This window comes from Amycolatopsis sp. NPDC023774 (genome assembly GCF_040639695.1).
Classification (GTDB): domain Bacteria; phylum Actinomycetota; class Actinomycetes; order Mycobacteriales; family Pseudonocardiaceae; genus Amycolatopsis.
In genome coordinates this window covers 437,707-492,826 of record NZ_JBFAAJ010000001.1, presented here as the reverse complement: position 1 = coordinate 492,826, position 55,120 = coordinate 437,707, and the positions used below count along the sequence as shown (strand labels likewise).

The window sequence follows — 55,120 nt, the reverse complement described above, 5'->3', positions numbered from 1 at the left end:
GGGTAACACCCGTCTTCCGCGTCGGGCCAGGTCCTTGGGGCACTCCGGAGCGATCTGCGTCACGACTTCCCACCCCGACTATGCACAGTCATACATCCTGATGCATAATCATACCCATGTCCAAGGTGCTCACTTCCCTTCCCGTCGGCGAGCGGGTCGGCATCGCGTTCTCCGGTGGCCTCGACACGTCCGTTGCGGTGGCGTGGATGCGTGACAAAGGCGCCGTGCCGTGCACCTACACGGCCGACATCGGGCAGTACGACGAGCCCGACATCGAGTCGGTGCCGGGGCGTGCGACGTCGTACGGCGCGGAGCTCGGACGGCTGGTCGACTGCAAGGAGGCGCTGGTCGAGGAGGGGCTCGCGGCGCTGACGTGCGGCGCGTTCCACATCCGCTCCGGCGGCCGCAGCTACTTCAACACCACGCCGCTCGGCCGGGCCGTCACCGGCACGCTGCTGGTGCGGGCGATGCTCGAAGACGACGTCCAGATCTGGGGCGACGGCTCCACCTACAAGGGCAACGACATCGAGCGGTTCTACCGCTACGGCCTCCTGGCCAACCCCGCCCTGCGCATCTACAAGCCGTGGCTCGACGCGGACTTCGTGTCGGAACTCGGCGGCCGCAAGGAGATGTCCGAGTGGCTGGTGGCCCACGGGCTGCCCTACCGCGACAGCACCGAGAAGGCCTACTCCACCGACGCCAACATCTGGGGCGCCACCCACGAGGCCAAGTCGCTGGAGCACCTCGACACCGGCATCGAGATCGTCGAGCCGATCATGGGGGTGCGGTTCTGGGACGCGAGCGTCGAGATCGAGCCGGAAGACGTCACCATCGGCTTCGAGCTGGGCCGGCCGGTGTCGATCAACGGCAAGCAGTTCGCAACGTCCGTCGACCTCGTGCTGGAAGCCAACGCGATCGGCGGCCGCCACGGGCTCGGGATGTCCGACCAGATCGAGAACCGCATCATCGAGGCCAAGAGCCGCGGCATCTACGAGGCGCCGGGCATGGCGCTGCTGCATGCGGCGTACGAGCGGCTCGTCAACGCGGTCCACAACGAGGACACCGTCGCCAGCTACCACAATGAAGGCCGCCGCCTCGGCCGGCTCATGTACGAGGGCCGCTGGCTCGACCCGCAGGCCATGATGCTGCGCGAGTCGCTGCAGCGCTGGGTCGGCACGGCCATCACGGGCGAGGTCACGCTCCGCCTGCGGCGCGGCGAGGACTACTCCATCCTCGACACGTCCGGGCCGTCCTTCAGCTACCACCCGGACAAGCTGTCGATGGAACGCACCGAGGACAGCGCGTTCGGCCCGGTCGACCGCATCGGCCAGCTGACCATGCGCAACCTCGACATCGCCGACTCCCGCGCGAAGCTCGAGCAGTACGCGAACCTCGGCATGGTCGGCAGCGGCTCCCACCCGGCACTGATCGGCGCCGCCCAGGCCGCCTCCACGGGCCTCATCGGCGCGATGCCCGCGGGCGGCGCCGAGGCCATCGCCTCCCGCGGCAAGACCGACGACGTCGAGCTCCTGGACAGCGCGGCGATGGAGTCCGGCACGGATTAGGCTGCCTCGGCTCCGCCGAGGCGCGCGAGATCGCTTTGAGCCGGTTTCTTCCCTCCCGGTGTGCTCGGCCCGAGGGGCCGAGCACACCGCTGAGTCCGGAACCCGGCGCGATCTCGCGGTGGTGCTCGGCGGCGTTCACAGCGCCTGCGCCCCGATCACCGAGAGCAGTTGCAGCTTCTCCTGGCTTTCCGTCCCCGGGGTGGCCGTGAACACCACCAGTGCCTGGTACTGGCCGGGGTCCAGCAGGGTCTGGCCGTGCACCTCGATGGCGCCGACTTCCGGGTGGAGCAGGCGTTTCGGTTCGCAGTAGGGGCCGAGCACGGGGCAGGAATTTCACCAGTTCGGGCCGGTCCATGCCACCACCCTCCGCCCCAACGCCACGCTCAGCCACGGACATTCCGAACCTGGCTACGCTCCGCGACCACAGGCACCGTCGAAGCCATGAAGCACTGGATCAACGGCGAGGACGTCTCCGCCGAAAGCACCCTCGACGTCGTCAACCCCGCGAACCGCACCGTCGTCGCCCGCATGCCGCTCGGCACCCCGGAAGACGTGGACCACGCCGTGGCCGCAGCGACGAAAGCCCTCCCCGCCTGGGCCGCCACCCCACTTCGAGAACGCGCCGCCAAGCTCAAAGCGCTCGCCCACGAGCTCCGCAAGCGCAACGAAGACCTCGCCCAAGCCATCTCCGCCGAGATGGGCGCCCCGATCAGCCTCGCCCGCGCCGCCCAGGCCGGCCTGCGCTCGTCGCCGACTCGACCGCGGATCTGGCAGCCGCTTCGCCTGGACCGAGACCCCGGGGCAACTCCCTCGTCGTGCGCGAACCCGTCGGCGTCGTCGGCGTGATCACCTCGTGGAACTTCCCGCTCCAGCAGGTCATGACGAAACTCGCCCCCGCGCTGCTGGCCGGCAACACCGTCGTCGCCAAGCCCGCCGAGCTCGCCCCCACGTCGATGCCGATCCTCGCCGCGGCCATCCGGACGGCCGGAGTCCCTGACGGCGTCGTCAACATCGTCTACGGCACCGGTCCGGTCGTCGGCGAAGCCATCGCGAAACGCCCCGGCATCGACATGGTCAGCTTCACCGGCTCCACCGCCGTCGGGAAGCGGATTTCGATGCTGGCGCGTCAAACGCGTAGCCCTCGAACTCGGCGGCAAATCCGCCAGTGTGGTCCTCGACGACGCCGATCTCCAACCCGCCGTCGACCGCACCCTCACCACCGCGTGGACCAACTCCGGCCAGGTCTGCGGCGCCTGGTCCCGCCTGCTCGTCCCCGCGACCCGCCGCGACGAAATCCTCGGCCTGCTCACGAAATCGGCCGAGGACTACCGCCTCGGCGACCCCGCCGAGGAGACCACCCGCCTCGGCCCGCTCGCGTCGGAAACCCAAGGACCCGCGTCAACCACCACGTCGAACGCGGCCTCGAACAAGGCGCGACCCTCGTCCTCGGCGGCCCCGGCCGCGTGCCCGGCCCCGTCTTCGGCGAACCGGCCCGCGCGCTCGCCATCGCCCGACGCCTGCGCACCGGCCAGGTCGAGGTCAACGAGAGCGAGTTCAACATCCTGGCCCCCTTCGGCGGTTACAAGCAGTCCGGCAACGGCCGCGAGTTCGGCCGCCACGGCGTCGAGGAGTTCACGGAGGTCAAGTCAATCCAGCGATGAGTCCACAGTAGACAATATTCAGAAAGTGGGCGGCGTGATCAGCCAGACCACCTTGAGCGATTCACCTTCCCCGACGTGCCAACGGTGCGGCACCGTCGAGTCGAGGTAGATCGCTTCGCCCGCTTCGAGTTTCACCTCGTCGTCGCCGATCCGCTGGATGGCGCACCCCGTGCTGAACTGGACGGGTGACGCCGGGTCGCTGCGGGAGTTCTCCGTGCCCGCGCCGTCCCGACATCTTCGGCGACATCGTCTGGTGCGGCCGGCGGCAAGGTGACCGAGGTGCGGGACAACGATGAGGTGCTGATCGCGTTGTCCGCGCGCAACCAGCTGGGCGAGCAGACCGCCGAGGGCAGTGCCCTGGTGCGCTTGAGCTGAGACCCGGCGGGCGGCGCGGGTGTGCGCGCCGCCCGCCGGCACCTCGTCAGTCCACCGGGGCGGCTAGCCGGGCAGCGACTGTCTTCTTGCGACGGACGGACTCCGTCACCAGGAACACCGCCACGAACGACACCGCGGCCATCAGTGCCAGGTACAACGCGATCGCGTTGGCCGTCTGGAACTCGGCGAACAACGACGTCGCGATGATGGGCGCCAGTGCACCGCCGGCGACCGCGCCGATCTGGTAGCCCACCGAGACACCCGAGTAGCGGACGCGCGCGCCGAACATTTCGGAGAACAACGCCGGGCACGGGCCGTAGGTGAGGCTGAAGATGACCTGCGCGATCACGAGCGCCACCGTGATCAGCACCGGAGCGCCCGTGTTCACGAGCCAGAACATCGGGAAGCCCCACACCGCCAGTCCCACGGCGCCACTCAGGAACACCTTGCGGCGGCCGATGCGGTCGGACAACGCCGCGGCCGCTGGGATCGTGAGGCCCGAGGCAACGGCGGAGATCAGCACGGCCACCAGGATCGTGCCGCGCGGCACGCCCAGGGCCTGCGTGGCGTAGGACAGGATGTACACGGTGAGCAGGTAGTACGCGCCGCCGTTGATCACGGTCGCGCCTGCGGCGAGCAGGATCTGCTTCGGATGCGAGCGCAGCAGCTCCAGCAGCGGGGCACGCCGCTGTTCGGGCTCCTCCGACGACGCGTGGGTTTCCGACGCACGCGACTGCGCGTAGAGCCCGACCGCGATGAGCAGGATGCTGAGCAGGAACGGGATCCGCCAGCCCCACGCCAGGAACGCGTCCTGCGACAGCGCGGCCGAGAGGATCAGGAACATCACGTTGGAGAAGATCAGCGCGATCGGCACGCCGAGCTGCGCGAAGCTGCCGTAGAACCCGCGTTTGCCCTCGGGCGCGCTCTCCGTCACCAGCAGCACCGCGCCGCCCCACTGCCCGCCCAGCGCGAGGCCCTGGACCAGGCGCAGCACCACGAGCAGGATCGGCGCGGCCACGCCGAGGGTCGCGTACGACGGCAGCAGGCCGATCGCCGTCGTGGCCGCACCCATGATCATCATGGCGGTGACCAGCGCCGGCTTGCGGCCGAACTTGTCACCGAAGTGCCCGAACACGGCCGCCCCCACGGGCCGGATCAGGAAACCGACGGCGAACGTGCTGAACGCGAGCAGCGTGCCCGCGACGGAATCGACGGACGGGAAGAACAGCTTGTTCAGCACTGCCCGCGCCCGCACCCTGGCCGGCCAGGGAAGCGTCCACACGATAGGCGCCGTGCTCGACCGCGGTGACGCTGTTGGCCACCGACAGCGACAGGTTCTCGTGGGCGTGGATGCCGATCTGCGTTTCCGGGTCGAGGACGTCGCGGTAGGCGTCGATCCGCGCGGCGACGTCGCGCATGGTCAGGCGCCCACCGGAGTCGGTGACGTAAACGCAGTGCGCGCCCGCGTCTGCCATGATCTTCGCCTGCGTGGCGAGATCCTCGGGTGAGTTCATGTGGCTCAGCATCAGGAACCCCGCCACATCCATGCCGTTCTCCCGCGCCCACCCGAAGTGCTAGATCGCGATGTCGGCCTCGGTGCAGTGCGTCGCGATCCGCACACTCGACACCCCGAGATCACGCGCCGCCCGCAGATCGTCGATCGTGCCGACCCCCGGCAACAGCAACGTGGTGAGCTTCGCGTTCTTCACCACCTCGGCGGCCGCAGCGATCCAGCCCGCGTCGGTGGCCGCGGCGTGGCCGTAGTTCACGCTCGACCCGGCCAGTCCGTCGCCGTGCGCCACCTCGATGGCCGCCACGCCCGACGCGTCGAGCGCGGCGGCGATCATGCGCACCTGCTCGATCGAATACTGGTGGGCGATGGCGTGCATGCCGTCCCGCAGCGTCACGTCCTGCACGTAGATCTTGCCGGTCATCGAAGCGCTCCTTCCGCGGCGACCTGCACGAGCCGTTCCGCGGTCCGCAGCGCGGCCGAGGTCATGATGTCGAGGTTCCCCGCGTAGTCCGGCAGGTAGTGCCCCGCGCCGGAGACCTCGAGGAACACCGCCACCTTCACCCCGCGGAACGCGCGCCCGAGCGCGGGCAGGAACGGCTCGTCCACCCAGTCGAACTGCACGCGCTGCGTGAGCCGGTAACCCGGGACGTAGTCCTGCACCCGGGCGACCATGGCCTCGACGGACGCGCAGACGGCGGCCTCGTCTACTTCGGACTCTTCGACGAGGCAGAACACCGTGTCCCGCATGGTGATAGGCGGGTCGGCCGGGTTGAGCACGATGATCGCCTTGCCGCGGCCGGCGCCACCGACGGTTTCCAGCGCCCGGGCAGTCGTCTCGGTGAACTCGTCGATGTTCGCCCGGGTGCCCGGACCGGCGGACTTCGCCGCGATCGTCGCCACGATCTCCGCGTACGCCACCGGCGCCACCGCCGAGACGGCGGCCACGACCGGCGTCGTCGCCTGGCCACCGCAGGTGACCATGTTGACGTTGGGCGAGGCGAGGTGCTCGTCGAGGTTCACGGTCGGCACCACGTACGGCCCGATGGCCGCGGGCGTGAGGTCCACCAACTGCTTGCCGTGCGCGCTCAGGACCGCGTTGTTGTGCCGGTGCGCGCCGGCCGACGTCGCGTCGAAGACCAGCCGGATGTCGGCGAACTCGGGCAGGGCGACGAGCCCGGCCACGCCTTCGTGCGATGTCGCGACGCCGAGCCGGCGCGCCCGCGCGAGCCCGTCGGAGGCGGCGTCGATCCCGACCATCGCCGCGACTTCGAGCTCGCTCGAAAGCCGTTTCACCTTGAACATCAGGTCGGTGCCGATGTTGCCCGACCCGATGATCGCCACCGGGGTGCTCATGCGCGTTTCCCTCCGTCCGGCCCGGCGGCGAACCCGACACGGACCTCTCCGATGTCTTCGAACCGGGCCACGTAGGTCCCGGACTCCGTCACGGGCACCATCGGTCCCCACGCGCCGGCCAGCACCACTTCCCCCGCCCGCAGCAGCTCGCCGCGACGCACGAGCTCCTGCGCGAGCCACGCGACGGCGACGGCCGGCGAGCCGAGGCAGGCCGCGCCGACCCCGGTCGAGATCGGCTCACCGCCGTGTTCCAGCACCATGCCGAGCCCGGCGAGGTCCACCTCGGACAGCTGCACCGGCCGGGTGCCCAGCACAAGAGCGCCGCTGGACGCGTTGTCCGCCACCGTGTCCGTGATCCGGATGTTCCAGCCGGCCACGCGCGAGTCGACGATCTCGATGGCCGGCAGCACGAAGTCCGTGGCGCGCAGGACGTCGACCACGGTCGCGCCATCCGGCAGATCCGCGCCCAGCACGAACGCGACCTCGCCTTCGACGCGCGGCTGGCAGAAGCGGTCAATCGGTATTTCCGCGCGGTCGCCGAACACCATGTCGTCGAGCAGCACTCCGAAGTCGGGCCGGTCGACGCCGAGCTGGCGCTGCACCGCCTCCGACATCAGCCCGATCTTGCGGCCGACCACTCGGCGGCCGCTCGCGACCTTGTCCGCGATGATCCGGCGCTGCACCTCGTAGGCGGCGTCGACGTCGTTGTCTCCGAGCAGCTCGCGCACCGGCGCGACGGGCTTTCGGTCGCGTTCGGCCTGCAGCAGGAGTTCGGCTGCCGCCTCGATCGCCGCGTTCACAGCGCCACGCACACGTTGGTCGGCTGGGTGTAGAAGTGCAGCGAGTGCACACCGCCTTCGCGGCCGATGCCCGAGAGCCCGTTGCCTCCGAAGGGCGAGCGCAGGTCGCGCAGATACCAGGTGTTGACCCACGACATGCCGACGCGCAGGGCGCCCGCGACGCGGTGGGCGCGTTCGAGGTTCGTCGTCCACACGGCGGCGGCGAGGCCGTAGTCGCTGTCGTTGGCCAGGCGGACCGCCTCGTCCTCGGTGTCGAACGGCACGAGCGCCGCGACCGGGCCGAAGATCTCCTCGCGCAGCACGCGGTGGGTGTTGTCGAGCCCGGTCCACAGCGCGGGGCGCACCCAGGCGCCGCCTTCGAGGTCGGGGCCGAGGTCGGGGATCCCGCCACCGGCCAGGAGCTTCGCGCCCTCCTGCTCGGCGAGCTCGTAGTAGGAGAGGACTTTTTCGCGGTGCTGGCGCGAGATCAACGGTCCCGTGGTGGTGCCCGGGTCGTCCGGGCGGCCGAAGCGCAGGGCGTCGGCGCGTTCGGCGAGGCCGGCGGCGACCTCGTCGAAGACGCCGCGCTGCACGTAGATCCGCTCGGTGCACAGGCAGATCTGGCCGGTGTTGGTGAACGTGGAGCGAGCGAGGCCGTCGACGGTCTTGGCGAGGTCCGCGTCGTCGAACACCACCGCCGCGTTCTTGCCCCCGAGCTCGAACGACACCGGCAGCACGCGCGGCGCCACGGCCTGCATGATCGCCGAGCCCGTGCGGGATTCGCCGGTGAAGGTGACTCCGTCGATGCCCGGGTGGCTCGTGAGGAACTCGCCGGCCGAACCGGGGCCGAAGCCGTGGACGACGTTGAACACCCCGTCGGGGGCGCCCGCCTCGGTGATGAGCTCGGCCAGCAACGTCGCACTCGAGGGCGTCTCCTCCGACGGCTTCACCACCACGGCGTTGCCCGCGGCCAACGCCGGCGCGACCTTCCAGGTCAGCAGCAACAGCGGCAGGTTCCACGGCACGATGACCGCGACCACGCCGAGCGGCTTGCGCAGCGCGTAGTTCAGCGCGCGCCCGGCCGGTCCTTCGGTGAGGAACGAGTCGAGCCCGGCCGACGCGATGGTGTCTGCGGCGGCCCGGAAGTTGGCGGCGGCGCGCGAGACGTCGAGCCGGCGGGCCAGGTCGAGCGGCTTGCCGGTGTCGGCGACCTCGGCCGCGAGCAGGTCGTCGAACCGCTCGTCGATGCGGTCGGCGATCTTCCTGAGCAGCCGCGCGCGGTCGGCGTCGGACGTGCGGCCCCACGCGCCGTCGAGGGCGGCCCGGGCGGCGCGGACCGCGCGGTCGACCACCGCCTGGTCGGCCTCCTCGACCTGCGCGACCAGGTGCCCGTCGACCGGGCTGACCTTGTCGAACAGGTCACCGCCGCTGTCGGTGAACCGCCCGTCCACGAAGCTCTTGAGCACCGTCATGTCCGCCTTCCCGGGTGGCTGTGATCCCTGCTCATCGTCGCGACCTCCTGCTATGCCTGACAAATGCCAAAGCCGGAAGTTGATATGTGCATATGGCTATAGTCGCTCGGTATGACCCCTCGTGAGCTGCCGCGACTGCTCGACGGCCGGATGAAGTTCCGCCACCTGGTGCTGCTGGACGCCATCGCGCGGCGCGGCACGATCGTCGGCGCGGCCGCCGAGCTGCACGTGACCCAGCCCGTGGCGACACGCGGGCTGCGGGAGCTGGAGGAGATCCTGGAGGTCGAGCTGTTCCAGCGCGGCCCGCGCGGCCTCACGCCGACCGTCTACGGCGAGGCCTTCACCGAGCACGCGCGCGCGATTCTCGCCCAGGCCCGCCAGGCCGCCCGCCACGTCGTGGAGCTTGCGGGCGCCGAACGCGGCACCGTGGTGGTGGGGACGCACCTGTTCGGCTCGAACGTCCTGCTCCCGCGGGCCATCGCGGCGTTGAAGGCGGAACGGCCGAACCTCACGGTGGCCGTGCGCGACGGGACCCCCGAGTCGCTGCTGGTGGAACTGAGCGCGGGCCGGCTCGACTTGATCGTCGGCCGGCTCACGCAGATCTCCGGCGAAGGGTTCCTCCGCCGCAAGCTCTACGACGAGTCCGTGGTCCTCGTGGTCCGCGCGTCGCACCCGCTGGCCGGCGCGAAGACCGTCGACCTCGCGACGGTCGCCGAGTACCCGTGGATCCTGCCCGGCCCGGAGACGGCGCTGCGGCGTGAGCTCGAGGAGCTGTTCCACAACAACGACGTGCTCCTGCCCGCCAACCGCGTGGAGGCGACTTCGTTCCTCACCGTGCGCCAGCTGCTGCGCGACACCGACGTCGTGGCCGCGCTGCCGCGGCTGATCACCGAGGAGGACCCCGGGATCGCCCGCCTGCCGTTGTCGCTCGAACCGATCGGCCACAGCGTCGGCATCACCATGCCCGCCTCCAGCACGCCCACCCCGTCGGCGAGCGCGCTGATCGACAAGCTCATGGCCGAGGCCGTGCAGGTGACCCGCCGGTTCAGCCCTGCTTCATGACCCTGGGACGCTCGAGCTGGTCACCGAGGTCGTGGTAGGCCGACTTGTGCCAGACGAGCGGCTGCAGGTCCTCCCGCGACGTCGACCCGTAGTCCAGCGACTCGCCGACGAAAATCGTGTGGTCTCCACCGTCGTACGCGGCCCACTTCCGGCACACGAACCACGCCAGCGCGCCACCCACCGTCGGACACCCGTGGTGCAGATCCATCTCCACATCCACCGCCACACTCCACGGCTGGCGCGCGTAGAAATCGGCGATCGCCCCTTGGTCCTGGCCCAGGATGCTGAGCCCGAAGTGCCCGTCCGTGCCGTGCAGCAACTGGTGCATCCGCCCCGGCTTGTTCACACTCACCGCGCACAACGGCGGATCCAGCGACACCGACGCGAACGAGCTCGCCGTCATCCCGTGCACCCCGCCGTCCCCGTCGACGACCGTCACCACCGACACGCCACTCGGGAAATGCCGCAACGCCCGCCGGAACCTCAACGCGTGCGCATCGGTGGGGGCGTAGGTGCTGCGTGGTGTTCCCACGGACGTCCTCCTCGCTTTCACCCGCCTCTGACCAGCGGTGATGGTCTGCCCATCGTCGCCGCCCGAGCCATACCCGTCCAATGCCGATCCGCGCCCTCGCCATGCCTGAACGGTCATACTCGCTCTGCGCTACCGTCGGCCCTCGCGGCTCCGGGCCCGCTGGCTGCCGCCGTCGTCCTCACTTCGCCACAACCCGAACGACCACGTCCCCTGGTCTCGCACGACCAGCGATCGAGCACCTCGTCCAACCGCGCCGACGGCCACGCCTCCACGTCGCCAACCCGCCCCGCGCGCGCCAACTCCGGCATCACCGGCACCCGGTCGCCGAACGACGTCAACGCCAAGCGCACGCCAAACGGGTTTCGCTGGGCGGGGTCGCCACCGCGCTCCTTGCTGACCTCTCACGCACGCCACAAAGCCGGCACGGCCTGAGTTGCCCGCAAGTCCGCCAACGCACCCGCCGCCCACTTCCGGACGGTGCTGTCGTCCCCGGCCAGCGACTCGACCAACGCACCGACGGCCCGATTGTCGTGCAACTCCTGGAAGATCTCGATACGCACAACTGGGCGACTGAGCCGCTCGACCTCGTCTTCGGCGTCCATGGGCGCCCTCCTCCGGCTGTGGTCGCCGGGCTACGAAAGCACCTCCGAGGGTTTGAGCGCGAGCGCAGCGGGGGGCTAGCCATCTGCATCTTCTTTTAATCTTTTGTCATTTGAAAGATTAAAATCTGACTCGCAGATGACTCCCCGAAGTTTCAATTGTCACGACGGCTCGGGGTAGCTTGTCAAGGCGGGAAAGAGTAGCTTGACAGGCTACCCCGAGCCGTGTTGGTTCACGTTCGTCGAGGGCCGGCCGGGGGAAGGGTCGGGGAATTAAGTTGAGCACAAGGTGAGTCGGGTACACCCGCCATCTGTTGGGAGATGGCGTTGGCCGGCGGAAAGTGGGCGGCCTCGGGATTAGCTGAGCAGAAGCTGGCTTCGGTGAACCCGCCGCCTGTTGAGGAGATGGCGTTGGCCGGCGGACAGTGGATGCTTCAGAAGAACCACGGCACCGGCGCATGTCCTCGGTCCACCACATCGCTGAACCGACCGCCCAAAAATCCCAACGGCTCGCCCTCCCGCGAACAAACCTTCAGCACCTCGCCAATAACAACCTCGTGGTCCCCAGCCGTCAACGCACGATAAACCGTGCACTCCAAGTGCACCAGTGCATCCGGGATCACCGGAACGTTATGCGACCCCGTTTTCACCGGCAGACCCGAAAAGTGGTCCTCGCCGCGGCGGGCGAAGCGGAGGGCGAGTTGTTCCTGGCGGGTGGAAAGCACGTTCAGGGCGAACCGGCCCGACGAGACGACGGCGTCGGTGGTGCGCGCGCCCGTGGTCAGGCATACGAGGACCAAGGGCGGGGACAGTGACACCGACGTCAGCGAGTTCACCGTCATCCCGTGGGGGACATCGCCGACGCGGGTGGTGACCACGGCGACGCCGGTGGCGAACCGGCCCATGGTGGTCCGCATCGCCGACGCGTCAACGGGGCCGGGGCCGGGCGTGCAGTCGGGGGGCATGGTGGTCATGAGCGGTAGCGGACCTCGAAGGTGAGCACACCCTCGTCGGTGCGCCAGGGGCCGTGGGGCATACCCGGCGGTCGGCAGGCGTACATACCGGCAGTGAAGGTCTCCCCCAGGGTGAGGTCGGTGAACGAGCCCTCCAGGATGTAGACCTCTTCCCAGAAGTCGTGGGACTGGACGCCCATCGGCGAAGAATCCGCGCCCGGGGCGTAGCGCAGGATGCGCGTGGCGACGCCGGAGGCCTCGTCCGTGGACAGCACGCGTTCGGTGATGAGCGGGTCGTCGCCTTTGCACACGGTGAAGTCCACATCAGTGACGGGGAAGAACTCGCGTTCGGGTTTGCTCATCGGCTCTCCTCGGAGTAACCGGCCAGGAAACGGTCCACTTCGGACAGGGGGCCGTCGAAGCCGTAGTTGCGGAACGAGTAGCCCTTCACCACGAAGGGCGCGCCGGCGTAGAACAGCTCGTACTGGTGGTGGCGGCCGGCGAACTCGCTGCCGACCGCGTCCCACGCGAGTTTGAACAGCTTCACGCGGTCGGCGGCCGGGGTGCCCGGGCTGTAGATGTAGCGGTCGATGTCCGCGCGCGTCTCCGAGCTGGTCATGTCGGCGACACTGGAGGGGACCTGCAGCACACCACCGCCGACGAGGTCGCGGAGGATGGCCAGCACGCGCGGATACAGCTCCGACTGCAGGCCCATGGCGCCATACAGCGCGCGACGGCCGGGGCGCCAGAGGCCGGCCGAGTCCGGCTCGGCGGTGTACTCGGCGGCCAGGACGGCAGACTCCACCAGGGACACCAGGCTGGCCAGCTCGCCGAGTTTCTCCACGACGCCGGGGAACTTGTCGACGCCGTTGACCGCCGCGACCTTGCGCGCGAGGCCCGCCAGGAACTGCAGCTTCACCGAAAACCGGATCTGCGCCTGCCAGTTGCCCAGCACGTGCGCGCCCGTCTCGAAGAACTGGTTGCGCACGCCGGCGACGTCGCGGTAGACGAACACGCGGTCCCACGGCACGAACACATCGTCGAAGATCAGCAACGCATCGGTCTCGTCGAAGCGAGTGGTGAGCGGGTAGTCGTAGTGGCTGGTCGCGGCGGGCGCGTACGGGCGGCGGCAGTAGAGCTTCAGACCCTCGGTGTCCACAGGCAGCACGAAGCTGAGCGCGAAGTCCGTGTCCTCCGGCGTCAGCGGCTTGATGCACGACACGAGGATCTCGTCGGCGACCGGACCACCCGTCGCCAGCATCTGCGCGCCCCGCACCACGATGCCGTCGGCGCGTTCCTCGGCGACGCCGACCTGCACGAGGTCGCCGTCCCACGCGCTCGCCGTGGTGGCGCGCGAAACCTGCGGCGGGATGATCGCGTAGGACAGGTACAGGTCCTCCTCGACCACCCGCTTCTGGAACGCCGTCACGTTGGCCGCGTAGTCGCCGAACACGTCCGGGTGCGAGGCGAATGCGGCCAGGAACGCGCCGACGTGGTCCGGGCTGCGGCCCACCCAGCCGTGGGTGTGGCGCGCCCACGTGGTGGCGGCCTCGCGGAACGCCGTGAGGTCCTCGCGGCTGCGCGGCGCAGTGAACAGCCGGTTCACCACATCGCCGTTCGCGCCCGGCCGCGTCATGCCGGACGCGGGGTCGGCGGCGAGGTCGAACAACTCCGACACGGTCTTCGCGATCGGCGCGAACGCCGGGTGCCGGGCCACGCCGTCCACGCGCTTGCCGTCGAGGTAGACGCGGCGTCCGTCGTCGAGGGCGCTCAGGTACTGCGATCCGGTGCGCATCAAGCCTTCCTTCGCTGGGTTTCGTACACGTGGGTCAGATTTTCGCCGCCGGGCAGCCGCAGGTCCACGCGCCAGCGCGAGCCGTACACGAACTTCCCGCCGAGCAAGGACAGCGTGCCGCAGAACAACACGAGGTCACCACCGTCGTCCAGCCCGGACGGCATCCGGGCGAGCGTGTCCGACGGGTGGCGCAGGGTCACCACACTGCCGCTTTGGTAGGTCACAGAGTCCACACTGGACTCTGCAAACAGCGTAGCCCAGTCCACGGCGGACAGGTCCGGCCCGAGCTCCACCACTTGCGAGCCGAGCGGCTTCGGGCACGCGGCCTTGCTCCGCGCGATGTCGACGCGTTCGAGCTCCCGGTCGGTGTGATCGGAGCCGACGCCGAGGTAGTACCGCCCGTCGTGGCGGATCACCACCGGCTCGACCTCCCCCGACGTCGTCGCCGAACCCACCTCGACCACCGGCGAACTGGTCAGCAGCCCGGGCGGGAGCACGTAATACGACGGCACACTCGCCGGCCGCGGCACGCCGATCGCCGCGAGCTCGGCGATGTGGTGCTCCACGGCGGCCTCGTCCTTGGCGGTGTAGCCCGCCACGACGATCCGCTCCGGCACGATCGAGAACGTCGCGCCGGAGCCGATCACAGTCAACTCACTCGTCACTTCACTCCTCAAAGGACGGTCAGTCCCGTCCCGCCTCGATGAACTTCCGCGCCGTCAGCTCAGGATTCGCCAGCAGCACCTCGTGGCTGCCCTCCATCCCGATCAGCCGGAACATCACGAGCCGGTTGGACAGCCGCGGGTGCCGCCCCCACTCGCCCTGCGTGATGTCGTTGTCTTCGGACGGCGCCAGGTAGCTGAACGCCTGCGGCACCTTGTCCCAGCCCGTCATGTCGGCCGGGTCGGTGAAGGCGCTCCACGGCTGCGGGCGCAGCACGTCGTACGCGCGCCGGGCCTCCTCCGCCGAGGCGTCGCCGTAGAACGCGTCGCGCCACACGGGGAACGGCAGCACGACACCGCCGTCAGTGCGTTCGTCGTAACTCGCCTGGAGCGCGGCGACGAGGTGCGGCGGGATCTCGTCGACGAGCGCCCGGCCATGCGCCGGCACGAACGCGGCGAAGTAGACCAGCCGCCGCATCCGCTCGGGCAGCTCGATCGCCACGCGGGAGATCAGGTAACCGCCCCAGCTGTGCCCGACGAGCACGACGTCGGTCAGGTCGTGCTCCCGGATGTAGTCGACGATCGGCGCCGCGGCACCACGAAGGTCGACGTGCTTGTCGTCGTTCTCGCCGAGGCCGCCGGCCGTCGGGGTGTGGACCTCGTGGCCCGCGTCCTCCAAGTGCTTGCGGACGGGGTCCCACAGCTCCCCGAAGTGCCACGCTCCGTGTACCAGTACGAATCGCATCCGCCGCTCCGTTCTCACCGCCTGAGTGCGTACGGCAATGCTGCTGTCGGCGAGTGGACGGGACTATCGGCGAAGCGACGGGCGAGCATCGGATTCGCGCAACCGTCAGCGGCGGCCCAGCACGGCCGACGGCGTGACCCCGAACCGCGCCTTGAACTGCGCGGCGAACTCGCCCAGGTGGAAGTACCCGCATTCCGCCGCGACACCCGTCACGGTCGTCGTCCCCGGCGCGCCCGCCGCGAGCAGCCGGCGGGCCCGGTCGAGCCGCTGGCCACGCAGCCACTGGCCAGGCGTCGTGTCGAGGTCCCGCCGGAACCCCGCCTGCAGGCTGCGCAGGCTCGCCCCGCTCTGCCGCGCGACCTCCGACAGGCTGATCGGCTCGGCGAGGTGGTCGAGCAGGATCTCCATCGCCCGCCTGACCTGCGCCGACGGCACCCGCGCGCGCTCGGCTTCCTCCTCGCGCAGCTGTGTGAGCAGGAACGACTCGATCACCAGCTCACCCAGCTGCTGCCCGACTTCCGGACGCGCGACGCTCGGCCCCAGCGTCGGCAGGCTGACCACGCTCTCGAGCAGCCGGTACAGGAACGCGGGCTGCTCCGGCAGCGACAACGAGAGGTCGACCGGGCCGGCGGTCGCGACCCCGCGGATCCGGCGGGCCGTGCGCTCGACCCAGCGCCGGTCCATCCGCACGATCAGCTGGTCGAAAGCGCTGTCGATGTCCAGCTTGAACTCGCGGTACGGCCCGATGATCGCCGGACGGCCGGGAGCGAGCTCGGCCGTGTCGCGGCCGTAGGTGAACTTCGCGGACCCGGCGACGGGCAGCGTCAGCAGGAAGTTGTCCTCTTCGGGCACAGCGGGCGCGACCGTGACGTCGGCTCCGTAGCGCAGGCGGTTGAGCGAGATCGGGCCCGCCGAAAGATGCTCCAGCCGGGTCGAAAGCCGCGCTTGCCGCGAACGCACCACGAGCCGGTGCGGGCGCAACGCCTGCGTGCACGCCTGCGTGACCTCGTCGGGATCGCCGCTGGCCGCGAGCACGCGCTGCGAGACGTCGGCCAGGCCGGCCGCGAGCTGCGCTGCTGTCATGCCGCCTCCCGGTGCGTTGTCCCTCAGGACAACATTCCGGCTCGCCGTTGTCCAGCGGAGCAGAGGACCCGGACGGCGGTGGCACTCCTGCGCGGAGCCGGCACGGCGGTTCTTGACCAGGACAAGGGCCCGCGCACGTGCAGAACTCCTTGCCCGAGCACCCCACGAACGGGTGCGGCTTCGGCATGAGTTGGCCCCTGCGTCCGGCTCGAAGCGGCCCCGCCGGTGATGGACCAGACGATGAGGACGTCGGCTGTGCTGCCACGCCGGAACAGAGCCGGTCATCGTCCAGGTCTCGTGTCCATTCCTTGCACAGCCGCAGATGCGAGCGGATTCTCCGGGCTCCGACAGCTCGCTGCCGGCCGGCGGTGTCCGGCCGCACACGCTCGGCGGGGCGCCAGTCGATCACGATGCCGCCGGTCGGCCCGCGTCCCTCAAGCCGAAACCACCCCGAACTCAGCCGCGGCGATGTCCGCCGCGCCGGCCGCGTTCGGGTGGAAGGCGTCGTTCATCAACCCCGCGGCGGCCGCGGCGGCGTAGCTGCCCCAGCGGTCGAAGAGGTCGAGCACGGGCACGCCGTGGGCATTCGCCACGTCGTACACGGCGTCGCGGTACGGGGACAAGTCGACCCACGCCGGATCGCCGGGGATCTGTGCCTCGAGGACCACGTCGCAGCTGTTCTCCAGCGCGGACACCATCGTGTCGAGGTTGGCCGCGTACCGGTCCGGCGCGACCGCCGTCTGCTCGTTGGCGTCGTTCGTCATCAACGCGATCAGGGCGAGATCCGGCGACCAGGCCACCACGTGGTTCAGCGCCGAGTACGCGGCACCACCCGCGACCCAGTCCGCGGTCGTCGACATCGAGATGCCGAAGTCGCCGATCGTGATGCCGTCGACCGCCTCGATCCCGATGCTGCCGACCCGCAGTTCACCGGCCTCGCCGGCCACGGTGACCGTGACGGTGTGCCGTCCGGCGGCCAGCTTGGGAAGCGCGACGAGGTGGGTCGCCAGGCCGGCGGCACCGCTGCGCCGGACCAGGCCGGGCTCGCCACCATCGATCGCGATCGTGCACTCGCGCGAGTCCTGCGTGGTGATGACGCGAGCCAGGTAGTCGCCGGCCTCCCCGACGAAGGCGGTGAGCGAGACGGAGCCGCCGCTCGTCGCGCACGAGGCGAACGTGGTCAGCGCACCCGGCGCGAACTCGGACCAGGCCTCGGTGAACGTCAGTCTGGAATCCGCCGTCATGGTCCGCGGGTTCAGGATCACCGACGCACCCCGCACCGGGAAGCCCCGCGCCGCCAGCATGCCGCCCATCACGACCGGCGGCGACTGCGTGGCGGGCTGGAGTCCCTGGCCGGCGCTGATGGAGTCGCCGATCTTCGCGTACCTGGCCGAACCGGTCCCGGCGACGGCGGCGGCCCGCTTCCAGCGCCAGCGCCGGATCGAGGCGGCGGTCATCCCGTACAGCTGCCGGCCGTCGTCGAATCCAGCGGGGTGGGTCGGGACCATCGTGCGAGCTCCTTCGTCGGGCTGAAGTCGACCCATAATCACATCCGCGCCGCAACCCGGGCGTCCGAACCGTCACGTTGGTGATGCAGGTGTGCGGGTGATGCCCGCTCGGCACCGTTCGGCGGAGGTTAGGGTCGGGGCGTGTTCGTGAAGATCTGCGGCCTGAAGACAGCGGCCGACGTGACGTGCGCGGTCGAGGCGGGAGCCGACGCCGTGGGTTTCCTGCTGTGCGAGAGCCCGCGGCAGGTCACCTGGGCCGAGGCCGCGCGGCTCGCGGCGGGGGTGCCCGGCGAGGTGCTCACGGTCGGCGTGTTCAAGGGCGTACCCGTGGCGGAGGTCCGCGAAGCCGTGGCCGAGACCGGGATCCGGGCCGTCCAGCTGCACGGCTCCGGGTACTCGCAGGCCGACTTCGCGGCGTTGCGCGATCTGCCTGTGCGGCTGATCCGTGCCACGTCGCTGCGCGAAGGAGCGGCGCCCACCGTCGGCGAATACGGCGAGGACCTGCTCCTGCTCGACTCCCCCACCGCGGGCTCGGGCGAGACCTGGGACTGGTCGGCCGAGACCCCGGCCGGCGACTGGCTGCTGGCCGGCGGCCTCACCCCGGACAACGTGGCCGACGCGGTCGCCACCGTACGGCCGTGGGGAGTGGACGTCTCCAGCGGCGTCGAGTGCTCCCGCGGGGTGAAGGACCAGGCCCTGATCCGAGCTTTCCTCGCCGCCGCAAGGAGTTCCTGACCGAGGACGGCAGCGGGTGGGCGTCGATGACCACCCGCTGCCGGTCGCTCAGTGGGTCATGAACTCGTCCAGGCGCAGCGCCCGGTTCACGATGCGGACGTCACCGATCCAGCCGTGGAACACGTTGTCGATCGCGCCGCCGTACTCGTGGCCGCCGAGCAGCCAGGAGAGGCCGAGCGAGGCGATGCCGACCGAGTCGGTCGACGGGTTGTCCGCCACCGGCGAGCTTTCGATGTACGCCTTGGTGTGGTGGCCGTCGTTGACCACCGCGAGGTGCCACCACTGCTCCTCGGGCATGCCGTGGCTCCAGTTGGTGGTCGGGTAGGTCTGGCTGAGCGGGTAGCAGTTGAACTGCAGCTCGCGGCCGTTGTTCGTGGTCATGAGCTGGGCCACCGGCTCCTTCGGGTCGGTGTTCTTGCCGTGCTTGCCCGCGTCACCGGCCGCGCCTCGGCGGACCAGCACCGGCATGTTGCCGTTGTTGCCGCTGTCCCAGTCGCGCGGGATCTTCACGAACGTCTCGATCGTGTAGCCGTGCTTGAACGTCTCGGTGTTCAGCGCCGCCTTCGCCGCGGTGGTGAGGTATGCGCCGTGCAGCGGGTTCTTGCCGCCGACGAAGCGCAGGCTGGCGTGGCCCGGCTGGTCGGGGTGGTGGTCGTCGGACCAGGTCAGCGCACCGGGAACCGTGCCGGGGGTGGACGCCAGCATGAGGTCGTTGCCGTTGCCGGACAGGTCCTTCACCTGCTGGGTCGTGGTGACCGGGCTGCCGGGGGCGGCGTGGTTGCCGTCGAAGCGCCAGTACGCGAGCGTGCCGGGCAGCAGGACCTTGTCGGCCGCGCGAGCCGCGCGGGTCTTCACCGGGATGAAGCCGGAGAAGCGCTGCTCGAAGTCGAACGGCATCGAGAACCGGTCGACGGCCGTGGTCAGCCGCGACTCCATGACCTCGAGGCGGTTGCGCTTCGCCGGGTCCTTCTCCAGGATCCACGGCGAGGTCGTCTCGACGTCGATGGTGTTGCGCTCGAGGTCGAAGTGGTACAGACGCAGCATGCCGCCACCGCTCATGTAGCGGTTCTGGTAGTTCGTGATGTGCAGGTGCACGTCGTTGCCGGCCGTGTTCTTCTTCGTCACGCGGCCCGAGGGCCAGTAGTGGCCGTTCAGCGTGAGGAAGATCTGGTCGTTGTCCTTGATCAGCGAGTCCCACACGGTCTGGCCGTAGTCGGTGATCTCGGCGTTGTTCTCGGCGTCGCCCGATTCGTACGGGTACACCTCGTCGCCGTAGGTCGGCGCGACGATCTCGTGGCAGGTGAGGATCACCGGCATCTTCGGGTGCGCCTTGATGACCTGGTTCGCCCACGCGAACCCGGCCGCCGACGTGCGCCAGTCCATGGCCAGCAGCAGCCAGTCACGCCCGGCCGCGTGGAACGTGTGAGCAGTGTTGTAACCGCTCGTGTCCGAGCCGAGGAACGACTTCCGGCCCGTGAACCGCTGCGGGCCCATCGCCTGCAGGTACGGCGTGGTGCCGCGCGTGTCGTCACCGGACACGTCGTGGTTGCCGGCGAGCACGCTGTAGGCGACGTTCCCCTTGTCGAGGATCTTGAACGTCTTGTCCACAGCCTGGAACGACGTGACGTCGGCGTCCTGCGTCACGTCGCCGAGGTGCGCCATGAACACGATGTTGTTGTTCGGCGTGCCGCTGTTCTCGATCACGTACCGGAACGAGGCTTCCTGCGGCTCCGGGTTGATGCTGTTCTGGCTGCCCCAGTAGAGGTACTGGGTGTCCGGCATCACGGCGACAGTGAACTGGAGGCTCTCACCGTCCGGGTTCCATCTGCCACTGCCTCTGCTCGCGGTGTTCGCGGTGTCGGCCTCGGCCGGCGCGACGCCGAGCGCACCCAGCGCCGTGGCGCCGACGCCGGCGAGTCCCGCGTTGCGCAGGAAGGACCGTCGGTTCGGGCCCACCTGGTTTTCGCGCATGGTCTACCCCATTCAGGTTTTCAGGGAGAATTCTTCAGCGCCCCGGACGCTATTCACGGCTGCTTGAGCCAACACGAACACCAGGTGGACTGCTCACGTCGGCTCCCTTACGTCGCGAGCACTTGAGACGCAGGTCACGGGCGGTGGGCCTCAGGGGCAACGGGTCCGCCCTTGCGATTTCGACAATTCCTGTCTCGTCCGGGGGTATTTCCCGTCGGTTGTCACGAATCGCGACTGTGCGTCGTCTACCGGGTACTCGCTTAGACGGAAGGAGTCGCTCTCGTGCCGGCGTTCGTGTCCTGGCTGCTGACGGCCGCGTTCGCCGCATTGGCGTGGGCTCCGCTCGCGCACCTTCGGCGTGACGCCGGTCTCTCTCCGGTGGCTGCCTCGTCGGGGGAGGGCCACCGTCCTCGGGCGCCGCTCGCCGCGGGTTCATCCTTGCCCGCCAACGCCCCACCGCCGCGCCGGCCGCCGACCCGTGCCGACTCCGTGGCCGAACTCGTCCTCTGCGCCGGGATGATCGCCATGACCTCCCCCGTCGGCGCACCCATCCCGGCCGCCGGCTGGCAGGCCGTGCTGCTGCTCACCCTCGGCTGGTCCCTCACCACCCGGCGCCTGCACCACCTCGCCACCACCGCGACGATGCTGTTCATGCTCACCGCCATGCCACATCCCGCGGACGACCACGGCCCGTGGCTCACGATGCCCGCCATGGGCCACGGCTGGTGGACGCCCCTCACCTTCGCCGCGGCCGCGTGGTTCCTCCTCGAAGCCGCCCGGTTGGTCCCGTCGTGGCGCACGGACCCGTCCCGCGCGTTGTCACGCACGGGCATGAGCCTCGGAATGGCTTGCGCGCTGGTCGTGTCCGGCTGAGACGGCAATCTCGGCGGAAACCTGTTCCTGTGCCGGTAATGTGAGTGCTCGTGCTCTCCCCGACTCGACGGCTGGCCGCGCAGTGGACCGCCCAATACGGCGAGGACGCCGCAGCGGACTGGGTCGCGCACTGCACCGAGGAAGCTCGACCCGGCCCGCTACGCCGAACCTGACCCCACAATGGACAGCTCCGCGGACCTCAACGCGCAACGCCGTGCCGGCCGGCACTACGGCGTGACGGAGCAGTTCGAGACCTTCTGGTCACCTTCCGTCGACGTTTCCTGACCCCGGCACACCGCCTCAACCGCACCGGGAGTTTCCCCGACAGTTTCGGCGCCTGCATTTCCCCGGCCATTCGATGCTACGATCACAATCGATCGCCACATTCGTGCGCCTGGTCACGGTCAGCATGCACGCCAATTTCAAGGAGCACTCATGGCCCAGAAGGTTCTCGTCGAAATGCTGGACGACATCGACGGCAGCCCGGCCACCCAGACAGTCCCCTTCGGACTGGACGGTGTCAGCTACGAGATCGACCTGTCCGACGACAACGCCGCCGCCCTGCGCGATGAGCTCGCGCGCTACATCGGTGCGGCCCGCAAGACCGGCGGCCGCAAGGTGCGCGTCGCCGCGGGGCAGCCGACGGCGGCCACCCCGGCCGACCGCGAGCGCTCGCGCACGATCCGCGCGTGGGCCAACGAAAACGGCTACCAGATCTCCGAGCGCGGCCGCATCCCGTCCGACGTCGTGAGCGCCTACGAGCAGGCCGAGCTCGAAGCCGCCAAGCCCTCCGCGCCGGCCCGCAAGCGCCCGGCGCGCAAGAAGGTCGCCGCCGCCAAGAAGTAGTACGGCGAGCCTGCTGACCGAGCTGCCGGCTCGTTGACAACGGACCCCCCATTCGTCAATGAGCCGGCAGCAGCCGGTCCACAGTGGATGGTCACCTACGGCCTGACGACGGTTTCCGCGAAACCGGTACCGACGTCGTAAACAAGACCCGACACCCGATACCCGGGCAAGCGCGGCTCGGCCCGCAGCAACGCCACGTCCCGAGCCACCGCCACCCGCGGATCCGCGACGTCGGGCAGCTCCGCCTCGGGCACTCCGAAGTAGGGAGCCAGCCGGTCGGGCCGGTCCCGGATCAGGTTGATGCCGCAGCCGGTGTGCTGCAGCACGACGACGTTCCACCCACCGGGACCCGCCCCCGCGGCCGCGGCCACGTGCTGCAATATCACCAGTTGCTCGATCGTGTCCGGCGTGACCCGTCCGCCGACGTTGCGCAGCACCCCGATCTCCCCCGGCTCCGCACCGAGCACGACTGCGGGGTCGACCCGTGGGTCGAAACAGCTGATGACGCTCGTCATCAGGCTCGGCCGCATGATCAGCGTGGGATCGAACCGGGTCTCGGCGAACTTCCGGTTCCGCTCGACGAAAGTGTCCACGACTTCAGCCATCACTGGGCTCCGTTCAGCAGGGCGGCGTGTTTGCGGGTGAACTCGGCGACGGACATCGGCCGCCGCCCGGTGAGCTTTTCAATGGTGTCGTCGGCGCCGCCGAGCCGTCCCGCCCGGTAGTCGATCACGATTCCGCGAATCGACCCGACCAAGTACCCGGGCGCCCCGAGCGCGGCGATCGTGACCACGAATTCGTCGAGGTCACAGTCCTCATAGACGATCTCCCGGCCCAGCGCGGCAGACAGTTCCACCGCCATCTGCGCGTGGCCGAGTTCGGCCGGGCCGGACAGCAGAATCGTCCGACCGATGTGGACTCCCGACTCCTTCAGCAGGGCGGTGATCGCGCGCCCGAGATCCTCGGCGCCAACGATCGACGCCGTGCCCGCACCCGCGGGCATTCGCAGCTTTCCCTGCCGCAGGTCCGGCAGGATCCACGGGTAGAGGAACCATTCGAGCAACATCGTCGGGTGCAGGTGGACGACGTCCACACCGGAGCAGGTGAACACCTCCTTCGACAGGAACGTCTCCCGCGTCGAGATCCCCGTGGACTCGCGGCTGGTGTTGCGCTGCGAGAGGTTGAGGGCGGCCAGGCCGCCGGTTTCCTTCACCTCCCGGGCGAAGTTGACCGTCGCCTGGATCAGGCCCGGTCGCATCGGGTGGACGAAATACGTGGCGTCGGCGCCCTCGAGCGCCGGCCGCAGCGTGGTGACGTCCTGGAAGTCACCGACGACGACCTCCGCCCCCTGGTCGGCCAGCGCCCGCGCGCGGTCGTCGAGCGTGCGCACCATCGCCCGCACGGTCAGTCCCAGCGCCAGGGACTCGCGGACGGCGGCCCCTCCAGTGCCACCGGCCGCTCCCGTGACGAGCACTCTTCTGTCTGAAATGGACATTGTCAGGCACCGGCCAGCACCGGACAGAGTGCGGTGACGTCGGCTGCGAGTCCGGCGTGGACCTTCTTCGTCATCTCGGTGGCGAAGACCTCGCGCTCGCCCGCCGGCCCCACGTTGAGCAACGCGCCGTTTGCCGTGCGCAGCGCCGGCGCCAGCTCGCGGGCCAGGACGAGCGGACCCGGCAGGTTGGCCTCGAACATCTCCTCGATTTGCTCGATCGGGACGGTCAGCAGGTCGTTGTGCGGGAAGATCACCGCGTTGTTGACGAGGATCGTGGTGTCGCCGCGCTTCCCCGCGGCCCGCGCGATCGAGCCCTGGTCGGCCAGATCCAGCTCGACGGTCACGACCCGCTCGCCACCCCAGTCCTTTGCCTTGCGGGCAGCCGCACACACCCGGGCCGCGCCTCGATCCAGCGCGGCCCGGACGAACGCGGACCCGAGCCCGCCGTTCGCGCCGTCACGCACACCGTCGCGTTCTGCAGAGCAGTCATCGTTGGTTCCCCTTCAGGTCCCGCGGCCCGTGGCCACGCTGAGGACGGTAATCAGATCACTTCATTTTTTCAAGCGTTATTAGTTTTCAGAACTCTGATCTCATCTCGAGACGGTGCTACGCTTAATACATGAAACGGCGTGATTTCGGGCAGTACTGCGGCCTCGCACGAGCCCTGGAGCTCGTCGGCGAACGATGGGGGCTGCTGATCATCCGCGACCTGGCCATCCACCCGCGCCGCTACACCGATCTCCTCGACGGCCTGCCCGGCATCCCGTCCAACGTGCTGGCCACGCGGCTGAAGGAGTTCGAACAGTCCGGCATCGTCGAACGCCAGATCGCCCCGTCCCCCCGCCGCGGCGTCGTCTACGCCCTCACCCCGCTCGGCCACGAGCTCGAACCCGCGATCCACGCCTTGGGCCGCTGGGGCACAACCCAACTCGGCGAACCTCGCCCCGGCGAGATCGTCACGCCCGAATCTCTCGCCACGTCCCTACGCGCCGCCTTCGACCCCTCCGCCGCCACCGACATCACCGCGTCCTGGGAAATCCACACCCCCGACTTCGCCGTCCACGCCGCCGTCACCAACGGCAAACTCGACGCCGGCGTCGGCCCCGCCCCCTCCGGCGCGGACCTCGTGATCACCCTCCAGCCCGAGGAGCTGCCGTCCTACCTGGAGCTGGTGCAGGCCATCAAGTGCGGCCTGGTGAAGATTTCGGGGCCCCGCAAGCTTCTGGACACTTTCACGCGAGTCTTCGCCAGCCGCGGCCCGCTGTAGCTCAGGCCGCACAACGATTCCTCGCCCATTCCGAGGCCACAGTGGACAAACACGCTCCACTCGCCGCCGTTCGCCATGCGTCCAAACCAGACTCGAGAAGAACCGGGTGCGGGGGCAGAGTGGCGACGACCCGGCGCAGCGGTGCGCCGGCTCGTGGACGGTGCTCCTCGCGGTTGTGCTGCTGACAGCTTGCGAGGCACCCGCCGGCACCCACGATCCGACGATCACCTCCAACCCGAAGCCGCTGCTGAGCGAGACCAGGTTCTACACCGACCCAGAGAATCCGGCGGCCGCCTGGTTGCGAACAGCCGCACCTTCGGATCCCGCTGCAGCCCTCGTTCGAACCCGGATTGCCGGCCATGTCGTCGGCCACCCGATCAACGCAGCGACCGACCGGGTCGCCGCCGAGACCAGCCGATACGTCCAGTCAGCCGCAGCGAACCATGCCACGCCTGTCCTGCTCGCCGAAAGCGACAGCTCCGGCGCCTGCACGCCCGAGGCCCGGCACCGCTGGTTCGACGCGCTAGCACGCGGGATTTCCGGTGCCCCCGCACTGGTCATCATCCGAGGCGGGAGCGCCTGCCCAGACACCCGCGCCGCCATGCTCGCCGACGGCGTCCGCACGCTCGCAGCCCCCGGCACGCTCCTCCTGCTCGACGCGACCGGCATCACCACACCGCAAGACGCCGTGTCCCTCCTCAGCGCCTCCGACATCCGCGACGCCCTTGGATTCACCCTCAACATCGGCGGTTACACGCCCGATCCGACTATCGCCGCCACCGCCAAGGCCATCCGCTCCGGCCTGCAAGCCGCAACCGGCCGCGACGACCTCCTCTTCCTCGTCGACACCAGCCGCAACGGCGGCACCGCGAAAACCGACTGCAACCCCGCCGGCGCCCGCGTCGGCCCCGAACAGCACCCTCGACGCCGACCCCCGCAAGGCACAGAACCTCTGGCTCACCACGCCAGGCATATCCGACGGCGCCTGCGGCATCGCGCCCCAAAGCCGCGCCGGAGTCTTCGAGCCCGGTCTTGCCCGCGCGTTGACCGCCGGCTAGCACCCTCGGTCGAAGGCCGCTGCGCATCCGGTCTACCAGGAATCGATGCCCTCGCATGATCCCTGCAAACAGCGAGATGATGGCCTGCGCAGTGCCCCCGACGGGGTTCGAACCCGCACTGGGTCGATTTTCGGGCCACATCGGCGACTGCCAAGTGTCGTCAAGCGTTGTTGGCTCTCACCAGCCACGATGGGCCGTCAGACTCATCGTCCGGCGATGTTGTTTGTCGTCGATGGGCGGTGATTCCGGGGCGTAAGTGGGGCTGTTGATCTTGCCAAATCGCACAGCGAGGGCCCAGGAAATCGAGTGAAGATCAACGACGTCCGTGGAAGTCTGGGGGGCATGGTGTCTCCCGACGATCAAGAACTGGCTACCGCCGCTCGGGACGCCGACTCTCCAGACTGGTCCGTTCGCGCATCGGCCGGTCGGCGTCTCGCGGCATCGGACAAGATCGACGGAATCGCGGACGTCCTCCACGGTCTCCTCTTGGATCTCCGAGACTCCGGGGTCATCCAGGAGACCGCGGTGGCCTTGCTCGCACGCAAGGACACCGCTGGCCTGCGCTGCGTGCTGCTGGCCAGCAGCCGAGCTGTCGAGTTCTGGACCAGAGACGAGCTCGTAGCCGCTCTGGACTGCAACCCTGAGTGGATGACGACCGCAGGGGCGGATCGGCTGATCCAGCAGCTGCACGAGCTCGCTGTCGATGACGACGACGGGGTCCGCGACGAGGCACAGAGGATCCTCTCGGGTCTGCGGCCGCGCAAGGAATGGGCACGAGACTCGGACGACGACCAGCTCTGATCCGACACGACGCACAGCTAAGTCCTCACTGGTGGTCCGTCACTGCCGGGGCGAGTTGTACTGCCACGCCAGCACATACCTAGTTCGATGACTACCTACGAGTGGGGCAACTTCGTCCATCCCGTCGACCTGGCGCCAGCCCGATCAAGCCTGTCAAGGGGGCACCGGCCTGCCTGCCGCCGGCGTACCTCGGGATTGCCCCCTTGACAGGCTTGATAGCCCTCGGGAGGTCGTCGGGATGGACGACAGGCTCACACGGACGCAACCGGCACGCTCGGCTCGACCATCCTGGAGACCTGCCCGTCCGGCGAGGACATCTCTTGATCAGTGAACCTGTTCGCGGCCCTTCCGGCGGGTGGTCGCTGGGCTGGCTTTTCCGCGGGCGACCGCCGGGGACCGGGCGCCAGCCCGCACGCCCCGGCGGGGCTTGCCCGCGGGTCAAACACAGTGCTCAGCGGCCCCGGAGGGGCCGCCTTGAACAAGTAAGGAAACTCTGAACACGGAGTGCTGAGGCTCGCTCAGATCGGCAGTCAGTCAAGACGTTTGCGGAGTTCGCCAAGGCGACGGTTGAGATCGCGAACCACGCTGTGAATCTCAGCGAGCTCCGCGCGCACGGCTGCTACGTCGGCCGCAGCTTCGACTTCGATGCCTCCAGCTGGAACGTCCTGGACCACCGCCGGCGCGCCCTTGCCGCCTTTGGTCAGACCCTCATGCTCAAGCACTGCAAGCGCCTGACGCACGGTCATCCGGGAAACTTTGTACTGGCTAGACAGCTCCTCCTGCGAAGGGATGCGGTCACCAGGCACGAGCTCACCGCTGGCGATCTGCCGGCGAAGCGCATCAGAGATTCGCCTGTAGGCATGCCCAGGCGAAGGCGAGATCTCCTCAGAGTCGGATGAGCCTTCTTGGTGGTCGACTGCGACAGGCGGCAGCTGGTAGGCAGGGGTGAACTCGGCTTGGCAGCGATAGCACTTGGATGCGGAGTAGGAGACGTCCGCCAGCCCGGTCTTCCCTGACACGCTGGGAGGGCTCAGGGACCCGTCGAACACCCGGCGGTCACTCCGAGACGCTCGCGGCTCCTCTGGCTTCGCGTGGGTGAAGTCGCATGCCTTCCGTAAGACGGCAGCCACGGTGCTCGACGAGGCAGGCTTGTCCGCCCGGATGATCGCGGATCAGCTTGGCCACACGCGGCCCTCGATGACCCAGGACCGGTACATGGGGCGGGGCACGGTGTCACCGGCCACAGCAGCCGCGCTGGAAGACATCTTGTGAGCGTCAGGCGGCAAAATGGGGCGTAAGTGGGGCACTTGATCTTACTTGCGCCCCTTGTCGCGTCTCTGACCTGCGCCGGAAGTGCCCCCGACGGGGTTCGAACCCGCACTGGGTCGATTTTAAGTCGACTGCCTCTGCCAATTGGGCTACGGGGGCACGAACACCTTAGCGGGACCCCCGCGGCCCGTCAGATGCGCGGCGTGTGATTCGCCACAGCGGACACCGGCGACAGCTCCGAAACCCCGACCGGGACAAGCGCGTCCATCAGCAGGTCCAGGTACCGCCGCCAGCCGTCCGGGCCGCGGAGGGGTAGGACGGCAGCGTCCCCACCAGCATCAACACCAGGCGCGGGACGTCGTCCGCTACGAGGTCCGCGCGGAAGGCCCCCGAGGCCTGGCCGGCGGCCACCAGGGCGGCCACCGGAGTGAATAAGCGCCAAGCAGGTCCGTCGTCAGCGCGCCCACGTTGTTGGTCGCGGCGAACAGCGGCTGCTCGGCCGCCGCCAAACGCACCGCGGCCCCAGCGTGACGTAAACGCCCTCTCGTGGATCGTCCAAGAAGGCAGCCCGAACCAGCACCGGCGCGATCACCTCGTCGAACCGCGCCTCCAGTACCGCGCGCACCAGGTCCTGCTTGTGGGGGAAACCGCCGGTACAACGTCGCGACCCCGGCACCGGCCGCGGCGGCGATCTCCTCCATCGGCACGGAGACGCCCGCCGGCGGCGAAGACCGAGTAGGCCGCGTCGACGATGCGGCGAGCGTTGCGGGCGGCGTCAGCACGCAGCGGCTGTGGCGACATGCCTCCACTACCAACTGATAGCGCACTATCAGTTGGACAGGAACCTCCCATGGCAGAAGGCATCTCCCGTCGACGGCTGTTCACAGCGACCGCCACCGCCGCGGCCATCCCGGCCGGAGCACAAACCGAAGTAGACCTCCGCACCTTCCCCTCGCCCGACCTCCCGCCCTACGTCGACGAGCTGCCGATCCCGCAGATCCTGCGCGGCGGCCAGCGCCTCACCATCGAGGCCCACGCGAACCAGCGCATCGAGCTGACCTTCGACAACAACCTCGGCAAGCACCTTTTCGCAAAAGACGTCGACCCCACACTCGGCGGCGCCTCCGAGGAAAGCCGCACCCAACCCCACACTTCCGTCCACCTGCACGGCGCCGTCACGCCGCCCGAGATGGACGGCCACCCCATGGACGTCTTCCTCCCGGCGAACACCGCACCTACCGCCACGAAGACCGCCGGCCTCTGGTACCACGACCACGGCATGGGCCTCACGCGCCTGAACGTCCACGCGGGACCCGCGGGCGTGTACCTCCTGCGCGGCGAGCGACACCGGCGACCGCACCAACGCGTGGCACCTGCCCAGCGGCGAGTTCGAGCTGCCTCTGATTCTGGCCGACCACCGCTTCCACGCCGACGGCTCGCTCAACTACCGCACCCTCACCCTCGTGCCGCAGGGCCACTGGGACGGCGGCCAGATCGGCGACCGCATGACGGTCAACGGCAAGGTCTCGCCGTACACGAACGTCGCCCGCGGCCAGTGCCGGTTCCGGGTGCTCAACGCCTCGAACTTCCGCGCCCACCACCTGTTCTTCTCCGACCGCCGGCCCTTCCACGTGATCGGCAACGACGCGGGCCTGCTCGACGGCCCCGTCGTCATCACCGACGTCCGCCTCACGCCCGGCGAGCGCGCCGACCTCGTGGTCGACTTCTCAGACCACGAAAAGGGCGAGCACGTCGACCTCGTCAACGACCAGCGCGAAGCCGCACTCAACGCCATCGTCACGGATGCGCAGCCGCTGCCCGACGTCGTGCGCTTCGCCAGCACCGGCGCGAAAGGGCACCAGCAGGTGCTGCCGGCCCGCCTGCGCGTCACGCCCTGCCGCGCCAGGGGCACCACGGAGCTGTGAGAGGTCGTGAACCTCACCATCGAGGACCACCCCGTGCACCTGCACCTGGTGAACCTGCACCTGCTCAACCGCCAGATGTTCGACCCGGTCGCCTACTCACTGGCGAACCCGCGCCCGCCCTTGCACACGAAGTGGGCGCCGCCACCGGACGACTTCCTCCTCGGCGCATCCCGGCCGCCCGCGCCGTGGGAGGCGGGGCCGAAGGACACTGTGAACTGCCCGCAGAACACGGTCACGCGGTTCCTCGTGCACTTCCCGGCGGCCGACGAGCTCGGCTTCGCCCCGGACGCGACGTTCACCCCGGCCCGGCACGCGATGTCCGGCATGACCATGGCCGGCCACGACCGGGACCTGGCCCTCCAGGGCTACGTCTGGCACTGCCACATGCTCGAGCACGAAGACGACTGCATGATGGCCCGCTACCGCCTCGTCGAGTAGCCGAAACGACCGAAGCCGGACCTCCCGACAGGAGGTCCGGCTTCAGCGGAAAAACAAATCAGCCCTTGGAGACCCGGGCGAACTCTTCCTTCGGGTTGTTGATCTGCCCGAGCGAGATCACCTCACGGCGGAACAGGCCGCCCAGCATCCAGTCGAACAGGATGCGGGTCTTGCGGTTCCACGTCGGCATCGCCTTGAGGTGGTACGCGCGGTGGAAGAGCCAGGCCGGGAAGCCCTTGATCTTCAGGTTCAGCGCGTCGGCGACGCCCTTGTGCAGACCGAGGCTGGCGACCGCACCGAGGTTCTTGTGGTAGTAGTCCTTAGGCTGCCCGCCGCGCAGGACCTTGATGATGTTCTTGGCCAGCAGCGTCGCCTGGCGCACGGCGTGCTGCGCGTTGGGCGGGCACGTCGCCGTCGGGTCCTGCTCGGTGCGCGAGAGGTCAGGGATCGCGGCGTTGTCGCCTGCCGTCCACACCTCGGGGTGGCCGACGACCTGCATCGCGGCGGTGGCCTCGACGCGGCCGCGCTTGTCGAGCGGCAGGTCGGAGCCGGCGAGCACCGGGTTGGCCTTCACGCCGGCCGTCCAGATGAGCGTGTCGGTGTCGAACTCGGTGCCGTCGGACAGCACGACGTGACCGTTTTCGAACGACTTCGCCGCCGTCGACAGGTAAACCTCGATGCCGCGCTTCTCCAGCTGCTGCACCGTGTACACGCCGAGCGTCTCGCGGACCTCGGGCAGGATCCGCCCGGCGGCCTCGACGAGCACCCAGCGGATGTCGGCGGGCTTGATGTTCGGGTAGTAGTTCTCCACCGCGAACCGGGTCATGTCCTCGAGCTCGGCCAGCGCCTCGATGCCGGCGAAGCCGCCGCCGACGACCGTGAAGGTCAGCAGGCGCTTGCGCAGCTCAGGGTCGAGCGTGCTGGCCGCCTCGTCGAGCTTGGTCATGATGTGGTTGCGCAGGTAGATGGCCTCGCCGATGGTCTTGAAGGCGATGCCCTGCTCAGCCAGGCCCGGGATCGGGAGGATGCGGGCGACGGCGCCGAGCGCGACCACGAGCACGTCGTAGTTCAGCGTCTCGATGTGGCCGTCCGCGGCCTCGACCGTGACGGCCTTGCGGTCGTTCTCGATCTTCGTCACGCGCGCGGTGAGCACGTGGCAGCGCTTGAGCACGCGGCGCAGCGGCACCACCACGTGACGGGGTTCGATCGCGCCGGCCGCCGCCTCGGGCAGGAAGGGCGCGTAGGTCATGTGCGGCTGAGGGTCAACGACGGTCACGGAGGCCTCGTTGGCACGCAGCATCTTCTGGAGCCCGTACGCGGTGTACAGGCCGACGTATCCACCACCGAGGATCAGGATCCGAGTCGGTTCCGACTTAACAGCCATGCCTCCATAGTTGCACCTGCCGAGCCGTATCGCTCGGGTACCCCGCTCCGCTGTGACCAGCATCGCCATGCAGGCGGTAACGATTCAGAAGAGGCCTGCGGCCCTGGCCGCGGAGGCGATCACGTCGAACACCATCTCGTGAGTCACACGGCCCGTCTGGACATTACGGGGTGACACGTGGTAGCAGCCATGCAGCTGTAGGTAACCGAGCTCGACGACCCTCCCGTGCCCGAACGCCGGTCTCGGTGACGGCACCGGCCGGCCCGCCTCGGCGAGCACCGGCAGCAGCGCCTGCCAGCCGAACGCGCCGAGCACCACGACGGCCTTCAAAGTCGGGCGCAGCAGCCTCAGCTCGTCGGCGAGCCAGTGGCGGCAGGTGTCGCGCTCGGCCGGCGTCGGCTTGTTCTCGGGCGGCGCGCAGCGGACAGGTGAGACGAGGCGGGTGCCGCGGAGGGTGAGGCCGTCCGCCCGGTCCACCGATGTCGGCTGCGACGCCAGTCCCACCTCGTGCAGCACGCGGAACAGGAAGTCGCCCGACGGGTCCCCGGTGAACATCCGCCCGGTGCGGTTGCCGCCGTGTGCCGAGGGCGCGAGCCCGACCACGGCCAGTGCCGCGTCCGCCGGCCCGAAGCCGGGCACGGGCTTGGCCCAGTACTCGTCACTGGCATAGGCACGGCGTTTGGTGACCGCCACCTTTTCGCGCCACGCCACCAGCCGCGGGCACGCCCGGCACTCGGTGACGGCGGCGTCGAGGTCCGCGAGGGTGCGCATCAGCGGCCGGCCAGAGCCGCGCGGCACAGGTGATCGGCCGCGCGCGTCGTCTCGGGCAGGCGGTAGCGCGGGGTCAACGCGAGCGTGAGGCGGCAGGCGTGGTCGAGGCTGATCAGGTGACCCGCGGACACGTAAACCGGTTTCACCCCCGGCCTCGTTCGCACGATCGCGCCGAGCTGGTCTGCGCCGTCCAGGAGCGGCGCGGTGTCGCCGGGTTCCGGACCGGGCTCCGCGTGCGTGCCGACGAGCCGCGTCTTGCCGACCCCGAACGCCGGGATCCCCGTGAGCACCCCGAGGTGGCACGCGAGCCCGAAGCGCCGCGGGTGGGCGAGGCCGTGGCCGTCGCAGGCGAACACTTCCGGCGGGTGCGTGAGCTCCGCGACGGCGTCGAGCAGTGGCGGCAGCTCGCGGAAGGCGAACAGGCCCGGCTCGTACGGGAAGGTGACTTCGCCCGTGACCACGCGTTCCTCGACCACGCGCAGGTCGTCGAGGGCGAGCGTGACCGCGGCGGCGGCGATGCGCGTGCCGGCCGGGTCGTAGGCGACGTCGAGACCGGTCACCGTCGCCGGCGCCGGGCAGGCATCGGTGAGGTCCACGCGGCCGCGGAGCGCGTCCTGGACCTCGCGGGCCTCGGGAATCGTGACGGGCCAGCGCACTCCGCCAGCTTTCCACAGCCTTCCCCAGCCCGGTTGGCTAAGTTGGGTCCATGTCGGACACCACCGAAGAGCCGCCCGAAAAACCGGCTACCGCCCAGATGCCGCCGGAGCCCGTCGACGACCTCGTGACCACGCACCACACGCTCACGGTCAAACGCCGCAAACTGGCCTACACCGCACAGGCCGGGCGCGTGGTGCTGCGCCAGGAGGTGCTGAAGGACGGGAAGTCGGAGGGCCACAAGCCCAAGGCCGAGGTGTTCCTCACCGCCTACACGCTCGACGACGCCGACCCGGGCACGCGCCCGGTCACGTTCGCGTTCAACGGCGGCCCCGGCTCGTCCAGCATCTGGCTGCACATGGGCCTGCTGGGCCCGCGGCGGGTGCTCTCGGGTGACGTCGATGACCTGGTCCCGCCGCCGTACGGCCTCGAGGACAACACCGAGACGTTGCTCCAGCACAGCGACCTCGTGTTCATCGACCCGGTCTCCACGGGCTACTCGCGCGTCACCGAGGGCGGCGAGTCGAAGGACTACACCGGGTTCCAGGGCGACATCGAGTCGGTCGCCGAGATCATCCGGCTGTGGGTCTCGCGCAAGGAGCGCTGGCTGTCGCCGAAGTTCCTGGCCGGCGAGTCGTACGGCACGCTGCGCGCCGCCGCGCTGGCCGGGCACCTGCAGGACCGTTACGGCCTGTACCTCAACGGCTTGCTGCTCATCTCGTCCGTGCTCGACATGGGCACGCTGCGCTTCCACGAGGGCAACGACCTACCGCACTCGCTCTACGTGCCCACCTACGCGGCCATCGCGCACTACCACGGCTTCCACGGCGATCGCCCGCTCGACGACGTACTCGCCGACGCCGAGGACTTCGCGGCCAAGGAACTGCCGTGGGCCCTCGCGCGCGGTGCGCGACTGTCCACTCAGGACCGCGCGGAGACCGTGGCCACGCTGGCTTCACTGACGGGGCTTTCGGAGTCCTATGTAGACCGGGTGAACCTGCGGATCGAGCACGTGCGCTTCTTCACGGAGCTGCTGCGCGACCGCGGGTTGGTCGTCGGCCGCATGGACGGCCGCTTCACCACGTGGGAGGTCGACGGCGGCCGCGAGCACATGAGCGACGACGCGTCGATCTCGCGCATCATCGGCGCGTACTCGGCGGGCTTCAACCACTACATCCGCGCCGAGCTCGGCTACCAGAACGACCTGCCGTACGAGATCTTGTCCGGCGACGTTTTCAAGGCCTGGTCGTACAAGGACTTCGAGGGCCGGTTCGTGTCCGTTGTGGACTCCGTGAGCGCCGCCATGCGCGCGAACCCGCACCTGAAGGTCCACGTCGCGTTCGGTCACTACGACGGCGCAACGGCGTACTTCGCGAGCGAGCACGTGCTCGCCCACCTGCAGATCCCGGACGAGCTGCGCGACAACATCGAGACCGCCTACTACCCGGCCGGGCACATGATGTACGTGCACGAACCGACGCGGATCCAGCAGTCGAAGGATCTGGGAGAGTTCGTGAAGTCGGCTTCGAACCGGTGATTCCTTCGGACCTGTCGGATCTTTCCAGTCTTGCAGGTCTTTCAGGTCTTTCGGTCTAGAGGACGAGGTCGGCCAGCCGGTCGACCTCGTCCGGATCCGCGACGGTCGGCGTGAACGTGAGCTCGTTGAGCCCCGCAGCCTCGAAGTCCCGCACGATGGCCCTGGTTTTCTCCGGCGTCTGCACGGCTCCGTCGGCGATCGTGTTGGCGTGGTCTCCGGCGTAGGCGTAGTACGAGCGCAGGTATTCGTCGCCGCTGTCGGGTTGGGTCGTCGAGAAGTACGCCAGCCCCAGCAACCGCGGCTCGCCTCCCCGGCCGGCTTCCGCCCACGCGTCGCGGATTTCCTTGACCGTCGGCTCCGCCCGCGCCGGCCCGCCACCGGCGCCGGTCCACCCGGCCGCGTGCTCCACCGTCCGCCGCACCGCGCGCTTGCTGTGCCCACCGATCAGGATCGGAATCCCCGGCGGCTCCGGCACCACGGCCCGTTTCTCGCCCGGGAAATCTCCTTCGGCCACGGCTTCACCACGCCACGCCTGCTTGAGGTAGCTCAGCTGCCGGTCGAACGCCGCCCCGCGCCCGGCGAAATCCCGCTCCGCCGGCAGGTAGTCCGACTCGCGTGCACCCACGCCGAGCCCGAGCGTCAGCCGCCCTTCCGCCAGCGACGCCACGGTGCCGGCCACTTTAGCCAGCACCGCATCCGGATACGTCGGCCCCAGCACGGCGTTGGTCACCAGCCCGATCCCGCTCGTCGCCCCGGCCACGCCGGCGAGCGCCGTCAACGAGTCCAGCGAGGGGTACGCCACGCGCCCGATCGTGGACACGAAGGCGAACCCGCGCCGTTCCGCCCGCCGTGCCCAGTCGAGCACCAACGGTCCACTCGTGCCGGGCACCGTGTTGGGAATTCCGATACCGATCCGCATACCGCCAGTGTGCAACCACCGGCCGGCCGCCGCAGCGCTGGGTTCACGGCACGAATGCTGCGCCGACGCTCTGGTTGCTGGCCTCGATGAGGAACGAGTTGTGTGCCGCGTTGGCCGTGACTCTGGTTACCCGCCGCCGACCGGAACCGCACCAAGCCTCGCGCAGCTTCCACGACTTGGACAATTTCGACCGTCACCCGCCCATTCTGCGCACGACCACCGGCGACAAGGAGAACGGCCCCGTGCCAAGGCCGAAAACCTTGAACGGGACCGTCAACCGCGAGACCTACTTCTTCACGTACTTGGCCCCATGCGTCACGGCCGCATAAGCGTCCACCGCACCGTGCCCGTAAAACCCGTTGAACGCGGCATTCCCCGTACAAGTAGCCGTGAACGACTCATCGCGGCCCTCGTCCAGGTAGTCCACCGTCCGCGGCACCGGGCACGCGACCGGAGAAGCCGTTCCCTCCAACACGCGCTGCACGGCATCCGGGTCCATACCGAAACCAGAACCCGACTTCTTCCCGTACTCCGAAACAATCAACGCCGCCACCCCGGCAGCGTGCGGCGTCGCCATCGACGTCCCCTGCAGCCACTGGTAGTACCCGACCCGCCCATCACGAGCGACGGCCTTCTGCACACCCGCGGCGACCCCGGCCGGGGTCACATTCCCGGCCGCGTCGACGTTCCCCTCGGCCACCGCCACGTTGCGCGGGTAAGCCGACAGGATCTCGTTCTCCACCTTCTGGAACCAAGGCGTCCCGAAGCCGTCCCGGTAGTACCCACCCGGCGCGGAAACCGAGATCTGCTCGGTCCCGTAATCGGAGTAGTCCGCCTTCGCCTGCGAGGGACCGAAAGCGGCGACACCGATCGTGTGCGGACCTTCGGTGGGCATCGACAGGCAGGACGCGTTGTCGATCTGACGGGGGTGCGCCGAGGTGCTCGGGTAGTCCGGGCTGGTCGCGTCCGGCTGCGGCGCGCCGAGGTCCGTGTGCTCGTTGCCGAGGGCGACGACCATCGAAACGCCCTTGCGGTGTGCGTAGTTCAGCGCCCGCGTGGTGGCCTCGATGACGGTGCGCTGCTCGGCCTGCTCCTCAGCGGAGTCGGCCGGGTTCGCGCGGCAGTTGTAGAGCCAGGGGTCGGTGTAGAAGCTCATGTTCACCACGTCGATGCCTGCGTCACCGGCGTAGGTCAACGCGTCGACAGTCGGCTGGAGGAAGAAGAAACCCGAGTCCTGGCCGGCGCGGATGTTGACCAGCGAGACGCCCGGCGCGACGCCCGAGACACCGAAGCCGTTCACCGCCGCGCCGATCGTGCCGGCGACGTGGGTACCGTGGCCGTTGTCGTCGTGGTCCACGGGGTCGACGCAGCCGCGGTACTCGCACGGGCCGTCCACCACGGCGCCGTTCACATCCGCGACGATGTCGCGCGTGAAGTTGCGCGAGTCAGCGCGGTCGAAGTTGGGCGCGATGTCCGGGTGACTGGCGTCGACGCCGGTGTCGATGATGCCGACCTTCACGCGCTTGTCGCCGGGCTGCACGGTGCGCGCGAGGTCCGACCGGGTGGACTTCAGGCCCCAGAGCTGGTCGTCCAGCGGATCAGTCGCCGACGGACCAGAACCAGAACCCGATGCCTTCCCCCGGCCCTCCTTCTCGACCGCGTCGTGCTTCACCTTCTTGCCGTCCCGCGGCGCCGACCCGATCGCCTTCGACCGCGCCGCGCCGAACACCTCGCTGCTGGAAGACACCCGCGCGACGAAGCCCGAAGCCGGCGCCGAAGCCGTGATCAGCCCGACGGCGTCGTTCCGGGCCACCACCGTCCCGCCGGCGGCTTCGACCGCGGCCACGGCGGCGCCGACGTCCGAACGCGCCAGCACCGTGTACTCCGTGACCGGGCCGGATACCCCCGCCGACGCGACCGGCACGAACGACGCCGCACCGAGCAGGGGTACCGCCAACACGGCGAGAAGCAGTCTGGGTCTTTTCACGAGTCCTCCTCAACGCGAAAACCGACACTGCAACGTACATACCGGACACACGTTGCAGCAATCGCCAGAAGGAGGAACCCGACTAAAGTCAGGGCACCACGGACCGGGCTTCCGCGAAGTGGCACGCCGAGAGGTGCCCGTCGGTGCGCGGCGAGAGCTCCGGCTCCTCGGTGGCGCAGATGTCCTGCGCCTTCCAGCACCGCGTGCGGAACCGACAGCCCGACGGCGGGTCGAGCGGGCTCGGCGGGTCGCCCTCGAGCCGGATGATCTGCCGCTGCCCGCGCAGCTGCGGGTCGGCCACGGGCACGGCCGAGAGCAGCGCCTGCGTGTACGGGTGCGAGGGCCGCTCGTAGATCTCGTCCTCAGTGCCGATCTCCACGATCTTGCCGAGGTACATCACGGCCACGCGCGTGGCGAGGTGGCGCACCACGGACAGGTCGTGCGCGATGAACACGTACGACAGCCCGAACTCCGTCTGCAGGTCACCGAGCAGGTTCATCACCTGCGCCTGGATGGAGACGTCCAATGCGGACACCGGCTCGTCGCAGATGATCACCTTCGGCCGCAGCGCGAGCGCCCGCGCGATGCCGATGCGCTGGCGCTGCCCGCCCGAGAACTGGTGCGGGTAGCGGTTGATGTGCTCGGGGTTGAGCCCCACCACCTCCAGCAGCTCACGCACCTTCTGCGCGCGCGAACCTTTGGGCGCCACCTCGGTGTGGATCTCGAACGGCTCGCCGACGATGTCGCCGACCGTCATCCGCGGGTTCAGCGACGTGTACGGGTCCTGCAGCACGATCTGGATCTCGCGCCGCAACCGCCGCAGCTCTCCGCCGCGCAGCTTGAAGATGTCGCGGCCCTCGAACGTCGCCCCGCCCGCGGTCGGCTCCTCCAGGCGCATCAGCACCTGCGCGAGCGTCGACTTGCCGCAGCCCGACTCGCCCACCACGCCGAGCGTCTCGCCCGACGCCAGGTCGAACGAGACACCGTCGACGGCCTTGACGTGCCCGATGGTGCGCTTGAACAACACGCCCTGGCGCACCGGGAAGTGCTTCACCAGCTCCTGCACGCGGAGAATCGGCTCAGCCACGGCTTTCCACCACCTCTTCGGCGAAGTGACACGCACTGACCCGGCCGAAACCGAGGCTGTGCAACGAGGGCCGTTCCTCCGAACAGCGTTGCTCCGCCCGCTTGCACCGCGGGTGGAACGGACAGCCCGGAGGGATGTCGAGCAGGCTCGGCGGCAGCCCCTTGATCGTCTCCAGCGTCTGGCCCTTGAGGTCCAGCCGTGGCAGCGAGTCCATCAGCGCGCCCGTGTACGGGTGGCCCGGCGACTTGAACAGCTCGTGCACATCGGCCTGCTCCACGATCCGGCCCGCGTACATCACGGCGATCCGGTCGGCGACCTCCGCGACCACACCGAGATCGTGTGTGATGAGGACGAGACCCATCTGCCGTTCGCGCTGGATCTCGCCGAGCAGGTCCATGATCTGGGCCTGCACGGTCACGTCGAGCGCCGTGGTCGGCTCGTCCGCGATCAGCAGCACGGGGTCGAGCGCCAGCGACATCGCGATCATCGCGCGCTGGCGCATGCCGCCCGAGAACTGGTGCGGGTAGTCCTTCACGCGCCGCGCGGCGGCCGGGATGCGCACCAGGTCCAGCAGCTCGATCGCGCGCTTGCGGGCATCCTGTTTGGACATGCCCTGGCGCACGCGCAGCTGTTCTTCGATCTGGAACCCCACGGTGAACACGGGGTTCAGCGCCGAGAGCGCGTCCTGGAAGATCATCGCGATCTCGGTGCCGCGCAGCTCGCGCCGCCGCTCGGGCGTGGCCGTGAGCAGGTCCTCGCCGCGGTAGCGGATCGAACCACCGGTGATCACGCCCGGCGGCATGTCGAGGATGCCCATGATGGCCTGCGCGGTCACGCTCTTGCCGGACCCGGACTCACCCAGCACCGCAAGGGTTTCACCGGCGTGCACGGCGTAGCTCACGCCGTTGAGCACGTTGGCGACGCCGTCGGACGTGCGGAACTCCACTTGGAGGTCTTCGACCTCGAGCAGCAGCTCGTTCGTTGGTTCGGACATCGGGTGAGCTACCTCGACTTCGGGTCGAGCGCGTCGCGGATCCCGTCACCGAGCATCACGAACGCGAGCACGGTGATGGTGACGAACGCACCGGGGAACAAGAGCATGTGGGGGTCGGCCCGGAAGTAGTCGCGTGAGTCGCTGATCATCACGCCCCACGAGATCACCGGCGGCCGCACGCCGATGCCGAGGTACGCGAGCGTCGCCTCGGCGCCGATGGCCGCGCCCAGTGCGATGGTGGCGTAGACCAGTACCGGCGCGAGCGTGTTGGGCAGCAGGTGCCGGAACACGATGCGCGGCGTGCTGGCGCCGAGCGCGCGGGCGGCCTTCACGTAGTCGAGCTGCTTCGCGACCAGCGTCGCCGAGCGCATGATGCGCATGGCGACCGGCCAGGTCAGCACCGCGATGGAGCAGACCACCTGCACGATGATCGTCGCGGCGCCCGGGTTGGAGCCAGGCGCGTTGAACGTGGTGAGGATGACGATCGCGCCGAGCACGAACGGCAGGCCGGCGAAGATGTCGCCCAGTCGCGAGAGCAGGCTGTCGATCAGGCGGCCGTAGTAGCCCGCGAGGATGCCGACCAGCGAGCCGAACACCACCGTGAGGATCGTCGCGAACACGCCGACCAGCAGCGACGCGCGGGCGCCGTAGATGGTCCGGGCGTAGACGTCGTAACCCTGGTTGTCGTAGCCGAACCAGGCCTCGGACGACGGGCCCTGGTTGGCCTTCGTCAGGTCGCTGAACCCGGCTTCGCGGTGGGAGAACAGGCCGGGCGCGATCGCGATCAGTACCACCAGCAGGATGATCACCGCGGAGATCACGAACGCCGGCTTGCGGCGCAGCTGGCGCCAGGCGTCGCCCCACAGGCTGCGGGGCTTCTTCGTCTCGGTCGCGGAGTCGTCGATACGCGACAGCTCCGCCGCGTCGACAGCCGTGCCTCCGACGAGGTTGGGGTCAGTCATAGCGGATCCTCGGGTCGAGAACGGCGTAGAGCAGGTCCACGATCAGGCTCATCAGCAGGTACACCAGCACGAGCAGCACCACGACGCCCACGACGGTGGCGCTCTCGCGGTTCTGGATGCCGCGGAAGATGAGCCCGCCCAGGCCGTTGATGTTGAACACGCCCTCGGTCACGATCGCGCCGCCCATCAGCGCACCCAGGTCGGTACCGAGGAACGTCAACACCGGGATCACCGAGTTGCGCAGCAGGTGCACGCCGACCACGCGGCTGTTGGGCTGGCCCTTCGCGATGGCCGTGCGGATGTAGTCGGCGTGGCGATTCTCCGCGATCGACGTTCTCGTGAGCCGCGCGACGTACGCCATCGAGAGGCTGCCCAGCGCGATGCCGGGCACGATCAGCTCGCCGAACGACGGGTCGTCCGACACGCTCGTGTCGATGATGCCGAGCTCGGTGCCCAGCACGAGCTGCAGCACGATCGCGGTGACGAACACCGGCAGCGAGATCAGGAACGTGGTGGAGACGAGCACCAGGTTGTCGAGGAAACCCTTGCCGCGCAGGCCGGTCAGCACACCCGCGGTCAGGCCGATCACGGCCTCGATGAGCACCGCGACGAGCGCCAGGCGCAGCGTGATCGGGTAGGAGGTGGCGATCAGCTCGCCGACGGAAGTGCCGTTGAAGGTCTCGCCCCAGTCGCCGGTGAACAGGCTGCCGAGGTATTTGAGGTACTGGAGGATCAGGTTGTCGTTCAGGTGGAACTTCTCGGTCATCAGGTCGACGTAGGCCTGGGGACAGGCCGTCTGACCGCACTTGCCGGAGAAGGGATCACCCGGGACGGCCCACACCAGCACGTAGATCAGGAAGGTCGTTCCGAAGAACACCGGGATCAGCTGGAGCAGGCGTCGCAGGACGTAGCGAATCATGCGTCAGTTCCTAGGAGTGCGCGCCGGGCGAGCCGCGGACCGTCCCCATGAGACGGTCCGCGGCTGCCCTGGTGGTGGGACGTCTTCTCAGCGCGTCACTTGGTGACCTCGACCGACGAGTAGTCGGCACGGCGACGGAAGTCGAGCGTCACGGTCTTGGTGTGCTTGGACTTCGCGGCCACACCCTTCTCGTCCCAGACCGGGATCGAGGGCAGGTCTTTGGCGATGGCGTCCTCGGCCTGCTGGTAGATCTTGATCGCGGCGTCCTTGTCCGGCGTGGAGTCGGCCTGATCCAGGAGCTGGTCGACGGCCGGGTTGGAGTAGACCGAGTCGTTCGACGAGGCACCCGTGCGGTAGATCGGGTTCAGGAAGTCCTCGATCGACGGGTAGTCGGCCGACCAGTCCGAACGGCCCATGCCGGTCAGCTTGTGGCCCGTCACGATGCTGCGCCACTGGCCGAAGTCCGTGGCCGGCACGAAGTCGCACTCGACGCCGAGCACGTTCTTGATGCTGTTGCACGCGGCCACCAGCGGCTCCTTGCGGCCACCGTCGGCGTTGGAGGCGATGGTGAGCTTGCCCTTGAAGCCGGACTTCGCGAACGCCGCCTTGGCCGCGGCAGGGTCGAACTTGCAGAACTCGCACACGGCCGGGCGGTAGCCCTCGATGCCCTGCGAGACGTAGCCGTCGGCCGGCACGTAGGTGTCGTTCATGACGGTCTTGGTGATCTGCGCGCGGTCGATCGCCATGGAGATGGCCTTGCGCAGATCGAGGTTGTCGTAGCCGGGCACGTAGTACGGCACGGCGATGGTGCTGATGCCGAGCAGGTGACCGGTGACCAGGTTGTCCTTGAGGTCGGTCTTGTACTTGCTGCCGGCCAGCGCCGAGGGCGGGAGCGTCTCGATGAAGTCGAGCTTGTTGCTCAGCAGGTCCTGGTAAGCGGTTTCCTGGCTCGCGTAGATCTTGATGTCCAGGTCCTTGAACTTGACCTTGTCCTGGCCCTTGTAGTCGTCATTGCGCGTCAGCTTGATGTCGACGTTCGGCGTGCGGCTGACGAACTTCATCGGGCCGTTGCCGATCGGGTGCTGTGCGAAACCCTTGGGGTCGGAGAAGAACACGTCGGGCAGCGGCGCGAAGGCCGTGTACCCGATCTTGGTGGCGAAGACCGAGAACGGTGCCTTCAGCGTGACCTGGAACTCGTAGTCGCCCTTCACGACCAGGCCGGACATCTTGTCCGTGGTCGGCTTGGCGTTGTCGTCGGCCGGGTGGACGTCGTCGTAGCCCTGGATGTTCTCGAAGAACGTGCTGTTGATCTGCCCGTTGGGCGAGTAGGCGCCGTAGTTCCACGCGTCGACGAAGTTCTTGGCCTTGACCTCGGTGCCGTCGTGGAACTTCCAGCCCTGCTTGATCTTGATGTCGAAGACCTTGGAGTCGGTCGTGGTGATCGACTCGGCCATCTGGTTGTAGGGCTGCGCGTTGTCACCCTTGAACGCGACCAGCTCGGCGAACATCGCGTCGACGGCCTTCGAGCCACCCAGCTCGTTGGTGTTCGTGGGGATCAGCGTGTTCTGCGGCTCGGTGCCGTAGACGGTGAACGTCCCGTTGGGATCCACCTCGCCGGACGACCCGCTGCTGCCGGAGCCACCGCCGCACGCGGCAAGGACCAATGACAAGGTTGTCACCACCGCGGCGGCTCCCCAGAGCCTGCGTGAACGCCGCATGTTCCCCTCCATCTCGTGTTCCCGAAAAGTGAGATGGACGTTAGCGGCCGATGGGGGTTTGTAACCAGATCACTCGGTTGCAAAAGAGTGACAACCTTTTCCCACACCCGGGCAGAGCACTACCAAGGTATTAATGATCACCCAACGTGCCCGCGCTGCTCCGCTCAGGCGAGAGAGAGCGCGATTCCGTCGAGGATGTCGTGTTCGCTCACGATCAGCTGGTCCGGACCACCGCGTTTCGCGAGCTGCTCGGCCAGTACCTGCACGATCACCGCACCCCCGCCGATCACGTCCACCCTGCCCGGATGGATCACGGGGTTGGCCGCGCGGGCGGCCCGGTCGGCCGCCAGCAGGCTCGTCGCGAGGCTGTCGATCTGGGCGTGGGAGAGCTTCGACAGGTGCGTGCGCTCGGAGTCGTACTCGGGCAGCTCCTGGGCGATCGCTGACAACGTGGTCACCGTGCCGGCGACCCCGATCCACGTCTTGGCCTTGGCCACGTCGACAACGTCGAAGGCCTCTTGGAGGACGGTCTCGGCGAGCTGCTTCGCCTGGGTGATCTCTTCGTCGGTGGGCGGATCTTGTGTGAGGGCACGCTCGGTGATGCGGACGCAGCCGATGTCCACGGACTTCGCGGCGAGCACCTCGGCGCGCTGCCCGTCCCACGTGCCGAGGACCAGCTCGGTCGAGCCGCCGCCCACGTCGACGACCACGAAGGGACCGTCGTCCGGATCCTGCTCCCCGACTGCGCCGGTGAAGGACAGCCGCGCTTCTTCGTCGCCGCTGATCACCTCGGCCTCGACGCCGAGCGTCTCGCGCGTCATGGCGAAGAACTCGTCGCGGTTACTGGCGTCCCGGGTGGCGGAAGTGGCGACCATCCGGACTTTTTCGACACCCTTGCGCCGCGCCGCGATCGTGTAGTCGGCGAGGGCGACGCGAGTGCGTTCGAGGGCTTCGGGCGCCAGGCGGCCGGTCGCGTCGACGCCTTGGCCGAGGCGCACGATGCGCATCTCACGGTGCAGGTCACGCAGGTCCACCGTGCCGTCGTGGCGCGGCGTCAGCTCGGCGACGAGCAGGCGGATGGAGTTGGTCCCACAGTCGATCGCGGCTACACGAGGCATGGCGTCGACCTTACTGGGTGCAGGTCAGGGTGATGGGGAGTTGCTCGTTGTGCTCGGAGGGCTGCTGCCGTCGGGCGGTGTGGAGCTCTCCTGGCCGCACGGCGGGAGACTCGGGGTGGTCGTCGGGCTCGTGCTCGGACTGTCAGGGGTTGTCGCCGGGGTGCTGTCGCTGGTCGTGGTGGTGACGCAGGTCGGCGCGGTGCTGGTAGTGGCCTCGGTCGAGGTGCTGTTGCTCGTGCTTCCGCTCGGTGGCAACGACGTCTGCGGCGGCCCGCTCGTCGGCATACTCGACACCGGTGGCGGCGGCACAGCCGGTGGCGGCGGGTTCACGCCCGCGTTGGGTGCCCCGACGGGAATCTGGCTGTCCGGCAGCGGCGCGACGCCGTTGCGGTAGGCCTCGGCCCAGAGGATGACGGTGTTCACGTAGACGTCGGAGTTGTTGTAGCGGTAGATCGCCGTGCGCAACTGGTCCGGGTTCGCGACGTCCAGGCCGCCGGAGCAGAGGTAGCGCGCCGTGGCCAGCGAGGCGTCGAACAGGTTCTCCGGGTCGGCGGTGCCGTCGCCGTTCCCGTCGGACGCGTACTGGCGCCACGTCGCGGGGATGAACTGCGCCGGCCCCACCGCGCGGTCCCAGACGGTGTCGCGGTCCAGCACGCCGCCGTCGGTGTCGGGGATCGCCGCGAAGGGCCCGGTCCCGTTGAGCTCCGGGCCGAGGATCGGCTCGAGCGCCGTGCCCGCCGCGTCGACGTACCCACCGCGCGCGTGGTTGGACTCGATCCGCCCGATGCTGGCGACCAGCGCCCAGTCGATGTGGCAGTTCGGCTGCTCGTGGGCCAGGATGTCGGCCGCGTTGTGATACGCGGCCAGCGCGGTGGCGGGGATGCCGAGGGGCCCGTTGGGCAACTCGTACGCGGGCAGTGGCAGCGGCACCGGCGACTCCGGCAGGCTGCCGTCGACGGCGACCTTTTCCACCTGGGGGTTTTGCGGGTCGTAACCCTGTTCGAGCGCGACGTCTTCGGTGTGCGTGGTCGGCAGGCCGGCTGTCCAGGCCCCGATGGCCAGCGTCGCGGTGATCGCCGGCACGACGGCCAAGATCCCGACGGCGATGGAGAAGGCGTTCCGGTGCCTGGCGGTGACCGTTCGGCCGCGGAACCGGGCTTTCCGCGCGGCGACACGCACGGCTCTCGGCCCGCGCCCCGGCGGGGCATGAGCCGGCCTTGACCAGCGGCGGGGGCCGTCTTGAGCTTCGGCTGCTTCGCCTTGTCCTTCTTCGCCGGCTTCGGCTTCGGCCGCTTCAGCTTCCGCTGTTTCTGCTTCGCCTACTTCGTCTACTTCGGCGGTTGCTCCGGCTTCGCTTTGACGTTCTTCGCCCGCTTCGGCTTCGGCCTCTGCTCCAGCTACACCGCCTACTTCAGCGACGGCTCCGGCTTCAACCTCTGCAGCCTGGGTCTCACCGGCTGTTTCGTCTCGAACCTCGCCCGCCTGGGCTTCTGATTCGCCTTCGGCTTCGCCCGCCTCGGTCAGAGCTACTTCGCCTACCTCGGCGTGGGGAGTTTCGGCCGCTTCGCCTTCGCCAGCGGCTTCGCCGAACCCATCGGCTCCAACCCCTTCACCCTCACCCAACTCGGACAGGGCCGCCTCACCTACCTCGGCGTGGGGAGTTTCGGCCGCTTCGCCTTCGCCAGCGGCTTCGCCGAACCCTTCGGCTCCAACCCCTTCACCCTCACCCAACTCGGACAGGGCCGCTTCACCTACCCCGGCGCCCGCGACTTCGAACAGTTCGCATTGGGCCGCGGCTTCGCCGAACCCTTCGGCTTCGCCCGCCTCGGCCTGGGCACCTCCATCGTCGGCGGCGCGCGCGGCTTCCGATGCCTCAGCTGCTTCAGCCGTAGCCTCTCCGGCCGCTTCGGCCCCGATCCCGGGGGCTCCACCTGCCGCTTCAGCGTCGGTCACTTCGGCTTCGCTGGTGCTGGCGAGGTCTTCGTCATTCGGCGCAGCCGATTCGCGTCGAGTTTCCCCATCTAGACCTTCGATGTCGGAAGCGGCAGATTCGGCCTTGTCGACGGTTACGGCTGGGGCGTCCCCGGCTGCGCGGCCCTCGTCAGTCGGGTCGTCCTGTTCAGACCGAGCTTCCCCGGCTGGAGCATCACTGGCGGCCTGGCCGAGGTCTGCGGCCTCCAAGTCGAGGTCGTGGCCGCGACCGTCCACATCGTTCGCCTCGGCTTCGGCCGGAACGTCGTCGCGAGTGGCGTCGCCGTGGGGTCCATTGCGGAGCTTCCGGGCGATGTGCCCGAGTCCGCGTGGCGCCCGCATGGTCCGAACCCTCCTCGGGGTCACCCGGTGGTGAGCCCGATGGTTGCCTACGTCGTGTGAAGATTCCGTACTCAGCTTGGCGGCAGGTCACCCATACGGGAACCCACAGATGCAGTAACTGCCCGCCTGTCCGGACTATCTGCACACGAGACGGGAGCGTTACCCCTCTTCGGCGGCGGCGCACTCGCCCGACGGCCAGCCCTGGGTGTGGAGCCAGGCGAGGGTCTCGTCGCCGAACGGGTTCACGCCCGGGCCCGCGGCGAGAGTGTGGGCGAGGTGGACGTGGAGGCACTTCACGCGCCCCGGCATGCCGCCGGCGGTGACCTGCGTGCCGAGGGACTCGATGGCGTCGCGCTCGGCGAGGTAGGTCTCGTGCGTGCGCAGGTACGCCGCGGCGAGCTCCGGGTCGGTTTCGAGCCGCGCGGTCATCTCCTTCATCACGCCGGACGCCTCCAGCGTGCCGACGAGCGACGTCAGCCGCGGGCACGTCAAGTAGTAGAGCGTGGGGAACGGGGTGCCGTTCTCGAGCCGGGGGCTCGTCTGCACCACCGACGGGTGCCCACTCGGACACCGCGCCGCCACGGCCCGCAACGCGCGCGGCGGACGCCCGAGCTGCTCCTTGATGATCTCCCGGTCGGCATCGGTGACCGGCTCGAAGCGGGGGGTTTCCGTGCTGCTGTTGCTGCTGTTCACGCCCCCCAGGTTAGTGCCGCCGACGACCGGCCCGGCCGCCACCTCCGCCTGGACCCCCGGCTTATCCACAACCTGGTTCCCCTGTGGACAACTCGGCCCCCGACGGCCTCGACCGCCGTTTTCGTCGGCCCCCGCCAGTAGAATGGGACGGGGACGCCCCCCTGGGAGGGCGGGGGCCTGTGGTCCCGGTGGCGGCGCTCGATTTGTGCTCGAGCGAGGCCAGGCGCGGCGGCGGATCACGAGTGTGGCTCGTCCACGCCCTCGAGTGTCGGGCGCACAACAGGCACCTTCACCGCGCTTCCAGCCAGAGGAGAATCCTTGACAGGCACGACGAAGCTTCGGCCTGGGAGCAATCATCGTGATCACGGTCGCAGCGGTGGTGCTGTCTGTCGGATCCATCGGCTACCAGGCCGATTCCGATTCCGGAAACGGGGCGAACATCGGCGCCGGCGTCGCGCTGACGTTCGGCCCCTATCTCGTCGCCCTGGGCCTGCTTTTGGGCATCGGCGCCGCCGTGGCCCACTTCACCAGCCGGGCACACCAACGCCGCTAGTCCGTGCCACTACCCGTGCCACCAGGCGTTTCCACCCCCGCCAGAGGCGCCTCAGCTTCCGTGTCAGCGTCAGCTTCCCACCGCAGCAGATCACCCGGCTGACACTCCAGTACCTCGCACAGCGCAGCCAACGTCGCGAAGCGCACCGCCTTCGCGCGGCCGTTCTTCAGCACCGCCAGGTTCGCCGGCGTGATCCCCACGCGGTCCGCGAGCTCACCCACCGACATCTTCCGTCGGGCCAGCATCACGTCGATGTCGACGGCGATGGGCATCAGATCACCTCGTCGAGCTCAGCCTGCAGTTGCGTCGCCTCGACGTCGCGCGCGACGGCCTGGGCCAGCAGCATCCGCAGGACCAGCACGATGAGCGCGACGCCCAGGATGGCCACGCCGATCCCGCCCATGATGAGGGTGACGCCGGGGTCGTCGCGCTGGCCGGGTGCGTTGATGGCCGTGACCGCGAACCACACGAGCGCGGCGCCCACGATCGCGCCGATGACGGTGTCCACGTAGCGGAAGGCGGCGGGGGAGAACACGGTGCCGCGGCGCACCATCGTCACGAGCCGCCACACGCTGACCACGGCGACCTGCACCGTCACCAGGCCCAGGATCGTGACGAGGCGCAGCGCGGTCACCGGCAGCGTCCCGCCCTCCGGATCGCTCCCGGTGACCAGGACCCACCCCATCAGCACCTGGATCAACACGGTGCCGGTGAGTACCACCGCGAGCACCGTGCGCAGCGCGTTCACTGCCAGCTTTCCCACAGGCTGTCCTCCCATCGAATGCCGATGAGAATCTATCGAATATCGATAGGTATGACAAGAAAAAAGCGGCGGGGCACCGAAGGCACCCCGCCGCTCAACCCACAACCAAGAACTCACCCACCGGAAACCGAATCCCACAGCTTCTCGTACCAAGACCCCTGCGACACCGCCGCCGGGTTGGCCGCAGGCGGCGGCGCGGAAGGCTGGTCCTCCGGCAGCTGCACGATGTACGGCGTCTCCCCCGGCTTCACGTACCGCAGCCGGCGGCGGGCTTCCGCCTCGATCTGCGCCGGGTCGCTCAGCTGGGCCTTGCGGTCACGCAGGACGTCGACTTCCTTCTGCAGCTGGGCCTGCTGCGCCTCCTGGTCACGCACTTCCGACCGTTGGCTGAGGTACGTCCGCAGCGGCACGGCGACGGTGAACGCCAGCGCACACACGACGATCGCCACCACGGCCGCGCGCCGGGTGGTCGACATGCCGAGCACCTTGGCCGCACCGGACGCGCGTTTCGCCGCGAGGCCACGGCGCAGCCGAGCCCTCGTCGTCTCCGAAGCACCAGAAGCGCCAGAAGACACAGAGCGGCGCCGGGCCGACGCGGGGCGACGGGCGCTGGTGGACCCGCCTCCCTCGGCGCGCCGCGTCCGCGTGGACCCGGCGCCGTCGGCTCGGCCTCCGCGACGGCTGCGCGCCCTCCCCCGGTCGGCCATGGAAACCCTCAGGCCTCCGCGGTGAACCGCGGGAAGGCGAGGTCGCCGGCGTAGCGCGCGGCGTCCGCCAGCGTCTCCTCGATGCGCAGCAGCTGGTTGTACTTCGCGATCCGCTCGCCGCGCGCCGGGGCGCCCGTCTTGATCTGGCCGACGCCCGTGGCGACCGCGAGGTCCGCGATGAACGTGTCCTCGGTCTCGCCGGAGCGGTGGCTCATCATCGACTTGTAGCCGTACGACGTGGCCAGCGAAACCGCGTCCAGCGTCTCCGACAGGGTGCCGATCTGGTTGACCTTCACCAGCAGCGCGTTGGCGGCGCGACGGGTGATGCCCTCCTCGAGGCGGTCCGGGTTGGTGACGAACAGGTCGTCGCCCACGAGCTGGACCTTGTCGCCGACCTCGGCGGTCAGCTGGACCCAGCCGTCCCAGTCGTCCTCGCTCAGCGGGTCCTCGATGGACACGAGCGGGTAGTCACGCAGCAGTTCGGCGTAGTAGGCCGACAGCTGCTCGGCGCTGCGCTTGGTGCCCTCGAACGTGTAGGCACCGTCGGCGAAGAACTCGGTGGCGGCCACGTCGAGCGCGAGCGCGACGTCGCGGCCCGGCACGTAGCCGGCCTTCTCGATGGCCTGCAAGATCAGGTCGAGCGCCTCGCGGTTGTTGCCCAGGCTCGGGGCGAAGCCGCCCTCGTCGCCGAGGCCGGTGGACAGGCCGCGGCCCTTCAGCACGCCCTTGAGCGCGTGGTAGACCTCGGTGCCCCAGCGCAGCGCCTCGCGGAACGACTCGGCGCCGATCGGCGCGATCATGAACTCCTGGATGTCCACGTCGGTGTCGGCGTGAGCGCCACCGTTGAGGATGTTGAGCATCGGCACGGGCAGCACGTGCGCGTTCGGCCCGCCCAGGTAGCGGAAGAGCTCCAGCTCGGCCGACTCGGCGGCGGCCTTCGCGACGGCCAGCGAAACACCGAGGATCGCGTTGGCGCCCAGGCGCGACTTCGCGGGCGTCCCGTCGAGGTCCACGAGCTTCTGGTCGACGATCCGCTGGTCCACGGCGTCGACACCCACCAGGTCCGGACCGATCTCGTCGAGCACCGCGGCGACCGCGCGCTCCACGCCCTTGCCGTTGTAGCGGCCGGTGTCCCCGTCACGCAGCTCGACTGCTTCGTGCTCGCCGGTGGACGCACCCGACGGGACAGCGGCCCGCGCCAGCGTGCCGTCGTCGAGCGCCACCTCCACCTCGACGGTCGGGTTGCCACGCGAGTCCAGAATCTCGCGCGCGCCTACCTGCTCGATGAGAGCCACGCCATGCTCCTCAGTGGGTCGTGCCTGCGGTGACGCCGATCAGAGTAGCCGTCCGCGGCTTTCACCCGTTGGAGGCACGGCCGTTCCGCTAGGTGCCCGTCAGTGGCCTTCTGAGCCCTCGGGCCGCACTTCACGCCACCCGGACGGCAGCTCGACGGTCTCCGACGTCTGCTGCCAGAACGTCCAGCTGTTGCCCCCGGGGTCCGCCACCGTGAACACGCGCGCGCCATACGGCTGGTCCTGCGGCGGCTCCGGCTCGGCGTCCTCGCCCAGCGCCGAACGCACGCGCTCGTACTGCGCGTCGACGTCGGTCACGTAGATGATGTTGAGCTGCCCGACCGGTCCCTCGACGCCCTTGGCCGCCCAGTATTCGGGACCCACGCCGGCGAGCTGGACCGTTCCGGTGCCCGCGCAGAGCGTCGCCTGGAAGACCTCCCCGGACGCGTCCTCGAACCGCACTTCCTCCCGGAAGCCGAAGACCCTGGTCAGCCACTCCAGCGCCACCGTCGCATCGGTGTAGTAGAGGTAGGGCGCCAGGCCCAGGTAGCCGGGTTCCTGTCCGCTGCTCATGGCAGGACAGTCCACCACGACCCGTCCGCCGCCTCGTGCGAGCCCCTCCGGAGCGGTATCGTCGGAGTGACCATGACGGACGCCGCAGCAGCACCAGAGCCCACCGGCGAAGACCGTTTCCGTGCCTTCCGCCAGGCCGAAGATCTAGTCGAACGCCACCGCCCGCTCGACGCGCTCAAGGCGCTCGAACCTCTGCTCGACGAGACGGACAAACCGAGCGTCCAGCTCCTCGCGGGCCGCGCGTACTTCCACTCCGCGCAGCTGCGCCGGGCGGAGCGCGCGTTCACGCGGGTCCTCGAGCTGGATCCGACGGATCACTACGCCCGCTTCGTCCTCGGGCGGACCCTCCAGCGCCTCGGCCGGTTGGCCGAGGCGCTGGCGCAACTGCGGATGGCTTCGGCGATGAACCCCGTGCCGGAGTACCTGGAGGCGATCGCGGAAGTGACGGCCCGGATCACCTTGCAGGATCGCTGACCGCCGGTCGGGCTCCGCACTTTCAGGCTCGACCTGCTGGCTGGTCAGCGGTCTCGCGGGGGTGGCCGTTCGGCGCCTCCGCTCGGCCGGTCGGCTGATCCGGCGGACCCCCCTCGCGAGCGAACCTTGAGTCATCACGGAGAACGACCCGAGGAGCTCGAGATGAACGTCTTCACCTTCATCGCCGTCTACGCCGGCCTTGCCGTCCTGCTGCTGGCGGCGCTCTCGCCGGTGATCGTCGAGCTGGACGCGCGGTTCCCGGCCCGCCGCCGCACGCGCGCCGCGGCCGCTTCGGCCGCCGCGCCGCGTCCGGCCAAGGCACTCAAGGGCACGCGGATCACCGCCCACGCCTGAGGCCCGGGTCAGGGCGCGACACTCGCCGCGGCATAGGAGTCCGCGGCCGAGAACACGCTCTGCACGTAGTCCACCGAAGCGTTGTAGAACAGCATCGCGCGCCACCACCCCGAGGGGGTGCCGAGGTCGTCGCCGCCGGAGCAGAGGTAGCGGCCGGCCGTGAAGGCGGCGTCGTCGATGTTCTGGGGGTCGGCGGGTTTGCCGTCGCCGTTGGCGCGTTCGGCGTACTTCTGCCACGTCGCCGGTGTGAAGTGCAGCGGGCCGAGTTCGTGGTCGGCTTTGCGGTCACCGTCCAGGGCCCCGGAGTCGGTGTCCGCGCCGACGGAAGCGCCGACGACAGCGGGCGTCACGTCACCCGAGGACGACACCGCCAGGGCAGGCGTGGCCAGGTGACCGACGCCCGCGAGAGTCGCCCAGGACAGGTGGCAAGCCGGCTTCTGGCGGCGCATCCACATTTCCGCGCGGCCGTACGCGGCGAGGACCCGGGCGGACAGCTGGGTCTTGCCCGCCACGCGCGAGGCCCACGCGTCCAGCTCGGCTTGGTCCGATTCCCTGGGGCGGTCGGGTGGGGCGGCCAAGCCGGCGCGTGGAGCGGAAGCACCCGATTGGGGGCGCTGCGGGGGCACCGAGAACGACGACGACGCAGCAGGCGCGGGCGGAGCGGCCGAAGGAGCCGGGTCGCGCACGCCGATCGTCACCACCAGCACGATCCCCGTGAGCACCAGCCCCAGCGACAACGCGATCCGGCTGACATAGCGACGAGGCGGAGACGCCGTCTGAGTGGTATCGGCCACCCGGACAGGTTACTTCTCTCACCTTCGCGTGACGCCGCATCGGGTGATCACGAACCCGAACGCCACGCGGCGGTTCGGCAGCCGTCCCAGCCCGCACAGGGCCCGGCTCCGAGCGAACGCTCCCCGCGGCCGCTCCCCCTCGCGAAAGGCAAGCGGACGGTTAACTCCCAGCCCCAGCCGCCCACGTCACACAATTCGTTATGGATCTGCCACCCACCCCGCTGACCTGCGGTTACCCTAACCTAACCCGACCGGGTAGTCCGATTTGCCCGATCCCGGTGACGGCCTCGGGCGTACGCTCCTCTGGACTTACAGGCAAGGCTTACCTAAAAACATCAGGTCAGGTATGCGGAGGAGGGCTGAGCAGTGGTGTTTTCGAGCGCGCTCATCGGGTTGCGCGAAGGGCTCGAGGCCGCCCTCGTGGTCAGCATCCTGGTGGCGTTCCTGGTCAAGACGGACCGGCGTCCCGCGCTGAAGTTCGTGTGGCCGGGCGTGGGCGCCGCGGTGCTGCTGTCGGTCACCGTCGGCGCGATCCTGACCTACAGCACCGCGCAGCTGAGCTTCGAGCACCAGGAGCTGCTCGGCGGCAGCCTCTCGATCGTCGCGGTCGCGTTCGTCACGGCGATGATCTTCTGGATGCGCAAGGCGTCCAAGCAGATGGCCGCGGAACTGCGCGGCAAGATGGAGGACGCGCTCAACGTCGGCCCCGCCGCCGTGCTGCTGCTGTCGTTCCTCGCCGTCGGCCGAGAAGGCCTCGAGACGGCCGTGTTCTTCTACTCCGCCGTGCAGACCGCGCAGTCGGACACGCTCCAGCCGCTCATCGGCTTCGTAGTCGGCATCGCCGCCGCGATCGTGATCGCGTACTTGCTCTACCGCGGCGCCGTGCGGTTCAACCTCGCGAAGTTCTTCACCGTGACCGGCGTGCTGCTGGTGTTCGTCGCCGCCGGCGTGCTCGGCTACGGCCTGCACGACCTGCAGGAAGCCGGCTTCATCCCGGGCCTGACCACCCTCGCGTTCGACGCGTCGAGCGCGCTGCCGGAAACCTCGTGGTACGGCGCGCTGCTCAAGGGGATCTTCAACTACTCGCAGCAGACCACCGTGCTCCAGGCGATCGCGTGGGTCGCCTACGTGGTGATCGTGCTCCCGCTCTTCCTCAAGCCCGCCAAGAAGAAAACCGTCACGGCTGAAGCCGCTGCGGCCGCTGCCAAGGAGTGACCGTGCCCCTGTCCCCCAGAACCCCGCTGGCCGTGCTGGCTGGAGTCGGCGCCCTCGTGGCCCTGTCCGCGTGCGACAGCACCAATTCCGCGTCGAGCGGCTCCGGTGCAGCGGGCCCGATCAAGGTCGAGGCCTCCGACAGCACGTGCGCCGTCGCCGTGAACACCGCCAACGCGGGCAACGTGACGTTCGAGATCACCAACAAGGGCACCAAGGTCACCGAGTTCTACCTCTACGCCGAGGGCGACCGGATCATGGGCGAGGTCGAGAACATCGCCCCCGGCCTCAACCGCCGGCTCATCGTCGAGGTCCCCGAGGCCGGCAAGTACCAGACGGCGTGCAAGCCCGGCATGGTCGGCAACGGCATCCGCGGCGACTTCACCGTCACCGGCGGCGCGCAGAAGCAGAACGACACCAACTCGCAGAAGGCCGAAGCCACCAAGAGCTACGCCGCCTACATCGCCAACAACACCGCCGCGCTCGAAACCGAGACGCAGAAGTTCGTCGACCTCGTCAAGGCCGGCAAGGTCGACGAGGCGAAGGCCGAATACGCCACCACGCGCGTGTACTACGAGCGCATCGAGCCCGTCGCGGAGAAGTTCGGTGACCTCGACCCGCTGATCGACGTGCGCGAGGCCGACCTCGAGTCAGGCCAGCAGTTCACCGGTTTCCACCGGCTGGAGAAGGACCTGTGGGTCACCGGCCTGCAGCCCGACAGCTCCCAGGTCGCCGACAAGCTGCTCACCGACGTCAAGGACCTGGTCACCAAGACCAAGACACTGCAGCTGAGCGCGCTCGACCTCGCCAACGGCGCCAAGGGCCTGCTCGACGAGGTCGCCACCGGCAAGATCACCGGCGAGGAAGAGACCTTCTCGCACACGGACCTGTGGGACTTCCAGGCCAACGTGGACGGTTCGAAGGGCGCGATCGCTTCGCTGCGTCCGATCCTGCAGGAGCGCGACCCGGCTCTGGTGTCCACTCTGGACAAGCAGTTCGCCAACGTG

The 55,120-nt window shown here is 69.1% G+C and carries 60 protein-coding genes, 1 tRNA gene and 2 pseudogenes (1 of these 63 cut by a window edge); 22 read left to right on the top strand and 41 right to left on the bottom strand.

The annotated features are described in order from the left end of the window. Window positions 1–116: 116 nt before the first annotated feature. Window positions 117–1,565 carry an argininosuccinate synthase gene (gene argG, locus AB0F91_RS02550; protein ID WP_360594089.1) on the top strand — a complete coding sequence of 483 codons (1,449 nt, stop codon included), beginning with the start codon at window positions 117–119 and terminating at the stop codon, window positions 1,563–1,565. 135 nt (window positions 1,566–1,700) lie between these two features. Here argG and AB0F91_RS02545 read toward each other — a convergent pair whose 3' ends face one another. Beyond that, window positions 1,701–1,886 (bottom strand): DNA-binding protein, encoded by a 186-nt coding sequence (locus tag AB0F91_RS02545; RefSeq protein WP_360594087.1) that lies wholly within the window; start codon window positions 1,884–1,886, stop codon window positions 1,701–1,703. 120 nt (window positions 1,887–2,006) lie between these two features. On the opposite strand from AB0F91_RS02545, the gene AB0F91_RS02540 reads away from it, so the two are divergent. The 3 genes and pseudogenes from AB0F91_RS02540 to AB0F91_RS02530 all read left to right on the top strand — a co-directional run bounded on the left by AB0F91_RS02540 (window position 2,007) and on the right by AB0F91_RS02530 (window position 3,226). After that, window positions 2,007–2,411, top strand: a complete 405-nt coding sequence (locus AB0F91_RS02540) for an aldehyde dehydrogenase family protein (protein ID WP_360594086.1) — start codon at window positions 2,007–2,009, stop codon at window positions 2,409–2,411. Continuing rightward, window positions 2,381–2,897, top strand: a pseudogene (locus tag AB0F91_RS02535) (aldehyde dehydrogenase family protein); the annotation flags it as partial. The gene AB0F91_RS02540 and the pseudogene AB0F91_RS02535, both read left to right, overlap by 31 nt. Beyond that, complete coding sequence (locus AB0F91_RS02530) at window positions 2,789–3,226, top strand: aldehyde dehydrogenase family protein (RefSeq protein WP_360595122.1); 438 nt, start codon at window positions 2,789–2,791, stop codon at window positions 3,224–3,226. The pseudogene AB0F91_RS02535 and the gene AB0F91_RS02530, both read left to right, overlap by 109 nt. A gap of 421 nt (window positions 3,227–3,647) precedes the next feature. Here AB0F91_RS02530 and AB0F91_RS02525 read toward each other — a convergent pair whose 3' ends face one another. From AB0F91_RS02525 to AB0F91_RS02505, 5 genes and pseudogenes are all read right to left on the bottom strand, one after another. Beyond that, entirely contained in the window at window positions 3,648–4,841 is a 1,194-nt protein-coding gene (locus tag AB0F91_RS02525) for an MFS transporter (protein ID WP_360594084.1), read from the bottom strand. A gap of 52 nt (window positions 4,842–4,893) precedes the next feature. Then, a pseudogene (gene dmpG, locus AB0F91_RS02520) lies at window positions 4,894–5,490 on the bottom strand (4-hydroxy-2-oxovalerate aldolase); the annotation flags it as partial. 41 nt (window positions 5,491–5,531) lie between these two features. Beyond that, window positions 5,532–6,467 (bottom strand): acetaldehyde dehydrogenase (acetylating), encoded by a 936-nt coding sequence (locus AB0F91_RS02515; protein WP_360594082.1) that lies wholly within the window; start codon window positions 6,465–6,467, stop codon window positions 5,532–5,534. Next, on the bottom strand, window positions 6,464–7,267 hold the full coding sequence (locus AB0F91_RS02510) for a fumarylacetoacetate hydrolase family protein (protein WP_360594080.1): 804 nt from the start codon (window positions 7,265–7,267) through the stop codon (window positions 6,464–6,466). The genes AB0F91_RS02515 and AB0F91_RS02510 overlap by 4 nt, the downstream gene beginning before the upstream one ends. Beyond that, the gene (locus AB0F91_RS02505; protein WP_360594078.1) at window positions 7,264–8,718 is read right to left on the bottom strand and encodes a 2-hydroxymuconic semialdehyde dehydrogenase; all 1,455 of its coding nucleotides are present in this window, start codon (window positions 8,716–8,718) and stop codon (window positions 7,264–7,266) included. Before AB0F91_RS02505 ends, AB0F91_RS02510 begins: the two co-directional genes overlap by 4 nt. A gap of 111 nt (window positions 8,719–8,829) precedes the next feature. On the opposite strand from AB0F91_RS02505, the gene AB0F91_RS02500 reads away from it, so the two are divergent. After that, window positions 8,830–9,780, top strand: a complete 951-nt coding sequence (locus tag AB0F91_RS02500; protein WP_360594077.1) for a LysR substrate-binding domain-containing protein — start codon at window positions 8,830–8,832, stop codon at window positions 9,778–9,780. On the opposite strand, the gene AB0F91_RS02495 is transcribed toward AB0F91_RS02500, so the two are convergent. The 9 genes from AB0F91_RS02495 to AB0F91_RS02455 all read right to left on the bottom strand — a co-directional run bounded on the left by AB0F91_RS02495 (window position 9,764) and on the right by AB0F91_RS02455 (window position 17,657). Then, the gene (locus AB0F91_RS02495) at window positions 9,764–10,312 is read right to left on the bottom strand and encodes a flavin reductase family protein (protein WP_360594075.1); all 549 of its coding nucleotides are present in this window, start codon (window positions 10,310–10,312) and stop codon (window positions 9,764–9,766) included. The genes AB0F91_RS02500 and AB0F91_RS02495 overlap by 17 nt on opposite strands. A gap of 401 nt (window positions 10,313–10,713) precedes the next feature. Beyond that, window positions 10,714–10,914, bottom strand: a complete 201-nt coding sequence (locus AB0F91_RS02490; protein WP_360594073.1) for a hypothetical protein — start codon at window positions 10,912–10,914, stop codon at window positions 10,714–10,716. Between the two features lie 431 nt (window positions 10,915–11,345). Further along, the gene (locus AB0F91_RS02485; RefSeq protein WP_360594071.1) at window positions 11,346–11,828 is read right to left on the bottom strand and encodes a flavin reductase family protein; all 483 of its coding nucleotides are present in this window, start codon (window positions 11,826–11,828) and stop codon (window positions 11,346–11,348) included. A gap of 53 nt (window positions 11,829–11,881) precedes the next feature. Next, the gene (locus tag AB0F91_RS02480; protein ID WP_360594069.1) at window positions 11,882–12,226 is read right to left on the bottom strand and encodes a cupin domain-containing protein; all 345 of its coding nucleotides are present in this window, start codon (window positions 12,224–12,226) and stop codon (window positions 11,882–11,884) included. After that, window positions 12,223–13,659: a 4-hydroxyphenylacetate 3-hydroxylase N-terminal domain-containing protein gene (locus tag AB0F91_RS02475; RefSeq protein ID WP_360594067.1), complete on the bottom strand. Its 1,437-nt coding sequence runs from the start codon at window positions 13,657–13,659 to the stop codon at window positions 12,223–12,225. The genes AB0F91_RS02480 and AB0F91_RS02475 overlap by 4 nt, the downstream gene beginning before the upstream one ends. After that, window positions 13,659–14,324, bottom strand: coding sequence for a DUF2848 family protein (locus tag AB0F91_RS02470; RefSeq protein ID WP_360594066.1), 666 nt, complete (start codon window positions 14,322–14,324; stop codon window positions 13,659–13,661). The genes AB0F91_RS02475 and AB0F91_RS02470 overlap by 1 nt, the downstream gene beginning before the upstream one ends. A 19-nt stretch (window positions 14,325–14,343) precedes the next feature. Further along, window positions 14,344–15,066: an alpha/beta fold hydrolase gene (locus AB0F91_RS02465; protein ID WP_360594064.1), complete on the bottom strand. Its 723-nt coding sequence runs from the start codon at window positions 15,064–15,066 to the stop codon at window positions 14,344–14,346. A gap of 105 nt (window positions 15,067–15,171) precedes the next feature. Next, on the bottom strand, window positions 15,172–16,149 hold the full coding sequence (locus AB0F91_RS02460) for an AraC family transcriptional regulator (RefSeq protein ID WP_360594062.1): 978 nt from the start codon (window positions 16,147–16,149) through the stop codon (window positions 15,172–15,174). A 434-nt stretch (window positions 16,150–16,583) separates the two neighbouring features. Next, window positions 16,584–17,657 (bottom strand): SGNH/GDSL hydrolase family protein, encoded by a 1,074-nt coding sequence (locus AB0F91_RS02455; RefSeq protein ID WP_360594060.1) that lies wholly within the window; start codon window positions 17,655–17,657, stop codon window positions 16,584–16,586. Window positions 17,658–17,798: 141 nt separating this feature from the next. Between AB0F91_RS02455 and AB0F91_RS02450 the strand changes: the two genes are divergently transcribed. After that, the gene (locus tag AB0F91_RS02450; RefSeq protein ID WP_360594059.1) at window positions 17,799–18,392 is read left to right on the top strand and encodes a phosphoribosylanthranilate isomerase; all 594 of its coding nucleotides are present in this window, start codon (window positions 17,799–17,801) and stop codon (window positions 18,390–18,392) included. A gap of 48 nt (window positions 18,393–18,440) precedes the next feature. Here the strand turns inward: AB0F91_RS02450 and AB0F91_RS02445 are convergent, their stop codons facing one another. After that, the gene (locus tag AB0F91_RS02445; RefSeq protein ID WP_360594057.1) at window positions 18,441–20,363 is read right to left on the bottom strand and encodes a LamG-like jellyroll fold domain-containing protein; all 1,923 of its coding nucleotides are present in this window, start codon (window positions 20,361–20,363) and stop codon (window positions 18,441–18,443) included. Between the two features lie 282 nt (window positions 20,364–20,645). On the opposite strand from AB0F91_RS02445, the gene AB0F91_RS02440 reads away from it, so the two are divergent. Together AB0F91_RS02440 and AB0F91_RS02435 are read left to right on the top strand one after the other, a co-directional pair. Continuing rightward, on the top strand, window positions 20,646–21,236 hold the full coding sequence (locus tag AB0F91_RS02440) for a DUF5134 domain-containing protein (RefSeq protein WP_360594055.1): 591 nt from the start codon (window positions 20,646–20,648) through the stop codon (window positions 21,234–21,236). A 435-nt stretch (window positions 21,237–21,671) separates the two neighbouring features. Next, the gene (locus AB0F91_RS02435) at window positions 21,672–22,082 is read left to right on the top strand and encodes an Lsr2 family protein (protein WP_360594053.1); all 411 of its coding nucleotides are present in this window, start codon (window positions 21,672–21,674) and stop codon (window positions 22,080–22,082) included. Window positions 22,083–22,177: 95 nt separating this feature from the next. Here the strand turns inward: AB0F91_RS02435 and AB0F91_RS02430 are convergent, their stop codons facing one another. From AB0F91_RS02430 to AB0F91_RS02420, 3 genes are read right to left on the bottom strand one after another with little or no spacing between them, the layout of a single operon-like run. After that, window positions 22,178–22,687 carry a carbonic anhydrase gene (locus AB0F91_RS02430; protein ID WP_360594051.1) on the bottom strand — a complete coding sequence of 170 codons (510 nt, stop codon included), beginning with the start codon at window positions 22,685–22,687 and terminating at the stop codon, window positions 22,178–22,180. Next, entirely contained in the window at window positions 22,687–23,577 is an 891-nt protein-coding gene (locus tag AB0F91_RS02425) for an NmrA family NAD(P)-binding protein (protein ID WP_360594050.1), read from the bottom strand. The genes AB0F91_RS02430 and AB0F91_RS02425 overlap by 1 nt, the downstream gene beginning before the upstream one ends. 2 nt (window positions 23,578–23,579) lie before the next feature. Continuing rightward, window positions 23,580–24,041: an SDR family NAD(P)-dependent oxidoreductase gene (locus AB0F91_RS02420; protein ID WP_360594048.1), complete on the bottom strand. Its 462-nt coding sequence runs from the start codon at window positions 24,039–24,041 to the stop codon at window positions 23,580–23,582. A 155-nt stretch (window positions 24,042–24,196) separates the two neighbouring features. Between AB0F91_RS02420 and AB0F91_RS02415 the strand changes: the two genes are divergently transcribed. From AB0F91_RS02415 to AB0F91_RS02405, 3 genes are all read left to right on the top strand, one after another. Further along, a complete protein-coding gene (locus AB0F91_RS02415) occupies window positions 24,197–24,844 on the top strand; it encodes a helix-turn-helix domain-containing protein (protein ID WP_360594046.1) in 648 nt (215 codons plus the stop codon). A gap of 106 nt (window positions 24,845–24,950) precedes the next feature. Then, window positions 24,951–25,961: a hypothetical protein gene (locus AB0F91_RS02410; RefSeq protein WP_360594044.1), complete on the top strand. Its 1,011-nt coding sequence runs from the start codon at window positions 24,951–24,953 to the stop codon at window positions 25,959–25,961. Window positions 25,962–26,208: 247 nt separating this feature from the next. Then, entirely contained in the window at window positions 26,209–26,703 is a 495-nt protein-coding gene (locus AB0F91_RS02405; protein WP_360594042.1) for a hypothetical protein, read from the top strand. 530 nt (window positions 26,704–27,233) lie between these two features. Here AB0F91_RS02405 and AB0F91_RS02400 read toward each other — a convergent pair. Next, entirely contained in the window at window positions 27,234–27,722 is a 489-nt protein-coding gene (locus tag AB0F91_RS02400; protein WP_360594040.1) for a winged helix-turn-helix domain-containing protein, read from the bottom strand. 76 nt (window positions 27,723–27,798) lie between these two features. On the opposite strand from AB0F91_RS02400, the gene AB0F91_RS02395 reads away from it, so the two are divergent. Further along, window positions 27,799–27,975, top strand: coding sequence for a tyrosine-type recombinase/integrase (locus AB0F91_RS02395; protein WP_360594038.1), 177 nt, complete (start codon window positions 27,799–27,801; stop codon window positions 27,973–27,975). A gap of 82 nt (window positions 27,976–28,057) precedes the next feature. On the opposite strand, the gene AB0F91_RS02390 is transcribed toward AB0F91_RS02395, so the two are convergent. Together AB0F91_RS02390 and AB0F91_RS02385 are read right to left on the bottom strand one after the other, a co-directional pair. Continuing rightward, window positions 28,058–28,131: transfer RNA gene (locus tag AB0F91_RS02390), tRNA-Leu, on the bottom strand. Window positions 28,132–28,801: 670 nt separating this feature from the next. Continuing rightward, entirely contained in the window at window positions 28,802–29,173 is a 372-nt protein-coding gene (locus tag AB0F91_RS02385) for a hypothetical protein (RefSeq protein ID WP_360594036.1), read from the bottom strand. Window positions 29,174–29,345: 172 nt separating this feature from the next. Between AB0F91_RS02385 and AB0F91_RS02380 the strand changes: the two genes are divergently transcribed. Both AB0F91_RS02380 and AB0F91_RS02375 read left to right on the top strand, forming a co-directional pair. Further along, on the top strand, window positions 29,346–29,897 hold the full coding sequence (locus tag AB0F91_RS02380; RefSeq protein WP_360595120.1) for a hypothetical protein: 552 nt from the start codon (window positions 29,346–29,348) through the stop codon (window positions 29,895–29,897). A 6-nt stretch (window positions 29,898–29,903) separates the two neighbouring features. After that, window positions 29,904–30,335, top strand: a complete 432-nt coding sequence (locus AB0F91_RS02375) for a hypothetical protein (protein ID WP_360594034.1) — start codon at window positions 29,904–29,906, stop codon at window positions 30,333–30,335. A gap of 58 nt (window positions 30,336–30,393) precedes the next feature. Here the strand turns inward: AB0F91_RS02375 and AB0F91_RS02370 are convergent, their stop codons facing one another. From AB0F91_RS02370 to AB0F91_RS02360, 3 genes are all read right to left on the bottom strand, one after another. Beyond that, window positions 30,394–31,719 (bottom strand): NAD(P)/FAD-dependent oxidoreductase, encoded by a 1,326-nt coding sequence (locus AB0F91_RS02370; RefSeq protein ID WP_360594033.1) that lies wholly within the window; start codon window positions 31,717–31,719, stop codon window positions 30,394–30,396. A gap of 84 nt (window positions 31,720–31,803) precedes the next feature. Beyond that, window positions 31,804–32,490, bottom strand: a complete 687-nt coding sequence (locus AB0F91_RS02365) for a uracil-DNA glycosylase (protein WP_360594031.1) — start codon at window positions 32,488–32,490, stop codon at window positions 31,804–31,806. Continuing rightward, window positions 32,490–33,146: an endonuclease V gene (locus AB0F91_RS02360; RefSeq protein ID WP_360594029.1), complete on the bottom strand. Its 657-nt coding sequence runs from the start codon at window positions 33,144–33,146 to the stop codon at window positions 32,490–32,492. The genes AB0F91_RS02365 and AB0F91_RS02360 overlap by 1 nt, the downstream gene beginning before the upstream one ends. A 50-nt stretch (window positions 33,147–33,196) precedes the next feature. Between AB0F91_RS02360 and AB0F91_RS02355 the strand changes: the two genes are divergently transcribed. After that, entirely contained in the window at window positions 33,197–34,681 is a 1,485-nt protein-coding gene (locus AB0F91_RS02355) for a peptidase S10 (protein ID WP_360594027.1), read from the top strand. Between the two features lie 55 nt (window positions 34,682–34,736). On the opposite strand, the gene AB0F91_RS02350 is transcribed toward AB0F91_RS02355, so the two are convergent. From AB0F91_RS02350 to AB0F91_RS02310, 9 genes are all read right to left on the bottom strand, one after another. Continuing rightward, window positions 34,737–35,600, bottom strand: coding sequence for an LLM class flavin-dependent oxidoreductase (locus AB0F91_RS02350; RefSeq protein ID WP_360594026.1), 864 nt, complete (start codon window positions 35,598–35,600; stop codon window positions 34,737–34,739). 286 nt (window positions 35,601–35,886) lie between these two features. Beyond that, window positions 35,887–37,587, bottom strand: a complete 1,701-nt coding sequence (locus tag AB0F91_RS02345) for a S8 family serine peptidase (protein WP_360594024.1) — start codon at window positions 37,585–37,587, stop codon at window positions 35,887–35,889. Window positions 37,588–37,675: 88 nt separating this feature from the next. After that, entirely contained in the window at window positions 37,676–38,674 is a 999-nt protein-coding gene (locus AB0F91_RS02340) for a dipeptide ABC transporter ATP-binding protein (protein WP_360594022.1), read from the bottom strand. Beyond that, complete coding sequence (locus AB0F91_RS02335; RefSeq protein ID WP_360594020.1) at window positions 38,667–39,668, bottom strand: ABC transporter ATP-binding protein; 1,002 nt, start codon at window positions 39,666–39,668, stop codon at window positions 38,667–38,669. Before AB0F91_RS02335 ends, AB0F91_RS02340 begins: the two co-directional genes overlap by 8 nt. 8 nt (window positions 39,669–39,676) lie before the next feature. Beyond that, complete coding sequence (locus AB0F91_RS02330; RefSeq protein WP_360594019.1) at window positions 39,677–40,630, bottom strand: ABC transporter permease; 954 nt, start codon at window positions 40,628–40,630, stop codon at window positions 39,677–39,679. Beyond that, window positions 40,623–41,549, bottom strand: a complete 927-nt coding sequence (locus tag AB0F91_RS02325; RefSeq protein WP_360594018.1) for an ABC transporter permease — start codon at window positions 41,547–41,549, stop codon at window positions 40,623–40,625. Before AB0F91_RS02325 ends, AB0F91_RS02330 begins: the two co-directional genes overlap by 8 nt. Window positions 41,550–41,644: 95 nt before the next feature. Beyond that, the gene (locus tag AB0F91_RS02320) at window positions 41,645–43,267 is read right to left on the bottom strand and encodes an ABC transporter substrate-binding protein (protein WP_360594016.1); all 1,623 of its coding nucleotides are present in this window, start codon (window positions 43,265–43,267) and stop codon (window positions 41,645–41,647) included. Window positions 43,268–43,431: 164 nt separating this feature from the next. Next, complete coding sequence (locus AB0F91_RS02315) at window positions 43,432–44,385, bottom strand: Ppx/GppA phosphatase family protein (RefSeq protein WP_360594015.1); 954 nt, start codon at window positions 44,383–44,385, stop codon at window positions 43,432–43,434. Between the two features lie 24 nt (window positions 44,386–44,409). Continuing rightward, a complete protein-coding gene (locus tag AB0F91_RS02310) occupies window positions 44,410–45,468 on the bottom strand; it encodes a lytic murein transglycosylase (RefSeq protein WP_360594013.1) in 1,059 nt (352 codons plus the stop codon). 156 nt (window positions 45,469–45,624) lie between these two features. Between AB0F91_RS02310 and AB0F91_RS02305 the strand changes: the two genes are divergently transcribed. Together AB0F91_RS02305 and AB0F91_RS02300 are read left to right on the top strand one after the other, a co-directional pair. Then, window positions 45,625–45,879, top strand: coding sequence for a hypothetical protein (locus AB0F91_RS02305; protein WP_360594011.1), 255 nt, complete (start codon window positions 45,625–45,627; stop codon window positions 45,877–45,879). A gap of 51 nt (window positions 45,880–45,930) precedes the next feature. Further along, entirely contained in the window at window positions 45,931–46,410 is a 480-nt protein-coding gene (locus AB0F91_RS02300) for a hypothetical protein (protein WP_360594010.1), read from the top strand. Window positions 46,411–46,857: 447 nt separating this feature from the next. Here AB0F91_RS02300 and AB0F91_RS02295 read toward each other — a convergent pair whose 3' ends face one another. Continuing rightward, window positions 46,858–47,391, bottom strand: coding sequence for a DUF501 domain-containing protein (locus AB0F91_RS02295; protein WP_360594009.1), 534 nt, complete (start codon window positions 47,389–47,391; stop codon window positions 46,858–46,860). A 358-nt stretch (window positions 47,392–47,749) separates the two neighbouring features. Between AB0F91_RS02295 and AB0F91_RS02290 the strand changes: the two genes are divergently transcribed. After that, window positions 47,750–47,944 carry a hypothetical protein gene (locus tag AB0F91_RS02290; protein ID WP_360594008.1) on the top strand — a complete coding sequence of 65 codons (195 nt, stop codon included), beginning with the start codon at window positions 47,750–47,752 and terminating at the stop codon, window positions 47,942–47,944. On the opposite strand, the gene AB0F91_RS02285 is transcribed toward AB0F91_RS02290, so the two are convergent. The 5 genes from AB0F91_RS02285 to AB0F91_RS02265 form a co-directional block, all read right to left on the bottom strand. Next, complete coding sequence (locus tag AB0F91_RS02285; protein ID WP_360594006.1) at window positions 47,941–48,216, bottom strand: helix-turn-helix transcriptional regulator; 276 nt, start codon at window positions 48,214–48,216, stop codon at window positions 47,941–47,943. The two genes, AB0F91_RS02290 and AB0F91_RS02285, sit on opposite strands and share 4 nt — an antisense overlap. After that, the gene (locus AB0F91_RS02280) at window positions 48,216–48,707 is read right to left on the bottom strand and encodes a DUF2975 domain-containing protein (protein ID WP_360594004.1); all 492 of its coding nucleotides are present in this window, start codon (window positions 48,705–48,707) and stop codon (window positions 48,216–48,218) included. Before AB0F91_RS02280 ends, AB0F91_RS02285 begins: the two co-directional genes overlap by 1 nt. Window positions 48,708–48,820: 113 nt before the next feature. Next, window positions 48,821–49,183 carry a septum formation initiator family protein gene (locus AB0F91_RS02275; RefSeq protein WP_360594003.1) on the bottom strand — a complete coding sequence of 121 codons (363 nt, stop codon included), beginning with the start codon at window positions 49,181–49,183 and terminating at the stop codon, window positions 48,821–48,823. A gap of 239 nt (window positions 49,184–49,422) precedes the next feature. Continuing rightward, window positions 49,423–50,709 (bottom strand): phosphopyruvate hydratase, encoded by a 1,287-nt coding sequence (gene eno / locus AB0F91_RS02270; RefSeq protein WP_360594001.1) that lies wholly within the window; start codon window positions 50,707–50,709, stop codon window positions 49,423–49,425. Between the two features lie 99 nt (window positions 50,710–50,808). Further along, window positions 50,809–51,279, bottom strand: a complete 471-nt coding sequence (locus AB0F91_RS02265; protein WP_360594000.1) for a VOC family protein — start codon at window positions 51,277–51,279, stop codon at window positions 50,809–50,811. A 72-nt stretch (window positions 51,280–51,351) separates the two neighbouring features. Here AB0F91_RS02265 and AB0F91_RS02260 point away from each other — a divergent pair, with 72 nt between their 5' ends. Beyond that, complete coding sequence (locus tag AB0F91_RS02260; RefSeq protein ID WP_220244278.1) at window positions 51,352–51,753, top strand: tetratricopeptide repeat protein; 402 nt, start codon at window positions 51,352–51,354, stop codon at window positions 51,751–51,753. 162 nt (window positions 51,754–51,915) lie between these two features. Next, window positions 51,916–52,107, top strand: a complete 192-nt coding sequence (locus tag AB0F91_RS02255; RefSeq protein WP_360593998.1) for a hypothetical protein — start codon at window positions 51,916–51,918, stop codon at window positions 52,105–52,107. 8 nt (window positions 52,108–52,115) lie between these two features. On the opposite strand, the gene AB0F91_RS02250 is transcribed toward AB0F91_RS02255, so the two are convergent. Then, entirely contained in the window at window positions 52,116–52,829 is a 714-nt protein-coding gene (locus AB0F91_RS02250) for a murein transglycosylase (protein WP_360595119.1), read from the bottom strand. Window positions 52,830–53,267: 438 nt separating this feature from the next. On the opposite strand from AB0F91_RS02250, the gene efeU reads away from it, so the two are divergent. Both efeU and efeO read left to right on the top strand, forming a co-directional pair. Further along, on the top strand, window positions 53,268–54,116 hold the full coding sequence (gene efeU / locus AB0F91_RS02245) for an iron uptake transporter permease EfeU (RefSeq protein ID WP_360593996.1): 849 nt from the start codon (window positions 53,268–53,270) through the stop codon (window positions 54,114–54,116). Continuing rightward, on the top strand, window positions 54,113–55,120 hold the 5' portion of the coding sequence (efeO, locus tag AB0F91_RS02240; RefSeq protein WP_360593994.1) for an iron uptake system protein EfeO. Its footprint extends 144 nt past the window's final position; only the first 1,008 of its 1,152 coding nucleotides appear in the window; its start codon is at window positions 54,113–54,115; the stop codon falls past the right edge of the window. The genes efeU and efeO overlap by 4 nt, the downstream gene beginning before the upstream one ends.

Bases quoted from the DNA above. Each gene is read 5' to 3' on its own strand.
- argG (WP_360594089.1), top strand. From the start codon at position 117: ATGTCCAAGGTGCTCACTTCCCTTCCCGTCGGCGAGCGGGTCGGCATC.
- AB0F91_RS02540 (WP_360594086.1), top strand. From the start codon at position 2,007: ATGAAGCACTGGATCAACGGCGAGGACGTCTCCGCCGAAAGCACCCTC.
- AB0F91_RS02515 (WP_360594082.1), bottom strand. From the start codon at position 6,467: ATGAGCACCCCGGTGGCGATCATCGGGTCGGGCAACATCGGCACCGAC.
- AB0F91_RS02505 (WP_360594078.1), bottom strand. From the start codon at position 8,718: ATGACGGTGCTCAAGAGCTTCGTGGACGGGCGGTTCACCGACAGCGGC.
- AB0F91_RS02500 (WP_360594077.1), top strand. From the start codon at position 8,830: ATGACCCCTCGTGAGCTGCCGCGACTGCTCGACGGCCGGATGAAGTTC.
- AB0F91_RS02490 (WP_360594073.1), bottom strand. From the start codon at position 10,914: ATGGACGCCGAAGACGAGGTCGAGCGGCTCAGTCGCCCAGTTGTGCGT.
- AB0F91_RS02485 (WP_360594071.1), bottom strand. From the start codon at position 11,828: ATGCGGACCACCATGGGCCGGTTCGCCACCGGCGTCGCCGTGGTCACC.
- AB0F91_RS02480 (WP_360594069.1), bottom strand. From the start codon at position 12,226: ATGAGCAAACCCGAACGCGAGTTCTTCCCCGTCACTGATGTGGACTTC.
- AB0F91_RS02475 (WP_360594067.1), bottom strand. From the start codon at position 13,659: ATGCGCACCGGATCGCAGTACCTGAGCGCCCTCGACGACGGACGCCGC.
- AB0F91_RS02465 (WP_360594064.1), bottom strand. From the start codon at position 15,066: ATGCGATTCGTACTGGTACACGGAGCGTGGCACTTCGGGGAGCTGTGG.
- AB0F91_RS02460 (WP_360594062.1), bottom strand. From the start codon at position 16,149: ATGACAGCAGCGCAGCTCGCGGCCGGCCTGGCCGACGTCTCGCAGCGC.
- AB0F91_RS02455 (WP_360594060.1), bottom strand. From the start codon at position 17,657: ATGGTCCCGACCCACCCCGCTGGATTCGACGACGGCCGGCAGCTGTAC.
- AB0F91_RS02445 (WP_360594057.1), bottom strand. From the start codon at position 20,363: ATGCGCGAAAACCAGGTGGGCCCGAACCGACGGTCCTTCCTGCGCAAC.
- AB0F91_RS02435 (WP_360594053.1), top strand. From the start codon at position 21,672: ATGGCCCAGAAGGTTCTCGTCGAAATGCTGGACGACATCGACGGCAGC.
- AB0F91_RS02430 (WP_360594051.1), bottom strand. From the start codon at position 22,687: ATGGCTGAAGTCGTGGACACTTTCGTCGAGCGGAACCGGAAGTTCGCC.
- AB0F91_RS02425 (WP_360594050.1), bottom strand. From the start codon at position 23,577: ATGTCCATTTCAGACAGAAGAGTGCTCGTCACGGGAGCGGCCGGTGGC.
- AB0F91_RS02415 (WP_360594046.1), top strand. From the start codon at position 24,197: ATGAAACGGCGTGATTTCGGGCAGTACTGCGGCCTCGCACGAGCCCTG.
- AB0F91_RS02370 (WP_360594033.1), bottom strand. From the start codon at position 31,719: ATGGCTGTTAAGTCGGAACCGACTCGGATCCTGATCCTCGGTGGTGGA.
- AB0F91_RS02365 (WP_360594031.1), bottom strand. From the start codon at position 32,490: ATGCGCACCCTCGCGGACCTCGACGCCGCCGTCACCGAGTGCCGGGCG.
- AB0F91_RS02355 (WP_360594027.1), top strand. From the start codon at position 33,197: ATGTCGGACACCACCGAAGAGCCGCCCGAAAAACCGGCTACCGCCCAG.
- AB0F91_RS02350 (WP_360594026.1), bottom strand. From the start codon at position 35,600: ATGCGGATCGGTATCGGAATTCCCAACACGGTGCCCGGCACGAGTGGA.
- AB0F91_RS02335 (WP_360594020.1), bottom strand. From the start codon at position 39,668: ATGTCCGAACCAACGAACGAGCTGCTGCTCGAGGTCGAAGACCTCCAA.
- AB0F91_RS02330 (WP_360594019.1), bottom strand. From the start codon at position 40,630: ATGACTGACCCCAACCTCGTCGGAGGCACGGCTGTCGACGCGGCGGAG.
- AB0F91_RS02325 (WP_360594018.1), bottom strand. From the start codon at position 41,549: ATGATTCGCTACGTCCTGCGACGCCTGCTCCAGCTGATCCCGGTGTTC.
- AB0F91_RS02320 (WP_360594016.1), bottom strand. From the start codon at position 43,267: ATGCGGCGTTCACGCAGGCTCTGGGGAGCCGCCGCGGTGGTGACAACC.
- AB0F91_RS02315 (WP_360594015.1), bottom strand. From the start codon at position 44,385: ATGCCTCGTGTAGCCGCGATCGACTGTGGGACCAACTCCATCCGCCTG.
- AB0F91_RS02285 (WP_360594006.1), bottom strand. From the start codon at position 48,216: ATGCCCATCGCCGTCGACATCGACGTGATGCTGGCCCGACGGAAGATG.
- AB0F91_RS02275 (WP_360594003.1), bottom strand. From the start codon at position 49,183: ATGTCGACCACCCGGCGCGCGGCCGTGGTGGCGATCGTCGTGTGTGCG.
- AB0F91_RS02265 (WP_360594000.1), bottom strand. From the start codon at position 51,279: ATGAGCAGCGGACAGGAACCCGGCTACCTGGGCCTGGCGCCCTACCTC.
- AB0F91_RS02260 (WP_220244278.1), top strand. From the start codon at position 51,352: ATGACGGACGCCGCAGCAGCACCAGAGCCCACCGGCGAAGACCGTTTC.
- AB0F91_RS02255 (WP_360593998.1), top strand. From the start codon at position 51,916: ATGAACGTCTTCACCTTCATCGCCGTCTACGCCGGCCTTGCCGTCCTG.